The following is a 57,671-nucleotide window of genomic DNA, read 5'->3' on the forward strand; positions in this document are numbered from 1 at the left end:
TGTTGATTTAAAAATGAGAACTTCTTTACCTGGTCTTTATGCTGCTGGTGATGTTAGAATTGATGCTGCTAAACAGGTGGTTTGTGCTGCTGGTGATGGTGCTACTGCTGCTGTTGATATTATTGAGTTTTTAGGATAAGAGGGGAAAAATGTTAAAAGTAGGTATTGTTGGAAGTACGGGAAGAGTTGGAACACTATTAATTGATGATTTGAAAAATGATAGTGAAGCAAAACTTGCAGGTGTTCATGTATTTGATAAATTAGAAAAAGATGTTCCAAGTGATGTAGTTGTAACAAATGATATGAAAACTTTAATGGAAAGTGTTGATGTAATAATTGATTTTTCTGCACCAGTGGCAACTGAAGAGTTATTAACTCAAGTAGTAGAAAATGGTGTTAGAAAACCTTTAGTTATTGCAACAACAGGTTTTTCTAAACATCAACAAAACCTATTGGTTGAAGCTAGTAAATTAGTTCCAATTTTATACTCTACAAATATGAGTTTAGGTGTTGCTGTTTTAAATAAATTGGTTTCTTTAGCTTCAAAAACATTAAGTGATTTTGATATAGAGATTGTTGAACAACACCATAGGTATAAAGTGGATTCTCCATCTGGGACAGCATTAACTTTAGCAGAGCATGCTGCACGTGCAAGAGATTTAGATTTAGATAGTGTTAGAGTTTCAGGAAGAGATGGAGATATTGGAGCTAGAACAAAAGATGAAATTGGAGTTATGAGTTTAAGAGGTGGAGATATAGTTGGACGACATACTGTAGGACTTTATAATGATGGTGAATTTATCGAATTACATCATACTGCAACTGCAAGAAATACTTTTTCAAAAGGGGCAATAAAAGTTGCAAAATGGCTTGTAAATAAAGAGCCAAGTTTATACTCAATCAATGACGCTTTAGGTCTATAAAATCAAAAAATTAAAATTCAAAACAAGAAGAGAAAAGAAATTTTATAGCGCATCAAGTTCACTTTTCTCTTCTATATAAGGTTAAATAAATGTGTGCAATAGTTGGAATTTACGGTAATGATAATGCTGCAAGACTTGCTTCAATAGCTCTTTTTGCAATGCAACATAGAGGTCAAGAAGCAACAGGAATATCTTCTTCAAATAATGGAAAAATTCATACAATTAAAAATAGAGGTTTAGTATCTGAAGTATTTGATGATGATGCTTTAAGAGTATTAAAAGGGAATATGGCAATAGGACACAACAGGTACTCAACTGCTGGAGGTGATTCTATTTTAGATGCTCAACCTGTATTTGCAAAATACAAATTAGGTGAGATGTCAATTGTTCATAATGGTAACTTAATCAATAAAGATGAAGTAAGAGAAGAGTTGACAAATAATGGTGCAATTTTTCAAACTGGAATGGATACAGAGAATTTAATTCACTTAATTGCAAAAAGTAGTAAAGACAGATTAAGAGATAGAATAAAAGAGGCATTAAATAAAACTATTGGTGCATACTGTTTTATTGTTCAATCAAGGTCAAAACAGTTTGTAATTAGAGATAGATATGGAATTAGACCTTTATCTTTAGGTAAGATAAAATCTGGTGGATATATTATTGCAAGTGAAACTTGTGCTTTTGATTTAGTAGATGCTGAATTTATTAGGGATGTTAGACCAGGAGAGATGTTAGTTTTTGCAGAAGGTCATGATGAACCAGAATCAATTCAACTTTTTGAACCTGAGTTTAGACCTTGTGCTTTTGAGTATGTTTATTTTGCAAGGCCAGATTCAGAAATAGATGGTAAAAATGTGTATAAAACTAGAGAAAATATGGGAAGAACACTTGCTAAAAATGATTTAAATAGAGATTTTAAAGTTGATATGGTTGTTCCTGTACCAGACTCTGGTGTTCCAGCTGCATTAGGTTATGCAGAAGAGAGCAAAATTCCATTTAAATATGGAATTATTAGAAATCATTATGTTGGTAGAACATTTATTGAACCAACTCAAGAGATGAGAAATTTAAAGGTTAGAATGAAGCTTTCTCCTATGAATTCATTAATTAAAGGTAAATCACTATTAGTAATTGATGATTCAATAGTAAGAGGAACTACATCTAAAAGAATTGTAAAAATGCTAAAAGATGCAGGAGCAAAAGAGGTTCACTTTAGAGTTGCAAGTCCAGAGATTAAATTTCCTTGTTATTATGGAATTGATACACCAAACCAAGAAGAGTTAATCTCTCATAAGATGACAAAAGATGAAATTTGTGAATATATTCAAGCAGATTCATTAGAATATCTTTCAATTGAGGACTTAAAAAACTCTATAGGAGCTGATAGAAACTATGCACTTGAAAGTTTTGATGGAGACTATTTCGTAACAAAATAATGAGTAATTTAAAAGAAGTATTAACAATAGGAAGATATTTTAGACAAAAGTTTGGAGAAACAATTTATAAAGTGCCAATTTCAATATCTGGATTTACATGTCCAAATATTGATGGAACAGTAGCAAGAGGGGGTTGTTCTTTTTGTGAGAATGACTCTTTTTCTCCAAATTTACAAGAGAATAAACCAAAGTTCAAATTAAATCCAAAAGTTGAAAAAAACCCATATTTAAATAATCAATTAAAACAACTTGATATGCAGTTTAATGCTACAAAGCAAAGATTGGAAAATAAGTTTAATGCCAAGAAATTTATTGTTTATTTCCAATCTTTTACAAATACTTATGCACCATTAGATACTTTAAAAGCTTTATACTCTAAAGCTTTAAGTTATGAGAATGTTGTTGGGCTTTCAATAGGTACTAGAACAGATTGTATGACCGATGAGATTTTAGACTATTTAGTAGAGTTATCAAAGAAAAAAGAGATTTGGATTGAGTATGGAATTCAATCTTTTTATGATGAAACTTTAGAAGAGATAAATAGAGGTGACTCAAGTGAAAATATGAGATATTGGATAAAAAAAACAAAATCAAGAGGTTTAAATGTTTGTGGTCATCTAATCTATGGCCTTCCTGGAGAAACACAAGAGATGATGCTTGATACTTTAGAGCAAACTGTTAAATTAGATGTTGATTCTATTAAATTCCATCCTCTTTATGTAGTTAAAAATACTTTATTAACTGCAAAGTTTAGAAATGGAAAATTTACGCCAATAAGTGAAGATTTGTATATTGATACTGTTGTAAAATCAATAAAAAAATTACCAGAAAATATCTCAATTCAAAGAGTAACTGCAGGAATTGATGATAATACACTATTATCTCCTTCATGGTGTAAAAACAAACATCAACAAATGTTTAAAATAAGAGAAGCTTTGTTAAAAGAAGGTTTTGTATATTAAGCTAGGAAAAGTTTCCTAAGCTTATTTTATCTTAAGTAGATAGTCAACTACATTTTCAATAAAAGCATCATGTTTTCTATCTTTTCTATGGGCAATATATAGTTTTCTAACCATTTTTTGATTACCAATTCTTGATTCATATAAAGCACCTGCTTTAAGAAGTGATTCAATAGCATTTCTTGACACAACTGAAACTGTTGGTACATCATCTTTATTTGAGTGTAAAACTGTTTGTACAATAGTTGTTGCACTTGTTACTTCACTTGTTACATTAAATGTATCACAATCTGGATAATTTGCTTTATCTAAAGACTCTTTAAAAATTAATCTTGTATGAGAGTCTGGATTTCTACATACCCATCTATACGATAACAAATCTTTTGCTTTTGCTTTTGCAGGTAATGGTTGATTTGAGAATATTACTATCTCATCTTCCATCCACTCTCTATAAATTATATTGTCATCTGGAATATAGTTTTCAACTAAAGCCATATCAATCTTTTTATCAAGTAAATCTTCAATTGCTTTATGAGATACAGAAACATTGATTGAAACATCATTATTGATATTCTCTTTTAGATTATTTAAAAATCTTGGTAATATATAGTTTCCAATTATAAATGAAGCACCAAATACAAAAGTTACATCTTTATTCATAATCTTTAGTAACTCTTTTTCTGCATTGTTTACACACCTTTCTATTTTTTGACCAATTGAGTAAAGCATTTGACCCTCTTTTGTAAGTCTAATACCATTTTTCTTTCTATCTACGATTTGTACATCAAGATAGTCTTCAATATACTTCATTTGCTGTGTAACTGCAGGTTGAGAAATACCAAGTTTTGCTGAAGCTTTTGAGAAAGATTTTTCCCTTACAACAGTTAAAAATGTTTCTATTTTTGCAAAATCTGTTAGCATTATTTTCTACCTTTATTATTCTTTATGATAATAATAACATTTGTTTATAAATAAATAAATTAAGTAAAAAGTTAATTTAAATAATTTATGGTATAATCTTTGATTATTGGAGAAGAAATGTCGGACAACTTTTTATTATCATTAAATGATTCACAAAAAAATGCAGCCCAGCATATAGATGGTGCATTACTTATTTTAGCAGGTGCTGGTTCTGGTAAAACAAAAACTATTACCACAAGATTAGCATATCTTATTTCAATAGGAATAGACCCAGCTTCAATATTAACACTGACTTTTACAAATAAAGCAGCAACAGAGATGAGAGAAAGGGCTTATTCGCTTATTGATCCATCAATGGTACAAACACCACCTTTGCTTTGTACTTTTCATAAATTTGGATTGCTTTTATTAAAGTTTTATATGAATGAGTTAGGCAGGAAAAACAACTTTATAATTATTGATACTGATGACAAAAAAAGAATATTAAAATCAATTGATAAAGAGTTGCCTCTTCCACTAGTTACAAGTGAGATTTCAAAATATAAAAACTCAATTTTAACTCCTAGTGAAGCAAAAGCAGCTGCGCAATTAAAACTCTATCAAGAAGTAGCAGATGTATATGAAAAGTATGAGAACTATTTAGAAAAAAATAATCTTGTTGATTTTGACGATTTACTTTTATTACCTTATAAAATTTTATGTAATAATGAAAAACTTGCAAAAGAGCTGAGTCAAAAATATAATTATATTATGGTAGATGAGTACCAAGATACAAATGAGTTGCAATATAAACTATTAAGAAAACTTTGTTGTACACACAACAATCTTTGTGTAGTTGGTGATGATGACCAGTCTATTTATGGTTGGCGTGGTGCAACAATAAAAAATATATTAAATTTTACAGAACATTTTGAAAATACAACAGTAGTAAAGCTAGAAGAAAATTATAGGTCAACAAACACAATATTAGACCATGCAAACCAATTAATTGAGCATAATCGTGATAGGCTTGGTAAAAAATTAGTAGGAACAAGAGCAAAGGGAAATAGTGTAAAAGTTTATGAATCACACGATGAAAATGAAGAGACTAGAAAATTAGTTGATGACATTAAAAAACTTGTTTTAAGCGGTGAAAAAGCAAGTGATATTGCAATACTATTTAGAGTTAATGCTTTATCAAGGTCATTGGAAGAAGGTTTTAATAAAGCTGGAATTGCATATAAATTAGTTGGTGGAATGAAGTTCTATGAAAGAGCAGAAATTAAAGACTTAATTGCTTATTTTAGAATACTTACAAACAACAATGATAACTTCTCTTTAAAAAGAATTATAAATAAACCTAAAAGAGGAATTGGAAAGACAACAATTGAAAAACTTGATGCAAAATCAGCTCAGAGTAAAAAGCCAATTTTTCAACTTTTAGAGGAGCTAGAACCAGAAGAGTTAGCAAAAGTAGTAGGAAAAAAGAACTCAAGAACACTAAAAGTGTTTATGGCCTCAGTTATGGATTTGAAAGATACATTAGAAGAGTCAAAGATGAGATTTTTAGACTCATTTGAAGATACTTTTGATTATAGAAGCTCTTATGATAATGCTCCTGATGGTTTTGATAGACAAGCAAATATTGATGAATTTTATGGATATATTAGGGACTATTTTATTCAAAATCCACATTTAGGATTAGAAGATTTTTTAAATGAGATTGCTTTAGAGTCTGAAAATAGTGAGTTTAGTGAAGAGATGGTTTCTATGATGAGTATTCATGCTTCAAAAGGTTTGGAGTATAAACATCTGTTTATTATTGGGCTTGAAGAAGGATTTTTCCCTATTACAGGAGATGGAAGTGATATAGAAGAAGAGAGAAGACTTGGTTATGTAGCTATTACAAGAGCTATGGATAACTTGACTTTATCTTTTGTTCATTCAAGGTTTTATAAAGGGAAAAGAACAAGTCTTACAAAAAGTAGATTTTTAAGTGAAAGTGGACTAATAAAAGGGTGTTTAACTATTGAGAAAAACTCTGCGTATAAAAAAGGAGATTTAGTAAAACATAAAATCTTTGGCATGGGAAGAGTTCAAAAAGCTGTAAAAGCTGGAAAAGATTATAAACTAACTATTAATTTTAGTGGACAAAGACGAGATATATTATCCTCTTTTGTAGAAAAAATTTAGACTATTAATTAGTTTAAATAAAATGAAAAATTAATAAGTGGAAAATAAATGCAGAAAAGATTTTATGAAAAAGAACCATTAAATAAATTATTGGTTGTAAATAAACCTATGTATGTTAGCTCAAATTCATACTTAAATAGAATCAAAAGAGCATATAGAAATAAAAAAGCAGGTTTTAGTGGTACACTTGACCCTTTTGCTTGTGGATGTTTGATTGTTGCTTTTGGTCAATATACAAAACTTTTTAAGTACTTTAAAAAAACACCTAAAACTTATAAAGCTGTATTATGGCTTGGTGCTACTTCTTATTCTGAAGATATAGAAAATATTATTGATATTAAAGATGAAAAAGTTTTGAAGTATGAGCAAATAGAAAAAGTAATACAAAGTTTAAAAAAAGAAATAGAGTATCTTCCTCCTAAATATTGTGCAAAAAAGATAAATGGTAAAAGAGCTTATGAACTTGCAAGAGCAGGTGAAGAAGTAAGTTTAAAAAAACAAACAATGAAAATAAGTAATATTAAACTTATCTCTTATATGCATCCTTTTATTACATTTGAAGCAAGTGTTAGTGAAGGTTCATATATTAGAAGTTTAGGACAAATAATTGCTAAAGAACTTGGTGTTAAAGGCACTTTATCTTATCTTCAAAGATTAAATGAAGGAAAATTCTTTTTTGATAATCAAAAAGAGTTAGACCCAATTGAATATTTGGATTTGGAAGTTAATACATACACTGGAACAAAAAAGTGTTTAGATGATGGTAAAAAAATATCAATAGAGTATTTAGAAAAAAAAGATGATGGGAAATATCTCATTTTATTTGAAGAGTTTTTTAGTATAATCGAAATTTCAAATATGGAAGTATCATATATATTAAATAAGGTAAGAAGATAAATGCAAGTAAGTATTAAATCTTATGCAAAGGTAAATATTTTTCTAAAAATTGCAGGAAAAAGGGAAGATTATCATGAGATAGTATCACGATTCGTAAGAGTCAAATCTTTATATGATACTATTAGTTTTATTCCTAAAAATGAAACAAATGAGTTTAACCTTATAGGGGATTTTGGGTGTAAATTAGAAGATAACTCTATATATAAAGCATTTTTACAATTAAGAAAATATTGCCCAAAAATTGATGCTTTTTTTAGAGTTTATAGTATTAAAGTTGAAAAAAATATTCCAGAGTTCGCAGGACTTGGTGGAGGTAGTTCAAATGCAGCAGCTTTTCTAATTTTGGCAAATAAACATTTTAATTTATATTATAAAAAAGATAAGCTTGCAAGAATTGCAGCAAAAATTGGAGCAGACGTACCTTTTTTTGTATATGAGTATGATAGTGCAAATGTTACAGGTATTGGCGAAGTTGTTCATGAGTTTAAAGAAGAGCCTTTAGATATTGAAGTAGTTACACCAAAAGATATAAAATGTCACACAGGTAAAATTTTTACTTGTTTTAGAGATGATTTTTATAATGAAATATCAAAAGAAAAAAGTAAAGAATTATTATCTATGAGTAGCAAAGATATTCTAAATAAGCTTACAATTGAAGAAGCAAATGATTTATATCTTCCTGCAATAACACAATATCCACAACTAAAAGAGTATGCAAAAACAAATTGGTTTTTTAGTGGTAGTGGAAGTTCATTTTTTAAGGTTAAATAATGGCAAAACAGAAGAGTAAAAATCAAGAGTTTAAAAATAAAAAAGCTTTTCATGACTATTTTATTTTAGAACAGTTTGAAGCAGGAATTGTGCTTGAAGGTAGTGAAGTTAAAGCTTTAAGAGAAGGAAGAGCAAATTTAAAAGATAGCTTTGTAAGAGTAATAAAAGGCGAAGTTTTTATTTTGAATATGCATATTTCACATCTAAGTACAGCCCATAGCACATATAGACCAGATGAAAGAAGAAGCAGAAAACTTTTATTACATAAAAAAGAGATTGACAAAATGTACACAAAAGTAACAAAAGATGGTGTAACATTAGTGCCACTAAAAATGTATTTTAATTCTAAAAATATAGTAAAAGTTTTAATTGCTACAGCTAAAGGTAAGAAACTTCATGATAAAAGAGAAGATTTAAAAAGAAAAACTATGCAAAGAGAGTCTCAACAGGCTTTAAAAAACTTTAAATAGTTACAAAAATATTTCTTTTTGTATAAATTAAAGAAACCTTAAAAAAATATATCAATTATTAAGCTTAACTTTATTCAGTTTTAGCTAAGATTTTTTTTAAGTGACAAACCTGTGACTTGATATATAAAAAATTAGTAGGAGGAGATTGATGCAAAACGGTGCAAGAATTGAGTATGATTACTCAGTTGCAAAAGCCTTTACATTTGCAACAATTTTGTTTGGTATCATTGGTATGGTAATTGGTGTTGTTTTAGCATTTCAATTAGCGTTTCCTGAGTTAAATCATTTAGCTGGGGAATATGGTACATTCAGTAGATTAAGACCATTACATACTAATGGTGTTGCATTTGGTTTCACACTAAGTGGTATTTTTGCTACGTGGTACTACATAGGACAAAGAGTTCTAAAGGTATCTTTAAAAGAGTCGCCATTTTTAATGGCAATTGCAAAGCTACACTTTGTGTTATATTTCATTACTATTCTTTTAGCAGTTGTAACTTTATTTATGGGTTATACAACATCTAAAGAGTATGCTGAGTTAGAATGGCCACTTGATATTTTAGTGGTTGTTTGGTGGGTATTATGGGGAATCTCTATTTTCGGATTGATTGGAATTAGAAGAGAAAGAACATTATATATCTCAATTTGGTATTTTATTGCTTCATTTATTGCAATTGCAATGTTATACTTATTTAATAATATGGAAGTACCTACTTACTTAGCTTCTGGTGGATATGGTTCATGGTTACACTCTGTTTCTATGTATTCTGGTTCTAATGATGCTATTGTACAATGGTGGTATGGACACAACGCTGTTGCATTTGTATTTACAGTTCCTATTATTGCTATGATTTATTATTTCTTACCAAAAGAGTCTGGACAAAATGTTTACTCTTATAAGTTATCTATTTTAGCATTCTGGGGTCTATTATTTGTATACTTATGGGCTGGTGGACACCACTTGATTTATTCAACTGTTCCAGATTGGATGCAAACAATGGGTTCTATTATGTCAGTTGTATTAATTTTACCATCATGGGGTTCTGCTATTAATATGCTTTTAACTATGAAGGGACAATGGCAACAATTACAAACAAATACATTAATTAAGTTCATGATTTTAGCTTCAACATTCTATATGTTATCTACTATTGAAGGACCAATTCAGTCAATTAAATCTGTTAATGCAATTGCACACTTTACAGATTGGATTCCTGGACACGTTCATGATGGTGTATTAGGATGGGTTGTATTTATGGTAATGGCAGCATTATTTCATATGGCACCAAGAATGTATGGAAGAGAAATCTACTCTAAATCATTAATGGATACTCAATTCTGGTTACAAACTACTGGTATTGTATTATACTTTACTTCTATGTGGATTGCAGGTATTACTCAAGGTATGATGTGGAGAGCTTATGATGAGTACGGTTCATTAGTTTACTCATTTATTGATACAGTAACTGTATTACAACCATACTATACAATTAGAGCTGTTGGTGGGTTATTATACCTAATTGGTTTCTTTATGTTCTCATATAACATGTATAAAACTGCAACTGCAGGTAGAATACTTGATAAAGAACCAGTAAATGCTTCACCAGTTGCAGCTTAGGAAAAGGGGTAAATTATGTTTCATTGGTTAGAACAAAGACCGTTTTTCTTCGCGGTATTCGTATTTATTTTTGTTGCATTTGCAGGTATTGTTGAAGCGATTCCTGATTTTGCAAAACAAAGTAGACCTACTGTTGGTACAAAACCATACACAGTGTTAGAGTTAGCAGGTAGACATGTTTATATTAAAGATTCATGTAATGCTTGTCACTCACAATTAATTAGACCATTTAAATCAGAAACTGATAGATATGGTATGTATTCATTATCTGGTGAGTATGCTTATGATAGACCATTCTTATGGGGTTCAAAAAGAACTGGGCCAGACTTAATGAGAGTTGGAAACTATAGAACAACAGATTGGCATGAAAACCACATGTTAGATCCAGAATCAGTAGTTCCTGGTTCAATTATGCCAGCTTATACTCATCAATTTGAGAATATTGCTGATTTAGATACAGCTTATGCTGAAGCGTTAACTGTTAAAAATGTATTCAACACTCCATATGATCAAGATTTAGATGGTGATGGAAAAGTTGATGTTAAACTTGGTGATTATGAAAGTGCAATTGCTGCTGCTAAAGAAGAAGCAAAAGCTATTGCTGCTGATATGAAAAACCAAAAAGTAAAAGATGCCGTAGCAAACGGTCAAGTTCCTGAGATTGTTGCATTAATTGCATATTTAAATTCTTTAAAATAAGAGGGTAGTATGGATTACGAGACTTTAGTGAATCTTCAAGGTTATTTGAAGTTTTTTTTGATACTTGTTGTATTTATTATTTTTTACTCATATGCTTTTTCTTTATATAGAAGAGATAAAAAGGGTGAAAGAAATTTTGAAAAATACTCTGATCTTGTTCATGATGATTCTATAAAGTCTGATCCTCTTGAAGAAAGAAATAAAGAAAAAGAGAAAAACGAGAAGGAGAGTATCAAATGAAATCTATGGTAATAGGTGGAATTGTTCTTATCATCGCTCTAATAGCAGGGACTTACATTGTTGCGGGTGATGCTTTTAATAGTGATGATTATATCAATAGTTTAACGATGCTTGGTGCAATAGCAATTATTACAATTACTGTATTTGTTGCACTTAAGTATATTAATCAAATTAAAAATGATACTGCTAGTGGTGAATTAGCAGAAGAGAATTGGGATGGTATTGGTGAGTATAAAAACCCTATTCCTACTGGATGGGGACTTGCTTTTATAGGTACAATTGTTTGGATGTTTTGGTATTGGTCAGTTGGGTATCCTACAAATGGATTCTCTCAAATTGGGCAATGGAATGAAGAGACATTAGAGTACAATAAAAAGTTTGCTTCAAAATGGGAAAATCCAAGTGAAGAAACTTTAACAGCAATGGGTGAGTCAATATACTTAGTTCAATGTGCACCTTGTCACGGTGTAGATGCTGAGGGTATTGGTGGTAAAGCTCAAAACTTAACTCATAGAATGTCAAAAGAATCAGTTGAGTATGTAATCAAAAATGGTGCAAATAACTTAAAATCTGATTACCCAGGTGGTATGCCTCCTATGATGTTAACTGAAGAGGCTGATATACAAGCAGTAGCTTCTTATGTTGCAGGTGGATTTAAAGGTGAACAACCAGCAGCTTACGGTGTTTGTGCTGGATGTCATGGGGCTGACGGAAAAGGTATAGCTTATGTTGGTCCAAGTATTGTTGAATATACTGATGCTTTAGTTACATCAGTACTTAACAATGGTAAAAAAGGCGCTATTGGTATGATGCCAAGCTTTAAAGGTAGATTAAACCCTACTCAAGAAAAAGCATTAGCAACTTATATTAGAAGTTTAGGAGAGTAATATGGCTGGAAATTCTCAAATGAATGAAAATGAAAGAGGACTGTTTTCTCTTCTTCATGGAATTACAGGTATGTTAATTGCTACAGTGTTATTACTTACTATCTTAGGTGTATTAACGTATGGTGCAATTAAAGTACAACAAAATGAAGCAACTAACTTCTACAAGATTAATCAAGATTTAAATGCTATTAAGGCTAATAGTAAAGAGAATCACAAACAATATGAGTTAGTTGGGAAATAAGGGGACAGCAATGGACAAAATTATTGGAATTTTATTATTAGCTTCAGCATTTTACTCTGTGTATTTATCTTTCTTTGATTCTACTAGAGTGTTTGTTGGATAGATGAAAACTTTAAAACTTATGAAAATGGCAGTGCTTTTTGCACTGTCATTTCTATTATCATCAAATCTTTTCGCAAGTTCACAATTTATTCTTAGTAATGACGGATTAATTGATAGCAGAGTAATCAATAAAATCAATGAAATAGGTCAAGAGTCTAGACAAAAACTTGGTGTAAATATTTATGTATACACTAAAAAAAGTTTAGGTTTAAAAGAAGGAACATCTACAAAAGATAAAATTGAGTTTATTAAAAATCAAGAACAAGAGTTAGTAACTGCTTTAAAAAAACCATATGTCGTATTAACAATGGCAGTTGAAGATACTCATGTAAATTTAATTGTATCTTCACAATTAAAAGAAGTTGTAGATAAAAATGAGATATTAAATGAATATGTAATACCATTATTAGCTTCAAAAGATAAAAACACTCTTTTTGCAAAAGTTAGTGCAGCTGTATTAAATGGATATGCAGCTATTGCAGATACAATATCAGAAAAAAAGGGTGTAGAATTACAGTCAAGTATAGGAAATTCTGGAAAAGTTACTGGAACAATTTGGCGAGTATTTATGTACACGCTAATAGTACTTGGTTTATTAGCATATATTTATGCTGTATTAAAAAGTAGAAAATAGGAATTGTAATGAAAAGAAATTATTGGCCACTGTTTTTTGTAGGAATATTTGGCTTTACTTTATCAATGATTGTTTGGACAATATACTCAGCTGTAAAAGTTCCTGTACATGAAGATGATACTTTTTTTAAAAAGTATCAAGATGTTGATATGCACTATAATGATATTATGAGGTCAAATGATATATTTTTATCAAAATATAATTTTAAAATAAAAATCAATAATAAAGAGTTTGATTTAGAAACAAAAGATATATTTTTATCACAAAGAGTTATTGAAAAAAGTAATATTCATAAAGATATTTTAAAAAAAGGTCTTAATAATATAGAAATTAAAATTACTGATAAAAATAAAAACAGTTTAAAAGATTTTAAAATAAAACTTAGAGTAACTGAATCAACAAACAATAATACAATAATTGATTTGACAACAGACTCTTTTTCTTATGAAAATGGTACTTATACTTCAAATGTAACGGTTCCAAAAGAAGGGAAATGGAATGTTATTGGTACTTTTACAAAAGGTAATACAGAAGGTTATTTCTTTTTAAAGACAAATGCAAACTAAACAAGAACTGATTGTATTTCCTACTTCAAGGGCAATAAGAGAGTATATTTTAATCAATAAACAAAATAACTCCTTATTGCCTTTTTTTTTAACTGCAGATGAGTTTTTTAAAAAATCGTTCTATTTTGACAATAGAAAATTAATAGATGAAGAGCAAAAGTTTCTTTTTTTAAAAGAGGCAATTAAATTTGATGAATTTAAAAATCTTGGTATTTCGTCTAACTTTACACAATTTTTAAAGCAAAGTGATTATATTTTTCGATTTTTCACAGAGATTACTAGTGAAAAAGTATCTATTAATGATATTAAAAACGTAGATACTTATGAGTTTTATGAAGAGCATTTGGAAGTTTTAAAAAAGGTAAAATATAATTATGAACAAATATTAGAGAATAATGGCTATATTGATAGGGTAAATGAACATAAATATAGTAAGTTAAATAAAGAGTTTTTAGATAAATTCTCACATATACAGTTTAATTTTGAAGGTTATTTTACAAAAGTAGAGTTTGATAAAATTAGACAAATTTCTAAAAATACAAATCTTATAATAAATCTTTATACAAATGAGTATAATAAAAAATCTTATGAAATATTTGAAAATATTAATCTTAAACTAGAAGAAGATTTTTTTTACTCTTTAGATATTTCAAATAAAAAAATTCTAAAAAAACAAAAACTTGATAAAAAATTAGATAGTTTTACTATAAAAGGTTTTGCATCAAGAGTAACACAAATAGCATATATAAAAACTGCAATTGCAGAGTCAATAAAAAAAGCTATAGAACCTTCGAATATTGTACTTATACTTCCTGACGAAAATTTTGCAAATAGATTAAGACTTTTTGATGATGAAGGCTATTTTAACTATGCTATGGGATTGGATGTTAAAAATAGCTATACGTATAAAATATTGTATACAATTAGTAGTTATATTAGTGAAAAAAATCTTAAAAATAGTGATGCAATTAATTTTTTTGATATAAATAAAGAGTTTATGGAGTTTATTAATAATAACTATAATAAAAAAATTACAAAAGAAGGATTTGAGTATATATGCGAATGCCTTATTTTATGGGAAAATAATAAAGAACTAAAAGAAAAATTAAATGAACTTTTTTATAAATTAAATAATCTTTTTTTTACATATAAAAGTGAAATACTTTATAAAGAGTTAATAAGAGTTTTACTTCAAAGAGTAAGTAGCATAAGTTTAGATGATGTTAATTCAGGAAAAATTACTGTTATGGGACTACTTGAAAGTAGAGCAATAAATTTTGATACTGTGATTATTTGTGATTTTAATGAAACATATATTCCTAAAGCATCACTAAAAGATAAGTTTTTATCAACAAAAGTAAAAGAGTTTGCAAAACTTCCTACTTTAAAAGATAGAGAAAATTTACAAAAATATTACTATAAAAGATTGATACAAAACTGTAAGAATTTATATGTAAGTTATGTATCAAATGATAGTTCAACAATTAGTAGATTTGCAAGTGAGTTATTTGAGTTAAAAGCTGAACAAAGTTTACAAGATAACTCTTATAAACATATTTTATATAATAAAAATAGTTTAAAACATTTTGATAAACAGATTGTTAAACAAATAGATTTATCAAAATTAACATGGTCTGCAACTTCTTTAAAGACATATTTACAATGTAAAAGAAAATTCTATTTACAATATATTTTAAGATTAAAAGAACATGAAATAACTTTAAAACCAAAAGGGTATGAATTAGGCGATATAATCCATAAAATACTTTATGAATACTATGAATCATCTTTTGATAGTTTTGAACGATTAGAAGCACTATTTACTAAATATGCAAATAAAAATCCTTTTTTAACTTTGGAATTAGAGGTTTGGAAAAAAAGAATTAAAGATTTTTATATTAATGAGCAACAAAGGGTAAGTAAAATTCAGATTTTACACAAAGAGATGCCTTTTAATCTAACTTATCAAGATATTAAAATAAAAGGCGTAATAGATAGGGTTGATAAAGATAATGAAAACTTTTTAGTAATTGATTATAAAACCTCTTCAAGTTTAAAAGTAGATACTTTAAAAAATTATGTAAAAAGTAGTGATTTTCAGCTTGAATTTTACTATATTGCTTTACAAAATATATATAAAACCTCAGATATACAAAGTTACTATTATGATTTAAATAGTGCAAAACTTTTAAAAGAGGTAGCTTTAAATGAAAAACTTGATTTGTTAAGAGAGATTTTTCAAGATTTAAAAACTAAAAGTGTAGATTTTGAAAAATGTGAAGATAAAGCTACTTGTAATTTCTGTTTTTATAAAACTATTTGTAATAGATAAACATCACATAACACCTTACTAAGGGCATCTTTTGTAAAATATCTCCTTTATAAAAAGGATATAGTGTGAATAAGAATAAATTATTTGGGAGTATGCTAATTATTGCTGGTACTACAATAGGTGCAGGAATGTTAGCATTGCCAATTGCTAGTGCTGGTTTAGGCTTTACAGTCTCTTCAATTGTTATGATAGTTATTTGGGCATTTATGGCTTATACTGCTTTACTTATGATAGAGGTGCACCAATTTGCTTCAAAAGACGCTACTTTACATACCTTAGCATACAAATTGCTTGGACGTAAAGGACAAGTAGTTGCAAGTTTTTCTATGATGTTTCTATTTTATGCTTTGTGTGCTGCATATATTGCAGGTGGGGGAGAGCAAGTATATGAGAAATTAAAATTAATTTCAGAAGATTTTCCTATTCAAAGTGGAGCAATAATATTTACATTAATTATTTCAAGTGTAGTAACAATTAGTACAAGAAGTGTAGATTTATTAAATAGATTTTTATTTGTAGTTAAATTTGTTGTTTTAGCAGTTATGTTGGCTTTTTTATTCCCTTTTACTTCAATAGAAAAGTTAGTAAATATGCCAACAAGTAATGCTTTAGTTTTAGCTAGTTTACCAGTTGTTTTTACATCTTTTGGTTTTCATGGTTCAATTCCTTCAATTGTAAAATATGTAGGAAAAGATATAAAATCTTTAAAAATTATTATGTTGACTGGTTCAGCTTTACCTTTAATAGTATATATTTTATGGCAATTGGTATCTCATGGTAGTATCTCACAAACACAACTATTAGAAAATGAGTCTTTAAGCTCATTTATAAATGCTTTAAGTGTAGTAGTAAATAGCTCTTATATCTCTGCAATGATTTCAATATTTGCAAACTTAGCTTTAGCTACTTCATTTTTAGGGGTTAGTCTAGGACTTTTTGATTTTATTCAAGATGTATTATCAAGTAAAGAAAAAAGAGCTTCAAGAGTAATAGCTTCATTAGTTACATTTTTACCGCCATTAGGTTTTGCACTATTTTATCCTCAAGGATTTATTAAAGCTTTAGGTTTTGCTGCATTTGCTTTGGTTATTTTAGCGCTATTTTTACCAGCTGCTATGGTATATAAACAAAGACAATCTACAAATGAAGGTTATAAAGTTGCTGGAGGAAATTTTGCTTTAGTATTAGTTGCTTTATTTGGTCTATGTATTATTTTAGTTCAAGTTTTACAAATATTTAAAGTTTTATAAGCATAAAAAAAGGAAAGCTTTTAAGCTTTCCTTTTTAAGAAGTTACATTTAAACTTTCAAATTAGAAAGAGTATTGTACTTGCAATCTTCCTCTTGTAGAATCAATATCATCACCATTGTTATCATCTTTTTTCTCATATTGACCAAATCTTACATATGTTGATAAGTTTTTACTCATATTATAAGTTAATTGAGTATAAATCTCTTCTTGGTCTGTTGAGTTAGATTTAGAATCTGTATCTAAGTTAGTATATTTTAAAGCTACATTTAATTTTGGCATAACTTGTGCGTCAACTGATGCAAACACAATTGAAGCATCCGAAATCCCTGATAATGCAATATTCCAGTGCTCATCATAACCAGTAGCAGCACTATAATCTAGTGCAGTAACTCCACCTTCTTCATCAGTTTCACCATATCCTAAGTGAGCTCCAAAGATTCCCATGTTTGCTCTCATACCAAGTTTCCATAGTTTATTGTCATCTGATGAGTTATCTAAATCTAAAGAAGTATATCTAGCATACGGAGCTAATTTTACATCACCAATGTTATATTTAGCAGATAAACCTATAGTAAATGCATCAAATATATCTTGCATATCAATATACCAAGCATCTGCATTAATACCAGCAATATTTAACATTGCACCTGCAGTTATAATATTTTTATCTCCAAAATCATCATTTGAAGTTGATGGTAAATTAATTGTATCCCCATTTGAGTCAGTTAATGAAATAGTACTAGAAGAATTCTCTTTAGGTAGATAATCTCCAGAAGTACCTAAATTTGTTTGGTTAAAATATGCACCTGCTAGAGTAACAGGACCTACATTTGTAACTGCTAAGATACCAGTACCAGTTTGTTCATCACCCATTGCATCTCTATGTAAAGTAAATGGAGTTGCTAAACCTTGCTTACCAAGTGTAATTGAAGTATTTGCAATTCCAGTGTAAGTAAAGTTTACTTCAGATAGAGTCATGTCAACATTTGCATCTCCATCATCATGAGTGCTTAAAGATACAGGAGCTGTATCTGAACCAATAATAAATCTTGTATTTGCAGTGATATCTTCATTTACTTGAGATTTTACATTTACAGCAATTTTATAGTTATTAGATGTTGAACTATCATCTAATCCACCTGTATTCTCTTCATAATCATTATATCTGTATGCTACAGTTCCTGATACATCTACATTTTTAATTGCTTGCTCTAAATCTTGCGCGTTTGCACATGAAAAAGAAGCTAGTGCAATTGAAGTTGCTAAACTAAGTTTTGCGAATTTCTTCATTTTGTTTCCTTTGTGTTGTTTAAGTTGCAATTATTATATAAAAATTATATTTAAGTTTTATTAAAAAGAGTTAGGTTTTATAAGTAAATAAAAAATAATTTCAAATATTACTATTTGAAACTATTTTTTTGAAGTTGCAATTAGTACATCTTCAATGATTTTTGTAATATCTCCATCTAAGATTGCATTAACATTTGAGTATCCTATATTACTTCTTGTATCTTTTACTTGCTGATAGGGTTGAAGTACATAAGAACGTATTTGATGTCCCCATCCAATTTCACTTTTATCCGTTTCATTTGCTTGAGATTTTTGTTGTTCCAATTCTAATTCATAAAGTCTAGACTTTAGCATCTTCATAGCACTTGCTTTATTTTTGTGTTGGCTTCTATCGTTTTGACACTGAACTACAATATTTGTAGGAATATGAGTGATTCTAATAGCACTTTCTGTTTTATTTACATGCTGTCCACCAGCACCACTTGCTCTGTATGTATCAATTCTAATATCTTTATCTTCAATTTGAATGTCAATATCATCATCAATTTCTGGACTTACCATAACTGAAGCAAAAGAGGTATGCCTTTTGGCATTTGAATCAAAAGGTGAAATTCTTACAAGTCTATGAATACCATTTTCAGCCTTTAAATACCCATATGCATTTTCACCTTTTATGATAAAAGATACATCTTTAATACCAGCTTCTTCCCCATCTTGATAATCTAAAATTTCAATCTTATAATCATATCTTTCTGCCCATCTTAGATACATTCTATAAAGCATACTTGCCCAATCTTGTGACTCAGTTCCACCAGCTCCTGGATGAATTGAAACAATTGCATTTAAAGAGTCGTTTTCATCACTTAACATAACTTCAATTTCAGTTTTTCTTACAAGCTCTTCAATTTCAGAAGCTTCTTCATAAAGCATAGATAAAGTATCTTCATCTTTATCTTCAAGTGCTAGTTGATAAATATCATTAGTATCTTCAAAGGCACTATTTGCTTTATCAAACTTCGAAAGTCTGCTTAGAATTCTATTTTTTTCAATACCAACTTTTGTAGCAAGAGATACATCATTCCAAAAATCTGGATTCTCTTCTTGCTTTTGGATTTGTTCTAATCTTTGTTTTAGCTCATCTGGTTTTAAAATACTTGTAATATTTTCTAATTTTTTATTTAGTAGCTTTAAAAGCTCACTATATTCATAAGCGTCCATTATTTAGTTTTTTCTTCTTCTTTTTTTTGATTTATACTTTTTAAATAAATATATACATTTTTAACATCTTTATCGTTCATCAATAGTGCATATGGTTTCATAACGAAAGCCATTCCTCTATCATATGTACCTAAGTTATAATCTCTAATTGAGATAGCAAAATCTTGTAAATTTAAATCTTTTATAGGTCTTGATACATTTCTAGCTTTTAATTCACCTTTTTCTCCATGACATGAAACACATTTGTTTTTATATAGTTTCTCTCCTGATTTACTTTTTCTTACATAGATTTGTTGTTTTTTAAGAGCAATTTCCTCTTTTTTTCTTTGCTCTAATCTTTGAAGTATTTTTGTTTCAAGTGCAGCTTGGTCAACACTACTTAATCCTTTTTCTTCTTTTTTGAAGATATATATGTAGTTGTTCCCATTTTTTGTTGAAGTGATTTTTATATCATCTGTTTTCCAACCTTCATTGTTCATCTGTTTTGCAGATTTAAAGCCTTTACACTCTCCTCCATGTAGTGCTGTATTTTCAATAGTACTCATATCTTTATGATTTTCTTTAAAGCACATTGTTGTTTGTGCTGTTGCTATTGTAGCTGTCAATATAGAAGCAAGTGCTATACTTGGTAGAAATTTCATTTACATCCCTTTTTTTAAATTGGTATATTATATCAAAGTTAATATAAATAGTAATTTTAAGAGTGTAGATGTGAAATTATTCTTATAAAAAAAAGCTAGAGACAAAAGTCTCTAGCTTAATTTTGAGTTTAGTAGTTTAAACTTTCTTATTAGAAAGAGTATTGTACTTGTAATCTTCCGATTGTTCCATCGTTGTCGTGACCATTTGTTTGTTGGTCTTCTAAGTCTGCTTCACCAAATCTGATGTATCCACCGAAGTTTTTAGACATTTGGTAAGTAGCTTGTAAGTAGTACTCTTTATCTGTTGTGTCAGGTCTTTTTGTACTTTCATCATCTCTATCTAAAACATTGTAGTTAAGAGCTAAGTTTAATGAAGGTAAAACTTGAGCATTAACATTTAATTTTAATAATGAAGCATCATTAACACCATTTAAGTTCATAGTCCAACCTTGGAAAGCAGTTTTAGCGTCATTATCTAAACCACCAATTCCACCTTCTGAATCAGTCCAACCATATCCAACATTAGCACCAAAAATTCCCATTTTTGCACCTAATTCAACTTTTGTTAATGAATGATCTGCAGAAACATCATCTAAATCTAATTCAGTGTGTCTTGCACCAATTGATAATTTAACATCACTTATATTAAATTTTGCTAATGCACCTAAAGTATAAGTATCAAATACATCTTGCATATCTAAATACCATGCATCTAATGCAACTGGTCCAATGTTACCCATAAGACCTAAAGTAGCTATGTTTTTATCTCCAAAGTCATCATTTAAAGTTGACCCTAAATCAATTGTGTCTCCATTTGAATCAGTTAAAGTTACAGTTGTTTCAGAATTTAAACCAGGAAGAATATCACCAGAAGTTCCTAAGTTTGTTTGGTTGAAATATGCACCAGCTAAAGTAACAGGTCCTACATTTGTAAGAGCTAAGATACCAGTACCAGTTTGCTCATTTCCATCTGAATCAATAGCTACAGTCCATGGAGTTGTTAAACCTTGTTTACCAACATTTACTGTAGTATTAGCAATACCTGTATATGAGAAATAAACATTTGATAATTCTACATCAACATTTGCATCTCCACCATTTGTGTGATTTAAGCTTGCAAAACCACCATCAGCACCAGCTACTAAAAATCTAGTAACAGCAGTAACATCATCATTAACTTGTGATTTTAAAGTTAAACCAATTTTATAATTGTTTGTGTCTTTATCTTTTGTGTTTTCATCAAAGCTTCTATCATCATATCTATATACAACTGTACCAGATACGTCTACGTTTTTGATTGCTTCTTCTAATGCTTTAGCTGAAGAAGTAGTTGAAAGACCAGCAACCGCTACAGCAGCTACTAAACTCATTTTTGCGAATTTTTTCATTTGTTCTCCTAAAATTTCGAAATTTAATAATCAGTTTACCGGAGCGCGCGAACCATTCTAAAAGATTTAGAAACCTTTCCCGATACACCGTTATGCAAATTGTACATAAGTAAATTTTAAAGTTTTCTTAAAATAAGTTTTTTAGGCAGTTTTAGACATAAATTTAAGTTTATTTTTACTTTGAAACCATTACTTTACAGTTAGGCATAATATGGGGCTTACAAATTGTTAGTTTCACTTTTGTTACATTGTATTTGTCATGAATATGTCTTTTAAGGTACTTTATAGCGTCTTCTATAAGTTTAAATCTCTTTTTTTTCATAATATACTCTATATCTTGTGCCACATCAGCATAGTTTACAAAGTATTTATTTTTATATTTATATTTTATTTTGCAAGTAACAATTACAGTTTGTTTTTTTTCTCTTTCAAAAGGAAGTATTCCAATAATACACTTAAAAGTTAAATCTTCTATTTTTATTTTCATTTTATCTAAAAGAAAAGTTAATTATATAACTTTTCCTTCTTCTCCTTTGATAAGTCTAATGATATTTGGAATATGTTTATAATAGATTATAAAAGCAATTATATACATAGGTGCATTGCTTCCAACTTCTAGTTGGTTATTAAGTAAAATAGCACTTAAAACCACAGTAGTTAATCCTAAAAGTGAAGATAAAGACGAAACTTTTAAAACTTTTGCACAAAATATCCAAGCTATTGCACCAATTAGTGTAGGAATAGGAATTAAAATTAGAAAAACTCCAAGTCCAGTAGCAACTCCTTTACCACCTTCTAATCCCAAATATATAGAGTAACAGTGACCAAGAACTGATAAAACAGCTATTGCCCAAAGTGTTTCTTGAGGCATATTTAAAAGCATAGCAACTATTAAAACGGCTGTACCTTTTAAAGCATCTAATATTACTGTTGCAACTCCAAGTTTTTTTGCTAAGCTTGGATTTGTTTGTTTTACTACTCTTAGAACATTTGTTGCTCCAATAGATTTACTTCCTTCGTTTTTGATATTAACATTTGCAAAAAGTTTGGCTAAAATTAGACCAAAAGGAATAGAACCAACCAAATAAGCTGCTAAGTAAAATATCACGTTTGAATTTGTTAAAAAATCCATACAGTACCTTTATAAAAATTTTATTCTTTTTTAATTAAAAAGATTATAACAAAAATTTTGTTATATTCCCATTATCTATTTATAGTTAAAAAACTAAAATAAAAACCACAAAGGTTAAAACTTTGAACTTAAAAGAAGAGATATTAAAACTAAAAAAGAATTTAGATGTAACAGTAGTTGCACACTTTTATCAAAGAGATGAAGTTTTTGAATTAGCTGATATTGTAGGAGACTCTTTAGAATTAGCAAAAAAATCAATGGAAACAAATAGTAAGTTTGTACTTTTTTGTGGTGTTGGTTTTATGGGAGAAGGTGTAAAAATCTTAAATCCTAAAAAAAGAGTTTTAATGCCAAAAATTGCCTGTTGTGCAATGGCAAGAATGATTGATGGTGATTATTATGATGATAGTATTTTAAAACTAAATGAAGCTGGAATTAAAAGTGAAGATATTTTACCAATCACATATATAAACTCAAGTGCAGCAGTAAAAGCTAGAGTTGGAAAAATGGGTGGACTTGTTTGTACTTCATCAAATGCTTATAAAATTATACAAAAAGGTTTAGAATCTGGTAAAAAGATACTTTTTGTACCAGATAGATGTCTAGGACAAAATTTTGCAAAACAGATGAATCTAAAATCAGCTGTTATAGGAGATGGAACAGATTTAAAGAAAGCTGATATTATTTGCTATAATGGTTTTTGTTCTGTTCACCAACAGTTCACCGTAGAAGATGTGGAGTTTTATAAAGAGAAATATGATGATATTTTGATTGCTGTGCATCCTGAGTGTGACCCAAGTGTTTGTGATGCAGCAGATTTTGTAGGTTCTACTTCTCAACTTATAAAATTTATAAAAGAGTTACCAGTTGAACAAAAAGTTGCAGTTGGAACAGAGTTTAATATGGTAAATAGATTAAGAGAAAAGAATACTTTTATCTTAAGCTCAACAAAACCTGAGTGCCCAACAATGAATGAGACTACTTTAGAAGATTTATATAAAACTTTAAAACTTATGGAAAAAGAGCAAGAAGAGCCATATGAAGGTGAGATTTTAATAGATGAAGAAGAATCAAAATGGGCAAGAGTTGCACTTCAAAGGATGTTTGAAATATGATTAATATAAAAAAGTTTGTTAAAAATGCTATTATTGAAGATAATGGTAGGGGAGATTTATTTTTTGATGTAGCTCCAAAAGGAAGATTTACAGCAAGAGTTATATCTAAAGATGATGGTGTAATTGCAGGGGTAAAATATGCCAAAGTTTTAGCAAGAACTGAAAAGTTTGAATGTAAATTTTTAAAAAGAGATGGAGAGATAGTAAAAAAAGGCGATGTAATTGCAAAGCTTGAAGGAAAAGCCTCTATTTTATTATCTAGTGAAAGAACTTTTTTAAATATTTTACAACATGCAAGTGGAATAGCAACACAAGCAAGTAAATATGCAACTTTAATTGAAGGATATGATGTAGCTTTACTTGATACTAGAAAAACAAGACCTCAATTAAGAGATTTTGAAAAATATGCTAGTAGAGTAGGTGGAGCAATAAACCACAGACTTGGTCTTGATGATTGTTTAATGTTAAAAGATACACACTTAAAAACAATAGATGATTTAAGTGAATTTATAAAAAAAGCAAGAAAAAGAATCTCATGGGTTACAAAAATAGAAATAGAGTGTGAAACTTTTGAACAAGTAGAACATGCAATGAAATCAGGTGCAGATATTATTATGTGTGACAATATGCAACCAGTTCAAATTGAAGAAGTTGTAAAGTTTAGAGATGAGAATTATCCTCATATATTATTAGAAGCAAGTGGAAATATAAACCTAGATACAATTCAAAGTTATGCTAAAACTGGTGTTGATGCTGTAAGTAGTGGAAGTATTATTCATCAAGCTACTTGGCTAGATTTTTCTATGAAGTTTGATTAGTGATTAACTTTTTGTTAGTAATTGCTTGTTAAAATTGCAAAGGAGTAAGAAAGTAGATGAAAAAAGATTTTATACTGGATAATAAATTAGATTTTGCCAACTATAAGGAGGCATTGGATCTAATAGAAAAGAGTAGATATATACTTATAATAACTCATGTTAATCCAGATGCCGACTCTATCTCTTCAGCTCTTGCTCTTTCAAATCTATTTTTTGAAAATAGAATTAAGCATAAAGTTTTTAATGTAAGTAGTGATTTACCTCAAAATTTAGATTTTATTAATAGGTTTGATAAAATCACTGACCAGTTACCAAAATTTTATGATTTAGCAATTAGTGTAGATTGTGGAACAATTAAAAGATTAGGATTTGAGTTACCTAGTGATATTCCATTGATAAATATAGACCATCATAAATCAAATGATGATTTTGGAACTATAAATATTGTTGATTCAAATAGAAGTTCAACAGCTGAAATAGTCTATGATTTTTTTAAATTTAATGGTTTATATATTACAAAACACTCAGCAACAGCACTTTATACTGGAATTTATGATGATAGTCTTAGATTTAGTATTGCAAGGTGTGATGAAATGACCTTTGAAAAAGCCAATTTTTTAGTTAAATGCGGAGCAAATCCATCATTTATAGCAAATAAGCTTTTAAGAAGGGACTCTTTAGCAAAGTATAGAGTAATTCCTAAGGTTTTAAATAGTTTAGAACTATTTGATGAAGGAAAAATAGCTTTTATTAAAGCAGAGCCTTTATGGCTTAAACAAACAGGTGCACATGTAAGAGATTGTGAAGATGCACTTGATATGATAATGAGTATGGCAATAGTAAAAATTGCTGTATTTTTAAGAGTAGTAAATAATGAAATTAGAGTATCTGCTCGTTCAAAGGGTGAAATAGATGTATCAAAACCTATTTCAAAATTTGGAGGAGGCGGGCATACCAATGCCGCTGGATGTACTTTAGAAACTACTAATTTAGAAGAAGCAAAAAATATGGTTTTAAAGGAAATTCTTGAGACGAGGTAGAAGTAATTCAATAAATATTATAGTAATTGTAGTTTTATTAGTTGTTATAGGTGTTGGGGGATTTATATATTTATCACCACAGTTTGAACAAAACAAACCCCTAATCAAATTTGATGAGAAAAAAGAGTATTGGAATTTAAAAGATTCACTAAATGTAAATATAAGTGATGAGAGTGGAATTAAGTATTATAAAGTAATATATAAAGATGATAAAAACGAAACTGTATTAGAGAAAAAAGTATTAACTGAACCAAAAAATAGTATAGATGTAGAGATAAAATCTCCAAAGCTTGATATTTTCTTTAAAGGTAAAGATGTATCAATTATAGTTGAAGCAGTAGATAAAAGTAAATGGAACTTTTTTGAAGGTAACAAAATAGTAAAAGAGTTCAAAATTAAAATTGACAAAAAATCACCTGTTGCAAATGTAATCTCAAACTCTTTTGCAATTAGAAGAGGTGGGAGTGCTGTAGTAGTTGTTGAAGTAAAAGATGAAAATTTAAAAGATGCGTATATCTCTTTTAATAATGAAGAGAGATTTGAATTAATACCATTTTATAAAGATAATTTCTATATTTCACTTATAGCTTGGCCTGTAACAATAAAAGATTTTCAAAGAGTTAATTTAGTTGCTATTGATAAAGCAAACAATAAATCACTTACAAAAGTTCCTTTATATATTAGAAAATTAAGAGTTAAAAATGACAATATAAAGATTTCTGATACTTTTGTAAGAGATATTAGCTCAAATGTTTTACAAAAAAGTGGTTTAGATGTACCAAATAATACAAAAGAGATTTTTGTAAAAGAGAATAGAGTATTAAGACAAATGAATACTGATATTGTAAAAGAGATTACTAGAAAATTTATGAATAAAGATACAATTGAAGATTTTTCTATTAGACCTTTTCAAAGATTAAGTGGTTCTAAAACAGTTGCAGGCTTTGCAGATAGAAGACACTACTATTATAATAATGAAAAAATAGATGAAGCTTGGCATTTAGGAATGGATTGGGCAAGTATTAAAAATGCTACGATTAAGACAACAAATAGAGGAAAAGTTATATTTAATGACTATTTAGGAATATATGGAAATACTATAATTATTGACCATAAACTAGGTTTACAATCACTATATGCTCATACAAGTAAATCTAACGTTTCAGTTGGACAAATGGTAGAAGCAAATAGTATAATTGGAAATACAGGAAGTACAGGAGCTGTATTTGGAGATCATTTACATTTTGGTGTATTAGTTCAAGGAGTTGAAGTAAATCCTTTAGAATGGATGGATAGAAACTGGATTAGAACAAGAGTAACAAATGTAATTAAAGAAGCTAAAAAGGTAATCAATAGCAAATGAGACAAAGAACAATAGCAAAAAGTGTAGAAATAGTAGGAATAGGACTTCATAAAGGTGTTCCTGTAAAAATGAGATTAGAACCACTTGATTCTAATATGGGAATAATCTTTTATAGAAGTGATGAGGGTATTACTATTCCTTTGGCAATTGAAAATGTAGTTGATACAAAAATGGCAACTGTAATTGGTAAAGATGGTGTAGTAGTATCTACAATTGAGCATCTATTATCTGCACTTTATGCTTATGGTATTGATAATATTAGAGTAGTTTTAGATAATGATGAGGTTCCAGTTCTTGATGGAAGCTCATCAGGGTATTGTATGTTAATAGATGAAGCTGGAATAAAAGAACTAGAAGCATCAAAAAAAGCTATAAAGATAAAAAAAGAGGTTGAAGTTACTACAAGTGAAGGGAAAAGAGTTGCTTTAAAACCATCAAATCATATAATTTATGATTTCTCTATTGACTTTGACCATCCTGTAATTGGTGAACAAAAATTTCATTTTGATTATTCAATTGATGAGTATAAAGAGAGTATTAGTAAAGCTAGAACTTTTGGTTTTTTGCATGAAGTACAATATTTAAGAAGTATTGGACTAGCCTTAGGTGGAAGTATGGAAAATGCTATTGTATTAGATAATACAAAGGTTTTAAACCCAGAAGGCTTAAGATATGATGATGAGTTTGTAAGACACAAAATACTTGATGCAGTAGGTGATATGGCACTTCTTGGATATACTTTAGTAGGTGAATATGATGCACATGCTGGAAGTCATTACTTAAATCATCTTCTAACAAAAAAACTTTATGAAAATGAAGAGAATTATGAAATAATAGATTTAGAAGAGGCTGATGAAGAATCAAAAGTATTCCAAACAGCTTATGCAAGAGCTTAAGGAAAGAGTTTGATTGATATTTTTGTAATTAGTATTGCTAATCCTATATTAATTGGAATTTATGAGAATAATAGATTAGTAAAGCAAATAGAAAAAGAGGGTAAAACCTCTGATATATTACCAATTGTAATAGATGAAATATTAAAAAAATATGAAAATATATCGGGTTTATATTTTGTAAATTCCCCAGGTTCTTATATGTCTATTAAAGTAACTTATGTTTTTTTAAAAACTATAAGTATTACTAAAAATCTCCCACTTTACGCAAGTAATGGCTTTAATTTTAATAAAAACTCACCTATAAAAGCTTTGGGTAAAAAGTATTTTATTAAAAAAGATGATACTATTAAAGTAGATTTTTTAGATAATGATACTAAAATACACGACTTTAAATTGCCAAATAGTTTAGAAAAAAAACTATTTAGTGAAAATACATTACCAATATATAATTTACCAGCGGTATAACAAAGGAAAAAGATTGAGAGTAAGCGTACCAGCTACAAGTGCCAATATGGGACCAGGTTTTGATACTTTAGGGATTGCTTTAAAGATGAAAAATCAAGTGGTTATAAAACCTTCTAAGTTTCATAGTGTATCACTTAAAGGTGAGGGTTCAAATAACCCTGCATTAAAAGATAACAATATGTTTATCTCTATATTTAATGATTTTTATCATAATTTATCAACAAAAAGAAGAAACTTTAGATTTGAGTTTTTCAATGAAGTGCCCATGTCAAGAGGATTAGGTAGTTCATCTGCTGTGATTGTAAGTGCAATTGCTTCTGCTTATGCAATTGAAGGAATAGATTTACCAAAAAAGAAACTATTAAATCTTGCATTAGCTTATGAAAATCATCCTGATAATATTACTCCAGCAGTAATGGGTGGTTTTAATGTTGCTACTGTACAAGATAATGAAGTAAAGTTTATTAAAAAAGATATGCCAAAGTATTTAAAAGCTATTGTTGTTATTCCTAACAGACCAATATCAACACATATGTCAAGAAAAACTTTACCATATAAATATTCAAAAGATGATGCTGTATATAATCTTTCACATTCATCTTTATTAACAGCTGCTTTTATGACAGAAAATTGGGAGATGTTAAGAGTAGCATCTTTAGATAAATTTCATCAAAAATATAGAATGAAACAGATGCCAGAGTTATTTGAAGTTCAAAAAGCATCATTAAAAGCAGGTTCATTAATGAGTACTTTATCAGGTTCAGGTTCGACTTTCTTTTCAATTGCTCATGCTGATGATGCAAAAAGAATTGAAAAAGAGTTAAGAGTAAAATTTCCACATTTTAGAGTATTTATAACTGATTTTGATAACTACGGCGCAAGAGTTGATAAGTAAAATTTCAAAATTAAGAAAAAGTTGGATATAATAATTGGCTGATTTAAAAAGACCTTTACGAATGTGTATAATTTGTAGGGCAAGATTAGAAAAAAAAGAGCTATTAAGACTAAAGTGTGAATCTAAAAATCTTATAAAGTATAATGGTTTTGGAAGAAGTTTTTATATTTGTAACTCATGTATTGATGAGTTTTTAAACCAAGAACTTAATAGCAAAAAGAATAAAAAAATAGAAAACGCTCTAAATAGAGAGTGCAAAAATAAAGACGAGTACTTAGTACAACTTAAGGAGATATTAACAGATGTCAGATAAAGTAAGAGTATATGAGATTGCAGATGAGGCTGGAGCTAGTAGTAATGAAGTTATTAGTAAAGCAAATGACTTAGGAATAGAATTAAAATCACCTCAAAGTGCAGTATCATTAGAACAAGCAGAAGAGATTGTAAACTACATAATGACCGGAGCTAGTGCAAAAGTAAAAGCAAAAGCACCTGCAAAAGCAAAAAAGCCAGTTGCAAAAAAAGAGAAAAAAGAAGAGCCTAAAAAGCAAGATAATGAACTGAAGAAAGCTGAAACTTCAACTAGCACTAAAAAACAAAACGCTGAAATAAATAAAACAGACAAGCCAGAATCAAAAAAAGAAGAGAAAAAAGAAGAAAAAACATCTGCAGAAGAAAAAAAACAGCCTGTTAATACTCAACGTGACGAAAAAACAAATAGAATTATACCTAAAAGAAGAGGTCTAAAAATAGTTAAAAAGAAGAAGCCAGCTGCTTCAAAACCTCAAGAACAACAAACTGCTTCATTAAATGGTGAAGATACACCAAAACAAAAAATGAAATCACTTAGTGAAATTTTAGGTGGAGGAAATGAAGAAGAGAAAGTAGCTCCTAAAACAGCTACAACTGCACCAAAAACAAAAATTAAAAAAGAGAAGAAAAAAGTTCCACCAAAAGCTCATACACATGGTAAAAAATTAGAAATTGATACATCAAAAGATTTTACAAATAGTGATGATTCTTTATTAGGTGAAGAAGTAGTTTTATTAGATATGGGTATATCTGATAGTTCAAAACTATTTGAAGAACAAAAAAATAATAACAATAATAATAAAAATACAAAACAAACAAGAAGTTCTAAACCTGCTGCTTTTGGAAATAGACCTCAAGGTTTAAGAAGAAAGAAAAGAAAGAAAAGAATTAAAAGAGTTGAAGAGACAAAAGAGATAACTGAAGTTACTATACCTGAAGATATTAGAGTATATGAGTTTGCAGAAGCTTGTGGAAAATCTCCTGCTGAAGTAATTACTGTACTTTTTGGTCTTGGTATGATGGTTACTAAAAATGACTTCTTAAAACAAGATGAGTTAGAAATACTTGGTGAAGAGTTTGGAATTGAAGTTACTGTAAAAGATGCTTTAGAAGATGCAAACTATGTAGATGATTATTATGAAGAAGAAGTTGATGAGTCGAATTTTACTACAAGACCTCCTGTTGTAACAATTATGGGACATGTTGACCATGGTAAAACTTCTTTATTAGATAAGATTAGAAGTTCTAAAACAGCTTCAGCAGAAGCTGGTGGTATTACTCAACATATTGCAGCTTATACAATCAAACAGAATAATCAAAAAATTACTTTTGTAGATACTCCAGGTCACGCAGCCTTTTCATCAATGAGAGCTAGAGGTGCTAGTGTTACAGATGTAATTATTATTGTTGTTGCAGCAGATGATGGTGTAAAACAACAAACAGAAGAGGTAATTTCTCATGCTAAGGCTTCTGATTGTCCAATAATTGTTGCTGTTAATAAAATGGATAAAGAGGGTGCAAATATCGATATGGTAAAAGCACAAATGGCAGAAAGAGAGCTTACTCCTGTTGATTGGGGTGGAGAAATAGAGTTTATCCCTGTTTCAGCTAAAACTGGTGATGGAATTGATGATTTATTAGAAAATATTTTATTACAATCTGAGATTTTAGAGCTACAAGCTGACCCTGAAGCAAAAGCAAAAGCGACTGTTGTTGAATCTTCTTTAGAAAAAGGTAGAGGACCTGTTGCAACTGTTATTGTTCAAAATGGTACATTAAAAGTTGGTGATAATATTGTTTGTGATACTACATATGGTAGAGTTAAAGCTATTACTAATGATTTAGGTAAACAAGTTAAAGAGTTAGGTCTTTCTGAAACAGGAAGAGTGTTAGGTTTAAATGAAGTTCCTGAATCAGGTGCAATAATGGTAACACAAGACTCTGATAAAGAAGCAAAAGATATTGCAACAAAAAGAGCAGAGCATGCTAGAGCTAAAGAGTTGTCTAAATCAACAAAAGTTTCACTTGAAGAGATGAGTGGTCTAATCGCAGAAGGAAAAATCAAACAACTTCCAGTTATTATTAAAACTGATGTTGGTGGTTCTCTTGAGGCAATTAAAGGAAGTTTAGAACAAATTCAAAATGATGAAGTAAAAGTAAAAGTAGTTCATGCAGGTGTTGGTGGAATCACTGAATCTGACCTTATTTTAGCAAGTGCTAGTGAGGGATGTATTATTTTAGGATTTAATGTAAGACCAACAGGAAGTGTTAAAAATAAAGCAAAAGCTGATGGAATTACAATAAATACTTATTCAATCATTTATGATTTAATCGATGATGTAAAAGATACGCTTTCAGGTATGATGAGTGCTATTGTAAGAGAAGAGAATACAGGTCAAGCAGAAGTTAGAGATACTTTTGTTGTTCCAAAAGTTGGAACAGTTGCTGGATGTTTAGTAACTGATGGTAAAGTTATTAGAGGTGGTCATGCAAGAATTATTAGAGATGGAGTTGTAACTTATACTGGAAAAATCTCAAGTCTAAAAAGATTTAAAGATGATGTTAAAGAAGTTACAAACGGATATGAGTGTGGTGTAATGTTTGAAAAATTCAATGATATAAAAGTTGGAGATTTTATTGAGACATTTATCCAAATTGAAGAAAAAGTACACATAGACGATAAATAATTATGAAAAGCGTAAACTTACAAAGAACAGAGTCTTTATTAATGGAGTTAGTTCCAGAGGCTCTGTCAACTTTAAAAGATAGCAGAATAAACTCACTTTCTATTACTGATGTGGATTGTAAAAATGGAAAGTATGATGCGACTGTTTATTATGATGGAACTGACTATACAAAAGAAGAACACAAAGTTTTAAATTCACTTTTAAATAAAGCAAATGGGCATATAAAATCTTACTGCTTAAATGCAACAGGGTGGTACAAATGTCCAAACTTCAAATTTAAAGCTGATGATACTTTAGAACATAGTATGAAAATGGAAGCTTTATTTGAACAAATTAAATCAAAAAAAGAGGATTAAACTTACATGAGTTTAGAAGAATCTATAAAGATGACAGTAGAAGGTTGTGGTGCACAACTTTATGATATTGTTACTACAAAAGAGAATGATAAAAATATATATAGAGTATATATTACAACTAAAGGTGGAGTTTCACTTGATAAGTGTGCCGAGATTTCAAGACTTATATCTCCTATTTTAGATGTTGAGGAACCAATGAGTGGAAACTATAACTTAGAAGTTAGTTCTCCAGGAATTGAAAGAAAATTAAAAAAGATAGAACACTTTAAAGCCTCTGTTGGAGAAAAAGTAAAAATTAAAGATACTACTTCTGAAGTTTATAAAGGTGAACTTTTAAAAGCAGATGATGAAAAAATTATTGTTAAGACTGAGTTTACACAAGAAGAAATTTCATATGACTCAATATTAGCAGCTTCTACATATTTTGAATGGTAATAGAGAAATCTTCTCTATTACTTTTAACTAACTCTTTACTACATTTAATATATACTTAACAAAAACTTTTCGGAAATTATAATGAAAATAGATAATAAATTTTTTATGAAACTAGCTATTGATGAAGCTTGGAAATATCAGTTTTTGACATATCCAAATCCTGCTGTTGGATGTGTAGTAGTTAAAGGTAACAGTGAGATTTTAAGTATTGAAGCACATAAAGAGGCTGGAATGCCACATGCAGAAGTTAATGCACTTAAACAGGCTTTTTTAAAGTACCATCCAAATGATGTTATTAAAACTTTAAGTGATAGTTTTGAAATTCATGACTATTTAATTAGAAATCATAATGGCTTTTTTAATGATTGTACTATATTTGTAACATTAGAGCCTTGTAATCATATAGGCAAAACTCCTTCATGTGCAAATTTAATAAAACATTTAAACCCCAAAAAAGTTGTAATTGCCCATGAAGATATAAATAAAGAAGCAAAAGGCGGCCAAAAAACATTAGAAGAAGCATCAATAGTATGTGAACTAGGGTGTATGAAAAAAGAAGCATATGAGCTATTATATCCATTTTTGAAGTGGAATAGTAGTAGCTTTGTTTTTTATAAAATGGCACAAACATTAAATGGTACAGTTGATGGAGGAAAAATCTCTTCAAATCAAACACTTGCATATGTTCATACACTAAGAGATAGAATTGATTTAATGGTAATTGGTGGAAATACTGTAAGAACTGATAGACCAACACTTGATGCAAGATATGTAGTAGGACGTGCACCCGAAGTTATGATATATTCAAAGAACAAGATTTTTGATAATCAAATACCACTTTTTAAAGTACCAAATAGAAAAGTATTTATAAGTGATGATTTATTTAAGATTTTAGATTATAAGTTTGTGATGATTGAAGGAGCATACACTCTTTTAGAAAAATTAAATGAAAAAATAGATTATTTAGTTTTATTAATAAGTCCAAAAATTAGAAATGGCTTAAATGCAATAAACCAAATTGATTTAGATTTTAAAATTGTACATGAAAATTATATTGGTAAAGAGAAGATAGTATATTTGAAAAGAAAATAAAAAAGAGTGAATATCTTCACTCTTTTTTAACGCTATTTAACTTTTTCTAAATACTCACCAGTTCTAGTATCACATTTGATAATATCATCTTCAACTAAGTGAAAAGGCACTTGTACCACAGCACCACTTTCTAAAGTAGCAGGTTTTTTACCACCTTGTGAGTCACCTTTAAAGTTTGGTGGAGTATCTACAATTTTTAGTTCAACTGTCATAGGAGGCTCAACTGTAATAGCCTTACCATTGTAGAACATCATTTCAACATTCATACCATCAATTATCCATTTTTCAGCATCTCCAACTTGGTCATAAGTTAAACCAATTTGCTCATAGCTTTCTGTATCCATAAATTGTAGCATTTCACCATCATCATATAGATATTGCATAGTTTTTTGTTGTAAATCTGGAGTTTCACATTTATCACCAGCATGGAAAGTTTTTTCAATTACTTTACCATTTAAAAATGATTTGATTTTACATCTTACAAATGCAGCGCCTTTTCCAGGTTTTACGTGTTGGTATTCAGTAATTTTATAAGGGATACCTTCCATTTCGATTTTTAATCCCTTTTTTAATTCACTCATTGAAATTGCCATAGTTCTCCTTAAATTTCAGCATAAGAAACAGAAATAGCTGCTTCTAAATTAGCAAGTTTATTTAAAATTTCATGATTAACAGTTCCATCAACTAAAATAACTGCTAATGCACAATCTTTACCTCTAGAAAGTCTAAAATCTGCAATATTAATACCTTCATTGCCTAGTACTTTTCCTACTTCTCCAATTACACCTGGTACATCAGAGTTTCTAAGAAGTATCATATTGCCTTTTGGCTCAATATCAAATGCAAAGTTATTAATACCTATGATTCTTTGCATATTTTCATTAAATACAGTTCCAGAAATAGTGCTTACACCTTTTTCAGTAGTGATTTTAACAGTAACTTTATTACTATATCCACTATTGTGAGTAAGTTGAGTAGTATCAAAAGTAATACCTTTTTCTTCTGCCCAGAATTTTGCATTAACATAATTAACTTCTTCTCCACCAGATACAGAAAGTGCACCAACTCCTGCAAATGTTGATAAAGAGTCTAAATATTCTGATATTTCCCCTTCTGCTGAAACGTTTATTGATCTAATAGCACTTTTATCACTTTGAGCTAATAAGAATGCCATTTTCTGTGTTAATTCGATATATGGTTTTACAAAAGAAGGAATTTTACTTTCATCAATTGGAAGATTTAGAGCATTTGGATATGCACTTCCTCTTGCAGATTCAATAGCATTTTGTGCAGCTTGAACAGCAATTTTCTTTTGTGATTCTCTTGTATTTGCACCTAAGTGTGCAGTTACAGTAATATTATCTAAATCTAAAAGAGGGTGGTTGTTTGCAGGTTCTTTTTTAAATACATCAATACCTGCCATTGCAATTTTTCCAGATTTTAAATTATTATATAGTGCCTCTTCATTATATAAACCACCTCTTGCGCAGTTTATAAGAATAACACCATCTTTCATTTTTGCTATCTCTTCTTCACCAATAATATCAAGTGTTTCTTGATTTTTTGGTGTATGTATAGTAATAATATCACAAGCTAAAATATCATCAAAGTTTTTAGTATATTCAACACCCAAATCAGTTGCTTTTGTTGAAGGAATATATGGGTCATAAGTTACTACGTCCATCTCAAAAGATTTAGCTCTTAACGCAACTCTATGTCCAATATTACCAAAACCAATAACACCTAATTTTTTACCAAATAACTCATTTCCATACCAATCTTCTCTTTTCCAGATTCTATCTTGTTTTAATTGATTGTGTGCATAAGGGAATTTTCTCATACAAGATAACATGTGAGCCATTGTAAGTTCAACTGCTGCTAAAGTGTTTGCTGTTGGAACATTCATAGCAATGATTCCTCTTTTGCTACAACCTTCCATATCAACATTGTCGTATCCAACACCAGCTCTAACTACAGCTTTTAAGTTTACAGCTGCATTTAAAAATTTCTCATCTACATCTGTAGAACTTCTTGTTATTGCTACATCAGCATCTTTTATTACATCTAAAAGTGCAGTTTTATCTATATCAGCGGCATAAACGTAGTTTACGTCCTCTGTATTCTTAAGGATGTTTAATCCATCCTCATGAATATGGTCACAAACTACGATAGTATGTTTACTCATTTTTAAAATCCCTCTTATTTAAAAATTATTTAATTTGATCTTTTAATAAATCACCTAAAGTCATATTTGCATCATCATTTACGGCTTTAAGAACTTCTCTTTCTTGTTGTAATTCTAATCTTTTAATAGATAATCTAACTCTATTTCTTTTTGTATCAATATTTACAACAACTGCTTCAATTTCATCACCAATTTTAATCTCATCAGCTTTTAATGGTCCAAAGTCTTCACTTCTTACTAAGCCATCTAAATTATCATCTAGTTTGATAAATAATCCAAAGTCTTTAACATCTTTAATTGGTCCTTTAACAATATCACCAACTTTATGTGCATCTTGGAATTTTTTAGCAGGAGAGTCAGTAATCTCTTTTATACTTAAAGAGATATTCTCTTTGTCTTTGTCAATTTTAATGATTTTAACTTCTAGTTCATCACCTTTTTTGAACATTGACTTACATTTTGCATTAGTTTCCCATGAAGCCTCTTCGTTATGTAATAAACCATCAATTTCACCAATAGTAACAAAAGCACCAAAGTCAGTTAAAGTAGCAACTTTACCTTTGATTACATCACCAACATTATTCTCTTTTAAGAATTTAGTAAATGGTTTTTCTTGAAGATTTTTTAAAGAAACTCTTAATCTTTTCTTATCAATATCAAGCTCAATTACTTCAACATTAATCTCTTCTCCTAAAGTTAAAATCTCTTTAGGGTTTTTAATGTTTTTATTCCAAGTAATTTCAGATATATGAAGTAATCCTTCAATATCATTTCCTAAATCAACAAATGCACCATAAGATTCAAAGTTAGAAACTGTAACTGTAATAGTATCTCCAACTTCTAATTGGTCTTTAATCTCTTCCCATGGATTTGGTAATGCAGCTTTAATTGATAAAGAAAGATGTTGTTTAGCTTTATCATAAGATAAAATTGCAACAGTAACTTCATCACCTTCTTCATAATAATTAGCTGGATTAACAGGCCCTTTATAAGAGATTTCGTTATAGTTAACTAAACCATCAATTCCACCTAAATCAACAAACATACCATATGAAGTGATTTTTTTGATTGTACCATTTACAGGTTCACCAGATTCTAAAATTTCAGCTATTTTAGTATCTTTTTGTGCTTTAGCTTCTTCAATTAATTTCTTTCTTGAAATAATAATTGAGTTTTGGTTTTCATTAACTTTTAAAACTTTTGCTTTAACTTTTTTACCAATTGCACCGTGAACTTTTAAGTAAGATTGAGCCATTGGCATGAAGTATTCACATCCATCCTCATCTTCAACTATAAAACCACCTTTATTTTTTACAGAAACAATTTTACCCTCAACTACAACATCTTCAAGGTCTTCTTTATGTTTCTCTACAAACGCATCAAATTTCTCTTTTTGTAGAACTTTTCTATATGAAATTGCAGGTCTTTCTCCTCTATTTCCCATTAACATAACAGGAATAGAATCTCCCTCTTTATAATTCATCTCACCATTTACAGTGATTTCAGAGATATTAAGTTTCCCTTCAATTTTTTGACCAACGTCAACAAGTGCGCTATCATCAGTAATTTCTACAATTACACCATTTACTACAGAGTTATTTTCAGCATTCTCAAAAGACTCATTAAGCATTTGCTCAAAATCAAAGTCTTCACCAATTTCAATATCTTCGATACCCATATTATTCCTTCGTATTAACCGTTATTTATTAAATGGGAAGATTATATCTAAAACTGGCTTAAACTAAAAATTTTAAGTTAGATTTTTTCTACTTGATTTACTACTTCTTGTATAATCCAATCCGGTGTTGAAGCACCAGCTGTTATTCCACAGATTTTTTTATTTTTAAACCAATTAGAGTTTAACTCTTTTGAGTTTTCAATTAAGTAAGAATCAGGACAGTTTTCTAGGCATATAGCTTGAAGTTGTTTTGTATTTGAAGAGTTTTTTCCTCCAATTACAATCATTACATCAACCTCCTTAGATAGGTCTCTTGCTGCATCTTGGTTCTCAAATGTAGCATCACAAATAGTATTAAATACTCTTACTTCTTTATTCTTTAAAATAAGTGCATTTACTATTTCTAAATAAACCTCTTTTTTCTTTGTAGTTTGAGCAACAGTTGCAATTTTATCATGTTTGAATTTTATATTATTTAAGTCTTTTACACTCATTACAACATGTACATCTTCTTGGTCTTCACCATAAGATTTTACTCCTTTTACTTCAGGATGAGTGCTATCTCCAAAGATTAAAATTGAGTAGTTCTCTTTTGACATTTTTTTTACAATTTGTTGGGGAGTTGTAACAAAAGGACAAGTGGCATTTATGACTTTTGCAGCTTTATTTTTCTTTAGGTTTTTTAAATCATCTTTTGGAATACCATGTGTTCTAATAATTACTGTATCATCTTTTTTTACTTCTTCAAGATTATTATATAAACCTACATTAAAGTTGTTTTTTAATCTATCAATCTCATTTTGATTATGTATTAAAGGACCCATTGTTGCAGAGTTTTCATATGACTCTGCGATTTTTATAGCTCTTTTTACTCCAAAACAAAAACCATAACTTGAAGCTAATTTAACTTGCATAATTTTCCTTAGTATAGGGTGTCAAGTATCTTTTTAAAGTTTGGAAATGATGTCTGAATACATTGAGTATCTTTTATATCCATATCACATATAGTTCCTGCAATTGCAAAACTCATTGCAATTCTATGGTCACCATAAGAATTAATTGTGGCTTTTTTGATTGTTCCACCAACTATTTCATAACCATCTTCAAACTCTGTATATTCAACACCACAAAGTTTTAAATTTTCTACTACAGAAGATATTCTATCACTCTCTTTAACTCTAAGCTCTTTTGCATTTATAACTTTAGATTTACCTTTTGCTAAACTCATTGCAATTGATAAAGCAGGCAATTCATCTATTAGCCATGAGATATTATCTTTTACTTCTACACCTTTTAGTTCTTTGTGTTTAACAATAATATCTCCAATTGGTTCATAAATATTCTCTTTTTCAATATACTCAACCTGTGCTCCCATCTTTTCAAGAATTTTATAAGCTTCAATTCTTGTAGGATTTAAAGTTACATTTTTTATTGTAACTTTTGAGTTTGGATTTATTGCTGCAGCAACTGCAAAAAAGAATGCTGATGAAGGATCCGTTGGTACGGTAATATTAAGAGGTTTTAAGTATCCATTTAATGGCTTAATATTAATATATCCTTGTTTATCTAAAGTTATATCTGCTCCCATACCTTTTAACATTCTTTCTGTATGGTCTCTTGTTAACTCTTCTTCTTTATATTTACATGTATCTTCTGCTTTTAAAGCAGCTAAAATCATAGCAGATTTTACTTGTGCAGAGTTTACGGGTGATTGGTACTTAAATGCTTTAAGTTTATCTCCTCTTATAAATAAAGGAGCTTTATTTCCATCTTCTCTACCATCAATTTTTGCTCCAATACTTCTTAAAGGTTCTGCTACTCTTTTCATAGGTCTAGCTCTTAGATATTTGTCCCCTGTTAAAGTAAAAGCTCCATCTACACTTGCTAGTAAACCACAAAAAAGTCTCATTGCAGTACCTGAGTTTCCACAATCTAATACATCACTTGGTTCTGTTAACTGTTTTGTTGGAGTAATTTGTATATTTGAACCATCTTTTATAATCTTTGCTCCAAGTTGTTCTACAATACTTAAAGTATTTAAAGTATCCTCAGCTGTAAGATAGTTTTTTATATATGATGTTTTGTCTGAAAATAGTGAAAACATTGCACATCTATGTGAGATTGATTTGTCACTACTTATTGTATCAATTGTAATATCAAAAGGTTTACCAATTCTATTTATGTTTAATGTTTCCACTTTGTTCCTTTAGTCTCTTAGTCCAATATTTAGCTCTTGATTAAGTTTTTCTAAAATAGTATTCATTGTAGAAGTTATATCATCTTCTTCTAATGTTTTTTCGTCATTTTGTAAAACAAATCTAATAGTTAAACTTTCATTGTTTTCAAGTTTTTCATCACTATAAATATCAATTAAATTAAACTGTTTTATATTTTTATCTTCTATTGAGTTTATAACTTTTTTAATTTTTGCATAAGGCATATCTTTTGGTGCAATTATACTTAAATCTTTTCTTGATACTTGAAATTTTGATGTTGCATGAACTTTTACTAATTCATCTTTGATTTTATCAAAATCAATTTCTGCAATAAAAGTATCAGGTAAATCATACTCTTGGGCAATACTTGGATGAAGTTTACAGATGAATCCTACTTCTTGACCATCAATTATTACATTTGCATTTTGGTAAGGATGAATAAAACTATTTGTAATTTTTTGCATAGGTTCTAAATCAAATTTACCAATTGAGTTTAAAACTCTTTTTGCAAACTCAAAGAAATCAATATTTTCAGGTTTTCCAGCGTTTGTAAAGCTCTCTTGCTCTTTTGCTCCACTATGTATAAAAGAGATTTTATAGCTTTCTTGCCTATTCTCATCTATAACCTTACCAATTTCATAAAATGATGCACTTTTTACATTTTGTTTAAAGTTATTTGAACAAGCTTCCACTAAATTTAATAAAATTGTTGTTCTTAAAGTATTTAACTCATTTACAATTGGATTTAAAATATCTAACTCATCTTTTACAACAGCAAAACCATATTTTTGTAGGTTCTGTTTATTTGAGAATAAATAAGTTAATGTTTCATAAAAACCATTTTCTATTGCTTTTCTTCTTATTTTGTTTCTTTTAATTAAGTTTGCTGATGTTTGATTAAATCTATTAACCTCTTCAATTGCTAAAGGTTTAGCTTGAATATTGTCAATTCCAACTATTCTTACTATTTCTTCAGTTACATCTGCAATATTTTTTATATCGTGTCTATGTAAAGGAATTTGAATTGAAAATACATTATTTAATCCTTCTTTTACTTCAAAACCTAAAGCGTTTAAAATATTCTCAATCTCTGCTTTTGGTATATCTTGACCAATAATTGAGTTTATCTTATCTATATTTATATCTAAGTATTTTCTTTCTATATCTTCAACAAAAGCTTCAGAACCATTATAAATCTTTGCTCCATGTTTTGATACAAAAGTTGTAAAACAATCAATTCCTTGTTTTATATTTGGCTCACTTCCTCTTGATGTTCTATAATAAATATCTCCAGTTTTTCTTTTAGTCTCAAATACTTTTTTAGCTAATTTTTCTGGATTAATATAAGAAGCTTCAACTATAAAAATATCATCATTTGTATCTGAATTTTTATGTTCAACACCAACTGTACTTAAAAGCTCTTTTCCAAATACATTATCAAAACCATCTTTGTCTTTTTTTACATGAAGTACTGATAAAGAATTTTGTTTATCTGTATCTTCATTTGCGTATGCATTTAAAACTACTCCATATGAGTGTGTAGAGTATGAAATCGCATCTTTTATATCATTTTCTTGATATTTTTCTATTGTTCCAACTCTTAATTTATGCAATACAGGCAGTTTAAAATCACTAAAATCAATAGCTTTAAATAGTAATGAACTGTTAACAGCACTTTCACATTCAACTTCTAAGAATTGTCCAATTCCCAAATCGTTATTGTCAATTTTTTTCTCTTTTTCAATAATATTGATATTATAATAAGCGCTTAATTCTCTTGCAACACCATTTATACTTAGACAATCACCTCTATTTGCAGTAAGCTCAATTTCAATAATATCATCATTGATTAAAGGATACTCTTTTAGTTCTTTACCAATTTGTAATTTTCCAATAGAGTTATCAAGCTCTAAAATCCCATCATTTAGTTTTGGTAAACCTAATTCAGTAGATGAACAAATCATTCCAATTGATTCTACACCTCTTAGTTTTGCTTTTTTTATTTTAAAATCATCACTTAATTTACAGCCTACTGTTGCAACTGGAACATACTGACCTTCTGCTACATTTTTTGCACCACAAACTATTTGTACAGTTTCTTCTCCAATATCAACTTGGCAAATATTCAATTTATCTGCATCTGGATGTTTCTTTTTTTCTAAAACTTTTCCTACTACAACTTTAGAAGCAATTCTTACTTTCTGTAAACTATCAACTTCAAGTCCAATTGAGTTAAGTGTTTTACAGATGTCGTCAGTAGAAATCTTTGAAATATCAATAAACTCTTCTAACCATTTTCTTGTAACTATCATTTAAACTGTCCTAATAATTTTAAATCACTTTCAAATAGAGATCTTAAATCTCCAATATTATGTATAAGCATTGCAAATCTTTCAACACCTAAACCAAAGGCATAACCAGAAACATTTTCATATCCAACTGCTTTAAATACATTAGGGTCAACTACACCACATCCAAGAACTTCAAGCCATCCTGTGTGTGAACATACTCTACATCCATCACCTTTACAAAATACACAAGATATATCAACTTCTGTACTTGGTTCTGTAAAAGGGAAGAATGATGGCCTAAATCTAACTTCTACTTCACCAAACATATGTTGTAAGAACTCAACTAACACATGCTTTAAGTTAGCAAATGAAATTTTATCTGCACTATCTACTACTAATCCTTCTACTTGGTGGAACATTGGTGTATGAGTTAAATCAAAATCTCTTCTAAATACAGTACCAGGTGCTATCATTCTAATTGGTGGCTTTTGTGATAACATTGTTCTAATTTGCACAGGAGAAGTGTGTGTTCTTAATACTGTAAAATCTTTATTGTAAAAAGTATCTTGCATATCTCTTGCAGGGTGGTATTTAGGAAGGTTTAAAGCCTCAAAATTGTGAAAATCATCTTCTACTAAAGGTCCCTCTTCAACTGCAAAGTTTAGATTTTGAAAATAAGTTATGATTCTATCCATTGTATCAATTACTGGATGAACTGAAGCACATGATAACTCATTGTTAAATCTAGTTACATCTATTATTTCGCTTTCAAGTTTTTTGTTTAAAGCCTCTTTTTCAAGTACTTCTTTTTTTGTGTCTATTGCTTCATTTAATGCAATTTTTTGCTCATTTAAGTTTTGAGCAAAAGCTTTTTTCTCTTCATTTGGTATAGTTTTTAGTTTTGCAAACTCTTTAGTTAAAACACCTTTTTTCCCTAGTGTATCAACCCTTAAAGATTCTAACTCTTCAAGTGAATTAGCATTATTAATTTTTTCAATCCATACTTTCACTTAACTTTCTCCTGTTCAATCGTTCTTTCTAAAGTGTAGGGATTATACTTAATAATTTATTAGAGTTTGGTTATAATATTTTGATAAAATAAAAAGGAAGTAATATGTGTCTATTTTGTAAAATTATAGATGGTGAAATACCAAATAATACAGTTCTTGAAAATGATGAGTTTTTATGTTTTCATGATATTAATCCAGCAGCTAAAATTCATGTGCTAATTATTCCAAAAAAACATTATGATTCATTTGATGTAATTCCTGCACAATTAATGGCAAATATGACAGAATTTATTCATAAAGTTGCTGATAAACTAGGTGTAAGAGAAGATGGATACAGATTAATTACAAATATTAAAGACCATGGTGGTCAAGAAGTTCATCATTTACATATGCATTTATTAGCAGGAGAGTATGTAGGACGACTTGTAGGAGCTAAAAAGTAGTTTTTACTACTTTTTGCTATCTTCGAATTTTCCTAAATTCATAAGTTTTTCATATCTTTTTTCAAGTCTTTGTGCAGTTGTTTGATTTTTTAACTCTTCAAGAGTATTTAAAAAATAATCACCTAAAGCTTGAATTGCTTCTTCTTTTTGTCTATGGGCACCAATTAATGGCTCATTTATTACATCATCAATTAAATCTAAATCTTTTAATGCTTCTGCTGTAATCTTAAGTGAATTTGCTGCAGTTTCTGCTTGTGCTGGGTCATTCCATAAAATAGCAGCACAACCTTCAGGAGAAATAACTGCATAAACTGAATATCTCATCATTGCAAGTTTATCGGCTACTGAAATAGCAAGGGCACCACCTGAACCACCTTCACCAATTACTACTGAAATAGTAGGTGTTTTAAGGTTTGAGAATTCATATAAGTTTTTTGCAATTGCTTCACTTTGGTTTCTCTCTTCTGCTCCAATTCCTGGATATGCACCTGGAGTGTCAACTAACATAAGAATTGGAATATTGAATTTTTCAGCCATTCTTGCACATCTTAAGGCTTTTCTATATCCTTCAGGGCTTGGCATACCAAAGTTTCTTTTTAGTTTGTTTTTAGTTCCTCTACCTTTTTGCTCACCAATAACCATTACTTTTTGCTCACCAATATATCCTAAATAACAAATAATAGCATTATCATCATTATAATGTCTATCTCCATGTAGTTCATAAGCATCAGTAAGTAAACCTCTTATATAATCAAGAGCATAAGGTCTGTCTGGATGTCTTGCAAGTTGTAGTTTTTGATAATCATTTAAATTTTTAAAAGTTTTTTCTACTTCTTTTTTTAGTTTTTTGTCTAAGATCTCAACGGCATGTTCATCTGCACGGCTTTTTGCAACTAAAATGTCTTCTTCAATCTGTTGTATTTTGTTTTCAAAATCTAGATAAGTTGCCAAATATATTCCTTTTTTTAAGAAGGAAAATCCTTCTTAAGAGTGTTTATTAGTCTATAAATTTCTTGAAAATAATAGAACCGTTTGTTCCACCAAATCCAAAGTTATTACTCATTACTGTAGTTAATTGGGCTTCTCTTGACTTATTTGGAACAAAATCAAGTTTACATTCCTCATCAGGATTTATAAGATTAATAGTTGGAGGAATAACTCCTTCTGTTAATGCTTTTAATGTAAAAATAGCTTCTATTGCACCAGCTGCACCTAAACAGTGACCAACTTGTCCTTTTGTTGACGTAACAGGAGGGCAATTTTCAATACCATCAAAAAGTTCTACAATTGCTTTAGATTCATTTGCATCTCCAACAGGAGTTGATGTACCATGAGCATTGATATAGTCAACTTTTATATCTTCACCAAGATTTGCCTTTGCCATTTCAAGAGCTGCTTTCATAGCTCTTAATGGACCATCAATTACAGGAGCAGTAATATGATTTGCATCAGCGCTTTCTCCAAAACCAATAACTTCAGCATAGATTTTTGCACCTCTTTGCTGTGCAGATTCTAATGTTTCAAGAACTAATGCACCAGCTCCTTCACCCATTACAAATCCATCTCTGTCTTTGTCAAATGGTCTTGAAGCTGTTTGTGGGTCATCATTTCTAGCACTTAATGCTTTCATTGATGCGAATCCACCAACCCCAGCACCACAAATTGCACTTTCAGCACCAACAACTAAAACTCTATCTGCACCGTTTGTTGCAATTGTTTTAACTGCATCAGATAGTGCATGTGTTGAAGCTGCACAAGCAGTAACATGTGATAAACTAGGACCTTTTAATCCATGCTCAATAGAGATAAAACCACCAAGCATATTTACTAGTGATGAAGGTATGAAAAATGGTGAAATTCTTCTAGGACCTCTTGATTGACAAACTACCGAATTTTTTTCAATAGTTCCAAGTCCACCTATACCAGATGCTGAAATAATCCCAAATCTATGAGCAATTGATTCATCTACTTTTTTATTTTCATCTGTAATGAAATTTGCATCTTTCATAGCTTCTTTAGCAGCTTTTATACCCAATTGAATAAATCTATCAGCCTTTTTAACCTCTTTTTTGTCCATTACTTCTGTTGGATCAAAATCTTTTACTTCACCAGCAATTTGTACAGGATACTCTGAAGCATCAAAAAGTGTAATTTTTTCAATACCACACTTACCTTCAACTACAGCTTTAAAAGACTCCTCAACGTTGTTTCCTACAGAATTAATAGTACCTAAACCAGTTACAACAACTCTTCTCATTAATTATGCTCCGTTTCTTGTATTTATATCTTATTTAAAATATTCAATTTTCAATAAAAACTCAAGATTTTAAATATAAAAGCAAAATAAAAAGCTAGAAAGCTAGCTTTTTATTCCAAAAGTTAAAATTACGCGTGCTCTTCGATGTATTTAATAGCATCAGCAACAGTTTGGATACCTTCTGCATCTTCATCAGGGATTTCGATATCAAACTTCTCTTCTAAAGCCATAACTAATTCAACTACGTCTAAAGAGTCTGCTCCTAAATCCTCGATAAATTTAGAATCTTCTTTGATCTCTGCAATATCACAATCAAGTTGCTCTACTACTACTTCTTTTACATCATCTAATAATGCCATATTTTTTCCTTTTATAAAATTATCATCGTATTATAGCCAAAAAGATTTTAAAAATTCTTTTAAACATTTTTTTAGCGAAAATTAAACGTATAAACCACCATTTACTTTTAGGATTTCTCCTGTGATATAGCTTGAATGGTCACTTAATAAAAATGCTACTGCATCAGCTATTTCACTTGCTTGACCAAATCTACTTAAAGGAATATTTTTTTCATATTCTGCTTTTATTTCATCTTTTAACTCATCAGTCATGTCAGTTTGAATAAATCCAGGAGTTACTGCATTATATCTTATCCCTCTTGCAGCAGCTTCTTTTGCAAAAGATTTAGTCATTGCATTTAATCCACCTTTTGAAGCAGAATAGTTTGTTTGCCCAGCATTTCCCATCTCTCCAACAATTGAAGAGATATTAACAACAGAACCAAATCTTTTTTTACCCATTGCTTTTAATGCACCTTTACAACCAATAAATGCAGAAGTTAAATTTGCATTAATAACATCATTAAAATCATCAACAGACATTCTTAATGCTAGTTTATCTTTAGTAATACCAGCATTGTTTACTAAATATGATAATTCATTATCTGCATCAATAATAGTTTTTATAGCAGCATTAAACTCATCTTCTATTGTTACATCAGCTTTGATAATAGCAGCATTCCCACCTTCTGCTTCAATCTCTTCTTTTATTTTTTCTGCAGCATCAGCTCCACTTCTATAATTAATCCACACTTTCAATCCGTGTGTTGCTAATGTTTTAGCTATTTGTGCACCAATACCTCTACTAGCACCAGTAACTAATACATTTTTACCACTAAATTTCATTTTATTCCTTTCACGTAATTAAATATATTCCAAGTAAAACTAGATGGTTTATTATCCTTTTTTACATTAAGGCGCAATTATAACACCATTTTTATAAAGAAAGAAAAAAGCAGTTAGCTATTACTTATAAAAAAATTTAATTAAAGTTTTGTTTTTCTTATTTATATAATCTTCTATTTGAATATAATCACTATTATGTAAAGCTTTCTCTTTACAAATATCATTGCATATATGGCATCCTACACAATTAAAACTATTAAAAACAATTTCATTTTTATTGCTATTTTGAAAAATAGCATTTGTAGGACATAAATTTACACAATCTAAACAGTTTGTACATCTATTTTTATCTATTGTTTTGTTAAAAAATAGTGTAGAGTTTTCAATATTTAATTTTGTTTTTTCATAACCTTTAGATACTTTTTTTAAGTTCTTTATCAATAAATCTTTTATTTGAGGTTTTATTTGATTTAAAATAAAACTCTTTTGTTTATTTTTTAAAATAGATTTAAATAGATTTTTATTTACAAAATTTTTAAAATCTTTTTTTCTATCTATTTTTTTAAATTCTATATAAAAGTTATAATTAAAATATTTTAAAATATTTTTTGTTTGTTTATATATATTTTGTAAATAGAAAAAATTATTTTTTTCTTTATCATACTCTAAAATTAGTTTAGGTTTATTTATTACTAAAATTATTAGATAAGTACAATTTAACATTCCAAAAGATGGTATATCATCTCTTTCTTTTATAATATTTTTATTTGAATTTATAAAGTTATAAATAAAATTATTTATATCAAAACTATTAATTTTTAGTGCATGTGTAGGACAAACTCCTACACAATCTGCACACTGTGTACATCTTTTATCAAAAAGTTTAATTTTTTCATTTAGTAAACCTAAAGCATCAAAATTGCACCTTGAAAAACATAAATCACACTCATTTAAAAAGTATTCAGTTCTTAAGCATTTTAAACTATCTAATTCAAAGGTTTCATTTTTTTGAATAGAGTCCAACTTTAAACACCTCTTTTATTGTCCCAAACGCGAATATGTAATCTATCACAATATTTAAACCCTTTCTCTAAAGCTAGGTTAATTACAGATTCACTATTTTCATTCATTTGTTGTGCATTATCTCCCATTGGCATAAGATAGACTTCTACTTTAGGAAGTTGTTTAAGTATCTCTTCTATTTCACTATTTGCTTGTGATAAGAAGTCTTTATTTACTACAAATTTAAGATATTTATCTTCACATTTATTTATTATGTTGCTTAAAGTTTTTATATTTACTCTCTTTTTTAAAGGCTCTAAAGAGTTACTTAGTTTTACACTCATAGAAAAAAGTATCTTTTTTTGATAATCTTTTGTTATATCTATATTTAATGATGCATTTGTTTCTATTGTTACATGATAATTATTTGAAATATAGTATTCTAAAGTTTTTTGAAACTCTTCATTTTTCCAATATAAAAGAGGTTCACCTCCTGTGATAACAATATCACATTTATAAGAAGGAAGAAAATTATTCACTTCTTCTATTAGCTCTTTAGAAGTAGAAAAAGTATGCCATTGGTCTTTAAATGCTAAATCAACTGCATAATAAGAATCACATGCACACTTTTTTATACCACTTGGAGTCTCATATTCAACGGCAAAGCCTTCACATCTAAAATTGCATTTACCAAAACGTATAAATACAGATGAAGTTCCTACTCTTTTACCTTCTCCTTGAATTGTAGGTCCAAAAATTTCATTTACTTCAAGCATAAAAAGTACTTTTGCTTTTTGGTGTTTCCAAAAACTCTATATGGGATACTTTTATTCCTAAATTATGCATCTTATTTTGAACAATTTGTAAAAACCATGCTGAAAGATTTTCACTAGTTGGAACAAAATCAACCAACACATAACCTTCATAAAGCTCTTTAATATAGTGTTCGTCATTTGAGAATTTTGTTAAATCAACTAAGTAATAACCTTGTTCAAACTTTATTAATTCACTCTTTTTTACTTTTGGCAATAAAGTATCAAATAGTGGGTCATTTATATCTAAAATAAATTTATGGTCAAGTACATTATCAATAAAAGATTTAAACCAATTAAGATGCTTAAAATCAGTTACCATACCATCTTTTAGCTCTTTAGATTCTAAATATACTAAGATTTTTCCTTGATGTCCATGTAAATGTCTACATTTTAAGCACCCATCCAATGAAAAATCAGTATTTAATGTTTGAGACCAAACCCTATGACCATAACAAAAATCAAACTCTTTTGATATTTTCCAGTGCATTATTTTACCTTATAAGGAATTTTATCTTCACTATTTGCTTTTTTAAATCCATTAAGTCTTAATCTACAACTATCACAAACTCCACATGCCTCTTCTTCTTCTTTATAACAAGACCAAGTAAGGTTTAATGGAACATTTAATTCAAGTGCTTTTAAAACAATTTCATCTTTCATTAGATGAACTAAAGGTGTTTTAATTTCAAGTACAGTACTTTCTTTTGTACCTACATTAATTGTATTTGTAATTGATTTTATAAAATCATCTGTACAGTCTGGATAACCTGAACTATCTTCTTCAACCACTCCAATAAAAAGTGCATTAGCACTCTCTTTTTCAGCAATTGCAGTTGCAATTGATAAAAAAATACCATTTCTAAAAGGTACATATGTAATTGGTACACCAGATTCAAGTCCATCTACTGGAACATCAATAGATTTATCTGTTAATGCACTTGCTCCAATTTGAGTAAAAAATGGAATATCAATTTCATATTTTTCTTTAATTTGCAAATCTTCACAAATATCTCTAAATGCTTTAAGCTCTCTTTTCTCTGTTCTTTGTCCATAATTAAAGTGAACGGCAATAATATCATAACCTTCATCTTTTGCCATGTATGATGCCAATGTAGAGTCCATTCCTCCACTTAATATACAAACTGCTCTTTTTTTCATTTTGTTAAAAAATCCTTTTTTACATCTGTAAAAAATTTCCAATTTATTGGTAAGATTTTAATTTGTTCATCTTTTAATAGTTCATCTTTTTTTTCATCTACTACAATCATACTATTTGCATTTGAAAGGACATTTACCATACCTGGTGCTCTTTTTTGTGAAGGAGTAAAATATTCTCCATCAAAATCACCTGGAATAATTGTTGTTCTTTTTTTATTTTTTAACTCTTCTGATATTTTTCCTAATATAAAATTATGAAAAATATTTCTTGAACCTCTTAATTTTTGTAAAATAACTTTTCCAAAAAGTTCAAAAATAAGTGCTGAAGCTAATGGATTACCTGGTAAGTTTAAGATATAAGTATCTTTAATTTTTCCAAAAACTGTTGGTTTACCTGGTTTTACATAGATTCCATCAATAATTGTTTTAAAGTCTAAAGTATTAAATGCCTCTTTTGTAAAATCAGCATCTCCTACACTTACACCACCTGATGTAACAATTAAATCAGCATCTAAAGAGTTTTCAATTAGCTCTTTAATAGAATCAACACTATCTTTTGCTTGTCCCATAAAAGTAACTTCACAGCCAAGTTCAATTGCTCTTGCTAAAAATGTAGGAGTATTTGAATTATAAATTTGATAATCCTCAATTTTTTCATAATGAAGCTTTAACTCTTCTCCTGATGCAAAAATAGCAATTTTTGGTTTTTTATATACTTTTATATGTGAAAAACCTTGAGATGAAAGTAGGGTGATTTTTGCGAAATTGATTCTATCACCTTTTTTTAGTAAAAGTTCATTTAAACTAATATCTTCACCAATATATCTAATATGTTGAAACTCTTTTACATCTTTTGTTATTGATATTTTATTATTATGTTTTTTTGTCTCTTCTTTAGGTATTATAGCTGTTGTATTTTTAGGAACTCTAGCTCCAGTCATTATTTTAACGCAACAATTTTCTTTAAGTTCAATAGTATTATTATCTCCTGCAAAAATTGTATCTATAACTTCTAATGGATTATTTCTATCTTCAAATCTAATAGCATAACCATCCATTGCTGAGTTATCAAATTTTGGTAGAGCAGAAGTTGCATAAATATCTTTTGCACAAACTCTATTAATACTCTCTTCAATTGGTATGATTTCAAATTTTAAATCAACCTTCAAATTCTCAATAATATTTAATGTTTCATTAACGCTAAAAGCCATTTAATTCCTTTACTAATACCTTATGACAAGTTTGCTATAATACCAAAATTTTTTAAAAGAGAGATAAACAATGGAAATTATGCAAGAAGCAGTTACAACTCACGTTTATGCGATATATTTTTTCTTAATAATTATACTTTTTAATTTTTACAGTTTAGTAACAGTTAAAAATTTTGTAAAATTAGGGAAAAGATTAAAGATTATGACTCCTTTATATCACTTGTCAAATGCAGTGATAATGTACACAGGAGCAATTGTTTCTGCTTATGCTCATCATTTTAGCTTTACCGTAATTCTTATGATTGCAGCATCAATCTTTTTATTAGTAATTGAAATAAAAAGATATAAAAAAATGAGAGTAATAAAATCAACAGACACTAAACTACAAGAAGAGTTTATACCTTATGCTAAAAAAATATACACAATAGAACTAAGTGTATTAGTAGCTGTTTATATTATTTCAAAGGTATTTTAAATGCAATTTACTTATCATGCAGAAGCAAAAAATGAGATAATTAAATTGGAAAATGATAGTTTTAAACACTTAATTAAAGCAAGAAGACATAAGGTAGGACAAGAGATTGCTTTTAGGAACTTAGAAGATGAGTTTTTATACTTTTATGAAATAGAAACAATTGATAGAAGAAGCGCCTTGTTAAAGCTTAAATCTTCAAAACACAATATAGTAAGAGCTAATAAGATTTTACATATTGCTTGGTGTATTGTTGACCCTAAAACTGTGGAAAAAGAGCTTTCATATTTAAATGAATTAGGAGTTGCAAAAATAACTTTTATACCTTGTGAATATTCACAAAACAACTTTAAATTAAATTTTGAGAAGATGAACAAAATACTTTTAAACTCTTCTCAACAGTGTGGAAGAAGTGATATTATTAGATTAGATACAGCATTAAGTTTAGAAGAGTTTATAAAAGACAACCCTGATGCTTATATGCTTAATTTTTCTCAAAACTTGGTGGAGGATAATAAAAATAGTATTAAAACGATTATAATAGGATGTGAAGGTGGATTTTCAAGTAAAGAGGTTGAAAGTTTTAATAAGAATAAAATTGTAGGATTTAATACAAATTTAATTTTAAAGTCTCAAACAGCTATTACAGCTGTTGCTGCAAAAATATTAATTTAATAAAAAGATAAACTTAAGATAGTTTATCTTTTTACCCTTACCAACTTCTAACTATAGAGTGACATCTTGAACATGCATTTAAGATATCTGAGTATGCATTTGCAGCATTTAAATATGCTTTATCATCTAAATTTAGCTCTAAAATATTAATATCTAAAGTAATTCTTTTAGAAGCATTAGATGCAACATTTACCATATGTTTTTTATCTTTTGGTAAATATTTAGCAATGATTTTTTCATCAGAAAATAATTTATTTCCATCTTGAACAAGTTTAGCACCACTTCTAATTAATTCAATATTGTTATTTAAAAAACCTTGTTGAATTTGAGTCATTCCTTGTTCCATAATAGACATAGATTTCTGCATAACATCTTGTGCACTAGCCACACCAAATGCTAATGTACATGCTAATACGATTTTTCCTAACTTCATTTTTGTCCCTTTAATTTTTGTTACAATTATGTTACTATTTAATCTGTTAAACAGTACTTAAGTTTTATAAAAAAATTTAATAATTGAAAAAAATAAAAAAGTTATTTGTAGAATTGTAGCAGGCATAAAAAAAGGCCTAGATATGTATCTAGACCTTTTGTTTATATAAAAACTATTAGTGTAGTTCTCTCCAAATTTTTGCTTTCCATAACCAAGCAAAAATTGCAAGAATAACTAAATAAATTAAGAATTTAGGCCCTAAAGCCTCTCTTTCTGCTTTTTTAGAATCACCAACTTGTTCCATATAATCTATAACTTGTTGCTCTGCATCTTGAGTTAAACCAACTCTAGGCATAGCAGTTCCCTCTAAATGTTTTTGAGGGTCATTAACAAATGTATGTAAGTATGACTCACCTCTACTTCTGATATATTGAGATAAATCAGGAGGTAGTTTACCCATATATGCTTTGATATTTTCATTAGGAGTTTTAGCAGCCATTGTACCACCTTTCATATCTCCATATTTAATACCATGACATCTTTGACAAGCATCAACAAACACTTCTTTGTTTGACATCTTTTCAGGTGCAATTGATTGTAAATAAGCAACCATATCTGCAATCTCTTGTGGTTTCATCCAAGAGTAACCTGGCATTGGATGAATTCTTCCATCTTTAAATTTATGCTCAACTTTTGAAGCTTTTGCAGGGTCTTTAATAAATGCAGCTAAATAATCTGCATTATAAATTTTCCCAGCAGTACTTAAATCTGGTGGAACAACTCCATAGCTTGCAGCAGAAGTTGCATCATCCATTACAGGAGGGAATCCCTCTTTTTCAATAGAGTGACAAGCAGTACAGTTAGCTTGAACTAATGCTGCACCATTTGTAGCATTACCTTGTAATCCATTTAATCCATCAACATCTTTGAACTCATAATCAGCTGGCTCAACATGAGGGTGCATTTGTGAGTGAGCAAATGGCTCAACTCCCCAATAAGTAATAAGAGTAAATACTACTACTACTGCTAATATTTTTAATTCTCTCATTATGCACCTCTCTTTTTAGCATCAGCTTTTGTAATAATTGGTAAAAGAATAAATAGAATTATAAATACCATAGCAGATACAAATCCTACCCATGCGTTAATACCTGTTGGAGGTAGTTTACCATATACAGTTAATACAATTAAGTCAACCATTAAAATCCAGAACCAAATATTAAATCCAGGTCTTTTATGAGCTGGTAATACTTCAGGATCTCTATCTAAGAATGGTAAGATAAAGAAGATAACGTTTGCAAATCCAAATGCAGCAAGACCAATATCAAATGCTTTAATAGGTCCAACATCAAAGAAGAAACCTCTTAATACTTCATATGACCATAAGAAATACCACTCAGGATAAATATGCGCTGGAGTAACCATGTTATCAGCAGGGTCGAAGTTTACTGGGTCCATTGCAAAATTGTAATGGAAGAATACTAAATAAAAATAGAATATCAAGAAAATTCCAAGTACAGCTAAATCTTTAGAGATAAATACTGGCCAAAATGGAATAACTTTAGACTCTTTTTTATTTCCACTTAAATACTTTTCAGCCTCAGCATCATAATCAATATCTTCAGACTCTTGATTATTAACGTGAGGAATTCTTAATGTATAGAAGTGAAGTACAATAATACCCATAATAACAATTGGTAATAAAAATACGTGTAACATAAAGAATCTTGTTAATGTAGCATCAGCAACATTAAAGTCACCTCTAATCCATACAACTAATGCATCACCGATAAATGGTACACCACCAAAAAGGTTAGTAATAACCATTGCCGCCCAGTAAGACATTTGTCCCCATGGTAACATATATCCAGAGAATCCAGCAGCAGAGAATGTAACAAATAATAACATACCTGAAATCCAAATCATCTCTCTACCTTGTTTATAAGAACCATAGTAGATACCTGTTAACATGTGAATATAGATGATTAAAAATACAACAGAAGCAGCAACACCGTGCATATGTCTAAATAACCAACCATATGCAACTTCTTGCATAATTGTATAGTTTACAGAGTCAAATGCTAAATTCACATCTGGCTTGTAGTACATCATTAAGAAAATTCCAGAAATTACTAAAATACCAAAAGTAGTAGCTAGTAATACACCCATTGCCCATAAGAAGTTAATATCTTTTGGAATCCAATACTCAGTCATTAAAACTTTGTTAAGTGTAGTAGTATTTAATCTTTGATCTAACCACTCACCAACAGAGTTTGCTTTCGTAAATTTTGCCATAAATTAACTCCTTACGCCTTCATCGCTGCAGCGATTTTTTTGTATTCTGGTCCCTCTTCACCTAAAACAAGAGTAGTTCCAGAAACACTAAATGGAGGTAAATCAAGAGGTCTTGGAGGAGGTCCAAATGTTTGTTTACCACTAGCATTAAACTCCCCACCATGACATGCACATTTCCACATGTTCTTTTTCCATGCAGGAATACATCCTAAGTGAGTACATAATCCAATAGCAATTGTAAATCTATCTTCACCAACTACTAAGTCTCTACTTGAACTTTCCATTTCAGCTGTTTTTTTAAGAACAAAAATCGGCTTACCTCTCCACATGATTGTACTTGGTTCACCAGCTTTGATTCCACTAAGGTCAACCTCAGTAAATCCACTAGCTAAAACACTTGGAAGTGGGTCCCATGCTTTCTTCATCCCAACTAAAGAAGCGGCACCTCCAACTGCAGCAACTGCAGCAAAAGTGTATCCAAGAAAATCCCGTCTATTTGTTTCGTTAGACATTTATCTTCCTTATTTTAAAATAAAATTCATTTATTATATTGTTAATTTTCTTAAAGTGTTATGACACAAGTCAAATTGAGAAAGGTATTGTAAGTTTTGTGATAAAAATACACATAAAAATTATAAGATTTTGTTATTAGAGAGTAGCTTACTCTCTAATAAATTTTACGATTTCTTTTTCAATATTCTGTTTATCTATTACAGAATCATGAATTATTTTAGAAGAAAATAATTTTTTTATGCTTTGAGGTAAACTAGCATTATATTTAGTAGAAATCTCTTCTAATGCCTCTTTATCTGCATAAGTTTTATTATCTTGTTTTAGAGCATTTAATACTGTTGGAGAGAATTTTGTCCACTCTGCTGTTGAGTAAATAACAGTTTTTAAATCTTTTTCTCTTAGGTTCTCATACGCTTTTAAACAAGTAGCTGTATGAGGGTCCATTAAGTACCCTTGGTCTAAAAATTGTTTTATTATTTTAGCTCCATATTTATCATCTGAGTTTATAGCTAAAAACTCATCTTGAAGCATTTTAGTCTCTTCTTTAGTTAGCTCAAATTTACTATTTTCATTTAGGTTATCAAATAGTTCTTTTGTTCTTTTTGCTCCATATAAATCATACATAACTCTTTCAATATTTGAAGATTTTAATATATCCATTGCTGGAGATTTTGTAAGAATTAACTCTTTATTAGAAATATCATAAACACCAGTATTAATCCATTCTGTTAAAATATTATTCTCATTTGATGCAACCAATAGTTTTTCAATTGGAAGTCCCATTTTTTTTGCATAATATCCTCCAAGAACATTACCAAAATTTCCACTTGGAACTACTAAATATATCTTCTGTTTATATTCAATCTCTTCTTGTCTTAGTAGCTCTAAATATGAATGAAAATGGTATATGATTTGAAATATGATTCTTCCAAAATTTACAGAGTTTGCAGCACTTAGTTTAATACCATCATTTTCTAACTCTTGTTTAAAAGATTCAGAAGATAATAGATTTTTTAAAGCTGTTTGTGCATCATCAAAGTTACCTTTTATTCCAATAACTTTTTGATTTTGTCCATCTTCACAAACCATTTGTAGTCTTTGAACATCAGATGTTCCTCCATCTGGATACATACAAGCAATTTTTATATTTTGTTTATTTTTAAAAGTATTAAGAGCAGCTGGCCCTGTATCTCCGCTTGTTGCAGCTAAAATTAGATATTTTTCATCTTTGTTTTTTGCAATTGAAGAAAGAATAGAACCAAAAGGCTGTAAAGCCATATCTTTAAAAGCTCTTGTTGGACCATGGTATTGTTCATGTACAAATAAATCATCTTTTACTTTTACAACAGGACAAGGATTTGAAGGATTATCAAACTTATCATATAAAGCTAAGGCTTCATTTATTTGTTCATCACTAATATCAATTTCAAAAGCTTTTAATATATCAAAAGCAAGCTCTTTATAATTACTTTTTAAATGCTTTTTCAAAAAATCTTCTTCAAGTTTTGGAAGTTCTTTTGGTACATAAAGCCCTCCAAAAGAAGCACTTGGATTTAAAATTGCTTCAC

General features: G+C 29.1%; 60 protein-coding genes and 1 pseudogene (1 of these 61 running past the window's edge). 33 read left to right on the forward strand and 28 right to left on the reverse strand.

Annotated features, from left to right (window positions below; genetic code table 11):
• The 4 genes and pseudogenes from CP960_RS04965 to CP960_RS04980 form a co-directional block, all read left to right on the forward strand.
• A pseudogene (locus CP960_RS04965) lies at positions 1-139 on the forward strand (thioredoxin-disulfide reductase); the annotation flags it as partial.
• Positions 140-149: 10 nt separating this feature from the next.
• Entirely contained in the window at positions 150-923 is a 774-nt protein-coding gene (dapB, locus tag CP960_RS04970) for a 4-hydroxy-tetrahydrodipicolinate reductase (protein ID WP_101184311.1), read from the forward strand.
• Between the two features lie 89 nt (positions 924-1,012).
• Positions 1,013-2,362: an amidophosphoribosyltransferase gene (gene purF / locus CP960_RS04975; RefSeq protein ID WP_101184312.1), complete on the forward strand. Its 1,350-nt coding sequence runs from the start codon at positions 1,013-1,015 to the stop codon at positions 2,360-2,362.
• Complete coding sequence (locus tag CP960_RS04980; protein WP_101184313.1) at positions 2,362-3,324, forward strand: TIGR01212 family radical SAM protein; 963 nt, start codon at positions 2,362-2,364, stop codon at positions 3,322-3,324. Before purF ends, CP960_RS04980 begins: the two co-directional genes overlap by 1 nt.
• A 21-nt stretch (positions 3,325-3,345) precedes the next feature.
• On the opposite strand, the gene CP960_RS04985 is transcribed toward CP960_RS04980, so the two are convergent.
• Positions 3,346-4,242 carry a LysR family transcriptional regulator gene (locus tag CP960_RS04985; RefSeq protein ID WP_101184314.1) on the reverse strand — a complete coding sequence of 299 codons (897 nt, stop codon included), beginning with the start codon at positions 4,240-4,242 and terminating at the stop codon, positions 3,346-3,348.
• 117 nt (positions 4,243-4,359) lie between these two features.
• On the opposite strand from CP960_RS04985, the gene CP960_RS04990 reads away from it, so the two are divergent.
• The 13 genes from CP960_RS04990 (at position 4,360) to CP960_RS05050 (ending at position 17,121) form a co-directional block, all read left to right on the forward strand.
• The gene (locus CP960_RS04990) at positions 4,360-6,414 is read left to right on the forward strand and encodes an ATP-dependent helicase (protein ID WP_101184388.1); all 2,055 of its coding nucleotides are present in this window, start codon (positions 4,360-4,362) and stop codon (positions 6,412-6,414) included.
• 48 nt (positions 6,415-6,462) lie between these two features.
• Complete coding sequence (gene truB, locus CP960_RS04995) at positions 6,463-7,311, forward strand: tRNA pseudouridine(55) synthase TruB (RefSeq protein ID WP_101184315.1); 849 nt, start codon at positions 6,463-6,465, stop codon at positions 7,309-7,311.
• Positions 7,312-8,082, forward strand: a complete 771-nt coding sequence (locus tag CP960_RS05000; RefSeq protein WP_101184316.1) for a 4-(cytidine 5'-diphospho)-2-C-methyl-D-erythritol kinase — start codon at positions 7,312-7,314, stop codon at positions 8,080-8,082.
• Positions 8,082-8,552: an SsrA-binding protein SmpB gene (smpB, locus tag CP960_RS05005; RefSeq protein WP_101184317.1), complete on the forward strand. Its 471-nt coding sequence runs from the start codon at positions 8,082-8,084 to the stop codon at positions 8,550-8,552. The genes CP960_RS05000 and smpB overlap by 1 nt, the downstream gene beginning before the upstream one ends.
• A 148-nt stretch (positions 8,553-8,700) precedes the next feature.
• Positions 8,701-10,170 carry a cytochrome-c oxidase, cbb3-type subunit I gene (ccoN, locus tag CP960_RS05010; RefSeq protein WP_101184318.1) on the forward strand — a complete coding sequence of 490 codons (1,470 nt, stop codon included), beginning with the start codon at positions 8,701-8,703 and terminating at the stop codon, positions 10,168-10,170.
• A 15-nt stretch (positions 10,171-10,185) separates the two neighbouring features.
• Positions 10,186-10,869, forward strand: coding sequence for a cytochrome-c oxidase, cbb3-type subunit II (gene ccoO / locus CP960_RS05015; RefSeq protein ID WP_101184319.1), 684 nt, complete (start codon positions 10,186-10,188; stop codon positions 10,867-10,869).
• Positions 10,870-10,878: 9 nt separating this feature from the next.
• Positions 10,879-11,109: a CcoQ/FixQ family Cbb3-type cytochrome c oxidase assembly chaperone gene (locus tag CP960_RS05020; RefSeq protein ID WP_101184320.1), complete on the forward strand. Its 231-nt coding sequence runs from the start codon at positions 10,879-10,881 to the stop codon at positions 11,107-11,109.
• A complete protein-coding gene (locus tag CP960_RS05025) occupies positions 11,106-11,996 on the forward strand; it encodes a c-type cytochrome (RefSeq protein ID WP_101184321.1) in 891 nt (296 codons plus the stop codon). The genes CP960_RS05020 and CP960_RS05025 overlap by 4 nt, the downstream gene beginning before the upstream one ends.
• Before the next feature lies 1 nt (position 11,997).
• Entirely contained in the window at positions 11,998-12,237 is a 240-nt protein-coding gene (locus CP960_RS05030; RefSeq protein WP_101184322.1) for a DUF4006 family protein, read from the forward strand.
• Between the two features lie 103 nt (positions 12,238-12,340).
• Positions 12,341-12,973: a hypothetical protein gene (locus CP960_RS05035; RefSeq protein ID WP_101184323.1), complete on the forward strand. Its 633-nt coding sequence runs from the start codon at positions 12,341-12,343 to the stop codon at positions 12,971-12,973.
• A gap of 8 nt (positions 12,974-12,981) precedes the next feature.
• Positions 12,982-13,539 (forward strand): FixH family protein, encoded by a 558-nt coding sequence (locus CP960_RS05040; protein WP_101184324.1) that lies wholly within the window; start codon positions 12,982-12,984, stop codon positions 13,537-13,539.
• The gene (locus tag CP960_RS05045) at positions 13,529-15,871 is read left to right on the forward strand and encodes a PD-(D/E)XK nuclease family protein (protein WP_101184325.1); all 2,343 of its coding nucleotides are present in this window, start codon (positions 13,529-13,531) and stop codon (positions 15,869-15,871) included. The genes CP960_RS05040 and CP960_RS05045 overlap by 11 nt, the downstream gene beginning before the upstream one ends.
• Before the next feature lie 65 nt (positions 15,872-15,936).
• A complete protein-coding gene (locus tag CP960_RS05050; RefSeq protein WP_101184326.1) occupies positions 15,937-17,121 on the forward strand; it encodes an aromatic amino acid transport family protein in 1,185 nt (394 codons plus the stop codon).
• A gap of 61 nt (positions 17,122-17,182) precedes the next feature.
• Here the strand turns inward: CP960_RS05050 and CP960_RS05055 are convergent, their stop codons facing one another.
• From CP960_RS05055 to plsY, 6 genes are all read right to left on the reverse strand, one after another.
• Positions 17,183-18,412 carry a porin gene (locus CP960_RS05055; RefSeq protein WP_101184327.1) on the reverse strand — a complete coding sequence of 410 codons (1,230 nt, stop codon included), beginning with the start codon at positions 18,410-18,412 and terminating at the stop codon, positions 17,183-17,185.
• Positions 18,413-18,532: 120 nt separating this feature from the next.
• Positions 18,533-19,630, reverse strand: a complete 1,098-nt coding sequence (prfB, locus tag CP960_RS05060; protein ID WP_101184328.1) for a peptide chain release factor 2 — start codon at positions 19,628-19,630, stop codon at positions 18,533-18,535.
• The gene (locus tag CP960_RS05065) at positions 19,630-20,271 is read right to left on the reverse strand and encodes a c-type cytochrome (RefSeq protein ID WP_101184329.1); all 642 of its coding nucleotides are present in this window, start codon (positions 20,269-20,271) and stop codon (positions 19,630-19,632) included. Before CP960_RS05065 ends, prfB begins: the two co-directional genes overlap by 1 nt.
• A gap of 149 nt (positions 20,272-20,420) precedes the next feature.
• Positions 20,421-21,659 carry a major outer membrane protein gene (locus tag CP960_RS05070; RefSeq protein WP_101184330.1) on the reverse strand — a complete coding sequence of 413 codons (1,239 nt, stop codon included), beginning with the start codon at positions 21,657-21,659 and terminating at the stop codon, positions 20,421-20,423.
• 175 nt (positions 21,660-21,834) lie between these two features.
• On the reverse strand, positions 21,835-22,146 hold the full coding sequence (locus CP960_RS05075; RefSeq protein ID WP_101184331.1) for a dihydroneopterin aldolase: 312 nt from the start codon (positions 22,144-22,146) through the stop codon (positions 21,835-21,837).
• Between the two features lie 21 nt (positions 22,147-22,167).
• Complete coding sequence (gene plsY, locus CP960_RS05080; protein ID WP_101184332.1) at positions 22,168-22,791, reverse strand: glycerol-3-phosphate 1-O-acyltransferase PlsY; 624 nt, start codon at positions 22,789-22,791, stop codon at positions 22,168-22,170.
• Positions 22,792-22,913: 122 nt separating this feature from the next.
• On the opposite strand from plsY, the gene nadA reads away from it, so the two are divergent.
• The 12 genes from nadA to ribD all read left to right on the forward strand — a co-directional run bounded on the left by nadA (position 22,914) and on the right by ribD (position 34,265).
• Positions 22,914-23,906, forward strand: a complete 993-nt coding sequence (gene nadA, locus CP960_RS05085) for a quinolinate synthase NadA (protein ID WP_101184333.1) — start codon at positions 22,914-22,916, stop codon at positions 23,904-23,906.
• Complete coding sequence (nadC, locus tag CP960_RS05090; RefSeq protein ID WP_101184334.1) at positions 23,903-24,724, forward strand: carboxylating nicotinate-nucleotide diphosphorylase; 822 nt, start codon at positions 23,903-23,905, stop codon at positions 24,722-24,724. The genes nadA and nadC overlap by 4 nt, the downstream gene beginning before the upstream one ends.
• A gap of 56 nt (positions 24,725-24,780) precedes the next feature.
• A complete protein-coding gene (locus tag CP960_RS05095; RefSeq protein ID WP_101184335.1) occupies positions 24,781-25,764 on the forward strand; it encodes a DHH family phosphoesterase in 984 nt (327 codons plus the stop codon).
• Entirely contained in the window at positions 25,751-27,127 is a 1,377-nt protein-coding gene (locus CP960_RS05100; protein WP_101184336.1) for a M23 family metallopeptidase, read from the forward strand. Before CP960_RS05095 ends, CP960_RS05100 begins: the two co-directional genes overlap by 14 nt.
• Positions 27,124-28,023 carry a UDP-3-O-acyl-N-acetylglucosamine deacetylase gene (gene lpxC, locus CP960_RS05105; RefSeq protein ID WP_101184337.1) on the forward strand — a complete coding sequence of 300 codons (900 nt, stop codon included), beginning with the start codon at positions 27,124-27,126 and terminating at the stop codon, positions 28,021-28,023. Before CP960_RS05100 ends, lpxC begins: the two co-directional genes overlap by 4 nt.
• A 9-nt stretch (positions 28,024-28,032) precedes the next feature.
• A complete protein-coding gene (locus CP960_RS05110; protein WP_101184338.1) occupies positions 28,033-28,488 on the forward strand; it encodes a hypothetical protein in 456 nt (151 codons plus the stop codon).
• 13 nt (positions 28,489-28,501) lie between these two features.
• Positions 28,502-29,383 carry a homoserine kinase gene (gene thrB / locus CP960_RS05115; RefSeq protein ID WP_101184339.1) on the forward strand — a complete coding sequence of 294 codons (882 nt, stop codon included), beginning with the start codon at positions 28,502-28,504 and terminating at the stop codon, positions 29,381-29,383.
• A 34-nt stretch (positions 29,384-29,417) separates the two neighbouring features.
• On the forward strand, positions 29,418-29,696 hold the full coding sequence (locus tag CP960_RS05120) for a DUF448 domain-containing protein (RefSeq protein ID WP_101184340.1): 279 nt from the start codon (positions 29,418-29,420) through the stop codon (positions 29,694-29,696).
• Positions 29,686-32,382 (forward strand): translation initiation factor IF-2, encoded by a 2,697-nt coding sequence (gene infB / locus CP960_RS05125; protein ID WP_101184341.1) that lies wholly within the window; start codon positions 29,686-29,688, stop codon positions 32,380-32,382. Before CP960_RS05120 ends, infB begins: the two co-directional genes overlap by 11 nt.
• A 2-nt stretch (positions 32,383-32,384) precedes the next feature.
• Entirely contained in the window at positions 32,385-32,738 is a 354-nt protein-coding gene (rbfA, locus tag CP960_RS05130) for a 30S ribosome-binding factor RbfA (protein WP_101184342.1), read from the forward strand.
• A gap of 6 nt (positions 32,739-32,744) precedes the next feature.
• Entirely contained in the window at positions 32,745-33,173 is a 429-nt protein-coding gene (rimP, locus tag CP960_RS05135) for a ribosome maturation factor RimP (protein ID WP_101184343.1), read from the forward strand.
• 81 nt (positions 33,174-33,254) lie between these two features.
• The gene (ribD, locus tag CP960_RS05140; protein WP_101184344.1) at positions 33,255-34,265 is read left to right on the forward strand and encodes a bifunctional diaminohydroxyphosphoribosylaminopyrimidine deaminase/5-amino-6-(5-phosphoribosylamino)uracil reductase RibD; all 1,011 of its coding nucleotides are present in this window, start codon (positions 33,255-33,257) and stop codon (positions 34,263-34,265) included.
• Positions 34,266-34,297: 32 nt separating this feature from the next.
• On the opposite strand, the gene efp is transcribed toward ribD, so the two are convergent.
• The 7 genes from efp to pheS all read right to left on the reverse strand — a co-directional run bounded on the left by efp (position 34,298) and on the right by pheS (position 43,645).
• Complete coding sequence (efp, locus tag CP960_RS05145; protein WP_101184345.1) at positions 34,298-34,858, reverse strand: elongation factor P; 561 nt, start codon at positions 34,856-34,858, stop codon at positions 34,298-34,300.
• A gap of 8 nt (positions 34,859-34,866) precedes the next feature.
• Positions 34,867-36,450, reverse strand: coding sequence for a phosphoglycerate dehydrogenase (gene serA, locus CP960_RS05150; protein ID WP_101184346.1), 1,584 nt, complete (start codon positions 36,448-36,450; stop codon positions 34,867-34,869).
• Between the two features lie 25 nt (positions 36,451-36,475).
• On the reverse strand, positions 36,476-38,128 hold the full coding sequence (locus tag CP960_RS05155; RefSeq protein ID WP_101184347.1) for a 30S ribosomal protein S1: 1,653 nt from the start codon (positions 38,126-38,128) through the stop codon (positions 36,476-36,478).
• Between the two features lie 77 nt (positions 38,129-38,205).
• Entirely contained in the window at positions 38,206-39,042 is an 837-nt protein-coding gene (locus CP960_RS05160) for a 4-hydroxy-3-methylbut-2-enyl diphosphate reductase (RefSeq protein WP_101184348.1), read from the reverse strand.
• 8 nt (positions 39,043-39,050) lie between these two features.
• Positions 39,051-40,325 (reverse strand): 3-phosphoshikimate 1-carboxyvinyltransferase, encoded by a 1,275-nt coding sequence (gene aroA, locus CP960_RS05165; RefSeq protein WP_101184349.1) that lies wholly within the window; start codon positions 40,323-40,325, stop codon positions 39,051-39,053.
• A gap of 9 nt (positions 40,326-40,334) precedes the next feature.
• The gene (gene pheT / locus CP960_RS05170) at positions 40,335-42,656 is read right to left on the reverse strand and encodes a phenylalanine--tRNA ligase subunit beta (RefSeq protein WP_101184350.1); all 2,322 of its coding nucleotides are present in this window, start codon (positions 42,654-42,656) and stop codon (positions 40,335-40,337) included.
• Positions 42,653-43,645: a phenylalanine--tRNA ligase subunit alpha gene (pheS, locus tag CP960_RS05175; protein WP_101184351.1), complete on the reverse strand. Its 993-nt coding sequence runs from the start codon at positions 43,643-43,645 to the stop codon at positions 42,653-42,655. Before pheS ends, pheT begins: the two co-directional genes overlap by 4 nt.
• 104 nt (positions 43,646-43,749) lie before the next feature.
• Between pheS and CP960_RS05180 the strand changes: the two genes are divergently transcribed.
• Positions 43,750-44,088, forward strand: coding sequence for a histidine triad nucleotide-binding protein (locus CP960_RS05180; RefSeq protein WP_101184352.1), 339 nt, complete (start codon positions 43,750-43,752; stop codon positions 44,086-44,088).
• A 6-nt stretch (positions 44,089-44,094) separates the two neighbouring features.
• On the opposite strand, the gene accA is transcribed toward CP960_RS05180, so the two are convergent.
• From accA to acpP, 3 genes are all read right to left on the reverse strand, one after another.
• Positions 44,095-45,039 carry an acetyl-CoA carboxylase carboxyl transferase subunit alpha gene (accA, locus tag CP960_RS05185; protein ID WP_101184353.1) on the reverse strand — a complete coding sequence of 315 codons (945 nt, stop codon included), beginning with the start codon at positions 45,037-45,039 and terminating at the stop codon, positions 44,095-44,097.
• Positions 45,040-45,085: 46 nt separating this feature from the next.
• A complete protein-coding gene (locus CP960_RS05190) occupies positions 45,086-46,345 on the reverse strand; it encodes a beta-ketoacyl-ACP synthase II (protein WP_101184354.1) in 1,260 nt (419 codons plus the stop codon).
• Positions 46,346-46,473: 128 nt separating this feature from the next.
• Positions 46,474-46,704 (reverse strand): acyl carrier protein, encoded by a 231-nt coding sequence (gene acpP / locus CP960_RS05195; protein WP_079578278.1) that lies wholly within the window; start codon positions 46,702-46,704, stop codon positions 46,474-46,476.
• Here acpP and CP960_RS14085 point away from each other — a divergent pair.
• Positions 46,637-46,789 (forward strand): hypothetical protein, encoded by a 153-nt coding sequence (locus CP960_RS14085; protein ID WP_409454880.1) that lies wholly within the window; start codon positions 46,637-46,639, stop codon positions 46,787-46,789. The genes acpP and CP960_RS14085 overlap by 68 nt on opposite strands.
• Here the strand turns inward: CP960_RS14085 and fabG are convergent.
• The 6 genes from fabG to CP960_RS05225 all read right to left on the reverse strand — a co-directional run bounded on the left by fabG (position 46,786) and on the right by CP960_RS05225 (position 51,715).
• Positions 46,786-47,529 carry a 3-oxoacyl-ACP reductase FabG gene (fabG, locus tag CP960_RS05200; protein ID WP_101184355.1) on the reverse strand — a complete coding sequence of 248 codons (744 nt, stop codon included), beginning with the start codon at positions 47,527-47,529 and terminating at the stop codon, positions 46,786-46,788. The two genes, CP960_RS14085 and fabG, sit on opposite strands and share 4 nt — an antisense overlap.
• Positions 47,530-47,649: 120 nt before the next feature.
• On the reverse strand, positions 47,650-48,552 hold the full coding sequence (locus tag CP960_RS05205; RefSeq protein WP_101184356.1) for a 4Fe-4S dicluster domain-containing protein: 903 nt from the start codon (positions 48,550-48,552) through the stop codon (positions 47,650-47,652).
• Between the two features lie 2 nt (positions 48,553-48,554).
• A complete protein-coding gene (locus tag CP960_RS05210; protein ID WP_101184357.1) occupies positions 48,555-49,307 on the reverse strand; it encodes a 7-carboxy-7-deazaguanine synthase QueE in 753 nt (250 codons plus the stop codon).
• Complete coding sequence (locus CP960_RS05215) at positions 49,300-49,833, reverse strand: 6-carboxytetrahydropterin synthase (protein ID WP_101184358.1); 534 nt, start codon at positions 49,831-49,833, stop codon at positions 49,300-49,302. Before CP960_RS05215 ends, CP960_RS05210 begins: the two co-directional genes overlap by 8 nt.
• The gene (gene queC, locus CP960_RS05220; protein ID WP_101184359.1) at positions 49,833-50,504 is read right to left on the reverse strand and encodes a 7-cyano-7-deazaguanine synthase QueC; all 672 of its coding nucleotides are present in this window, start codon (positions 50,502-50,504) and stop codon (positions 49,833-49,835) included. Before queC ends, CP960_RS05215 begins: the two co-directional genes overlap by 1 nt.
• Positions 50,501-51,715 carry a molybdopterin molybdotransferase MoeA gene (locus tag CP960_RS05225; protein WP_101184360.1) on the reverse strand — a complete coding sequence of 405 codons (1,215 nt, stop codon included), beginning with the start codon at positions 51,713-51,715 and terminating at the stop codon, positions 50,501-50,503. The genes queC and CP960_RS05225 overlap by 4 nt, the downstream gene beginning before the upstream one ends.
• 70 nt (positions 51,716-51,785) lie before the next feature.
• Between CP960_RS05225 and CP960_RS05230 the strand changes: the two genes are divergently transcribed.
• Both CP960_RS05230 and CP960_RS05235 read left to right on the forward strand, forming a co-directional pair.
• The gene (locus CP960_RS05230; RefSeq protein ID WP_101184361.1) at positions 51,786-52,190 is read left to right on the forward strand and encodes a hypothetical protein; all 405 of its coding nucleotides are present in this window, start codon (positions 51,786-51,788) and stop codon (positions 52,188-52,190) included.
• Positions 52,191-52,862, forward strand: a complete 672-nt coding sequence (locus CP960_RS05235) for a 16S rRNA (uracil(1498)-N(3))-methyltransferase (RefSeq protein ID WP_101184362.1) — start codon at positions 52,191-52,193, stop codon at positions 52,860-52,862.
• A gap of 37 nt (positions 52,863-52,899) precedes the next feature.
• Here the strand turns inward: CP960_RS05235 and CP960_RS05240 are convergent, their stop codons facing one another.
• From CP960_RS05240 to thrC, 5 genes are all read right to left on the reverse strand, one after another.
• Positions 52,900-53,295 carry a hypothetical protein gene (locus CP960_RS05240; protein WP_101184363.1) on the reverse strand — a complete coding sequence of 132 codons (396 nt, stop codon included), beginning with the start codon at positions 53,293-53,295 and terminating at the stop codon, positions 52,900-52,902.
• 175 nt (positions 53,296-53,470) lie between these two features.
• Positions 53,471-54,343, reverse strand: a complete 873-nt coding sequence (locus tag CP960_RS05245; RefSeq protein WP_101184364.1) for a c-type cytochrome — start codon at positions 54,341-54,343, stop codon at positions 53,471-53,473.
• The gene (locus tag CP960_RS05250; protein WP_101184365.1) at positions 54,343-55,590 is read right to left on the reverse strand and encodes a cytochrome b; all 1,248 of its coding nucleotides are present in this window, start codon (positions 55,588-55,590) and stop codon (positions 54,343-54,345) included. Before CP960_RS05250 ends, CP960_RS05245 begins: the two co-directional genes overlap by 1 nt.
• A gap of 11 nt (positions 55,591-55,601) precedes the next feature.
• Positions 55,602-56,102: a Rieske 2Fe-2S domain-containing protein gene (locus CP960_RS05255; protein WP_101184366.1), complete on the reverse strand. Its 501-nt coding sequence runs from the start codon at positions 56,100-56,102 to the stop codon at positions 55,602-55,604.
• Positions 56,103-56,250: 148 nt separating this feature from the next.
• Positions 56,251-57,671 carry the 3' portion of a threonine synthase gene (gene thrC, locus CP960_RS05260; protein WP_101184367.1) on the reverse strand. 58 nt of this gene lie beyond the right edge of the window, so only the last 1,421 of its 1,479 coding nucleotides appear in the window; the start codon falls outside the window, past its right edge — the gene reads right to left on this strand; it ends in the stop codon at positions 56,251-56,253.

The sequence above is a fragment of the Malaciobacter halophilus genome, assembly GCF_002837275.1.
Taxonomy (GTDB): Bacteria; Campylobacterota; Campylobacteria; order Campylobacterales; family Arcobacteraceae; genus Malaciobacter; species Malaciobacter halophilus.

What these genes read in the sequence shown, in the direction of transcription:
- ccoN (WP_101184318.1), top strand. Translation starts at nt 8,701, where the DNA reads ATGCAAAACGGTGCAAGAATTGAGTATGATTACTCAGTTGCAAAAGCC.
- dapB (WP_101184311.1), top strand. Translation starts at nt 150, where the DNA reads ATGTTAAAAGTAGGTATTGTTGGAAGTACGGGAAGAGTTGGAACACTA.
- rbfA (WP_101184342.1), top strand. Translation starts at nt 32,385, where the DNA reads ATGAAAAGCGTAAACTTACAAAGAACAGAGTCTTTATTAATGGAGTTA.
- CP960_RS05065 (WP_101184329.1), bottom strand. Translation starts at nt 20,271, where the DNA reads ATGAAATTTCTACCAAGTATAGCACTTGCTTCTATATTGACAGCTACA.
- CP960_RS05160 (WP_101184348.1), bottom strand. Translation starts at nt 39,042, where the DNA reads ATGCAAGTTAAATTAGCTTCAAGTTATGGTTTTTGTTTTGGAGTAAAA.
- fabG (WP_101184355.1), bottom strand. Translation starts at nt 47,529, where the DNA reads ATGAAATTTAGTGGTAAAAATGTATTAGTTACTGGTGCTAGTAGAGGT.
- prfB (WP_101184328.1), bottom strand. Translation starts at nt 19,630, where the DNA reads ATGGACGCTTATGAATATAGTGAGCTTTTAAAGCTACTAAATAAAAAA.
- CP960_RS05255 (WP_101184366.1), bottom strand. Translation starts at nt 56,102, where the DNA reads ATGTCTAACGAAACAAATAGACGGGATTTTCTTGGATACACTTTTGCT.
- nadC (WP_101184334.1), top strand. Translation starts at nt 23,903, where the DNA reads ATGATTAATATAAAAAAGTTTGTTAAAAATGCTATTATTGAAGATAAT.
- CP960_RS05230 (WP_101184361.1), top strand. Translation starts at nt 51,786, where the DNA reads ATGGAAATTATGCAAGAAGCAGTTACAACTCACGTTTATGCGATATAT.
- truB (WP_101184315.1), top strand. Translation starts at nt 6,463, where the DNA reads ATGCAGAAAAGATTTTATGAAAAAGAACCATTAAATAAATTATTGGTT.
- CP960_RS05070 (WP_101184330.1), bottom strand. Translation starts at nt 21,659, where the DNA reads ATGAAAAAATTCGCAAAAATGAGTTTAGTAGCTGCTGTAGCGGTTGCT.
- efp (WP_101184345.1), bottom strand. Translation starts at nt 34,858, where the DNA reads ATGGCAATTTCAATGAGTGAATTAAAAAAGGGATTAAAAATCGAAATG.
- lpxC (WP_101184337.1), top strand. Translation starts at nt 27,124, where the DNA reads ATGAGACAAAGAACAATAGCAAAAAGTGTAGAAATAGTAGGAATAGGA.
- CP960_RS05095 (WP_101184335.1), top strand. Translation starts at nt 24,781, where the DNA reads ATGAAAAAAGATTTTATACTGGATAATAAATTAGATTTTGCCAACTAT.
- pheT (WP_101184350.1), bottom strand. Translation starts at nt 42,656, where the DNA reads ATGATAGTTACAAGAAAATGGTTAGAAGAGTTTATTGATATTTCAAAG.
- ribD (WP_101184344.1), top strand. Translation starts at nt 33,255, where the DNA reads ATGAAAATAGATAATAAATTTTTTATGAAACTAGCTATTGATGAAGCT.
- acpP (WP_079578278.1), bottom strand. Translation starts at nt 46,704, where the DNA reads ATGGCATTATTAGATGATGTAAAAGAAGTAGTAGTAGAGCAACTTGAT.
- CP960_RS05225 (WP_101184360.1), bottom strand. Translation starts at nt 51,715, where the DNA reads ATGGCTTTTAGCGTTAATGAAACATTAAATATTATTGAGAATTTGAAG.
- CP960_RS05055 (WP_101184327.1), bottom strand. Translation starts at nt 18,412, where the DNA reads ATGAAGAAATTCGCAAAACTTAGTTTAGCAACTTCAATTGCACTAGCT.
- CP960_RS05235 (WP_101184362.1), top strand. Translation starts at nt 52,191, where the DNA reads ATGCAATTTACTTATCATGCAGAAGCAAAAAATGAGATAATTAAATTG.
- CP960_RS05020 (WP_101184320.1), top strand. Translation starts at nt 10,879, where the DNA reads ATGGATTACGAGACTTTAGTGAATCTTCAAGGTTATTTGAAGTTTTTT.
- CP960_RS05245 (WP_101184364.1), bottom strand. Translation starts at nt 54,343, where the DNA reads ATGAGAGAATTAAAAATATTAGCAGTAGTAGTAGTATTTACTCTTATT.
- CP960_RS05155 (WP_101184347.1), bottom strand. Translation starts at nt 38,128, where the DNA reads ATGGGTATCGAAGATATTGAAATTGGTGAAGACTTTGATTTTGAGCAA.
- smpB (WP_101184317.1), top strand. Translation starts at nt 8,082, where the DNA reads ATGGCAAAACAGAAGAGTAAAAATCAAGAGTTTAAAAATAAAAAAGCT.
- CP960_RS05075 (WP_101184331.1), bottom strand. Translation starts at nt 22,146, where the DNA reads ATGAAAATAAAAATAGAAGATTTAACTTTTAAGTGTATTATTGGAATA.
- CP960_RS05240 (WP_101184363.1), bottom strand. Translation starts at nt 53,295, where the DNA reads ATGAAGTTAGGAAAAATCGTATTAGCATGTACATTAGCATTTGGTGTG.
- CP960_RS05025 (WP_101184321.1), top strand. Translation starts at nt 11,106, where the DNA reads ATGAAATCTATGGTAATAGGTGGAATTGTTCTTATCATCGCTCTAATA.
- CP960_RS05190 (WP_101184354.1), bottom strand. Translation starts at nt 46,345, where the DNA reads ATGAGAAGAGTTGTTGTAACTGGTTTAGGTACTATTAATTCTGTAGGA.
- CP960_RS05040 (WP_101184324.1), top strand. Translation starts at nt 12,982, where the DNA reads ATGAAAAGAAATTATTGGCCACTGTTTTTTGTAGGAATATTTGGCTTT.
- CP960_RS05030 (WP_101184322.1), top strand. Translation starts at nt 11,998, where the DNA reads ATGGCTGGAAATTCTCAAATGAATGAAAATGAAAGAGGACTGTTTTCT.
- plsY (WP_101184332.1), bottom strand. Translation starts at nt 22,791, where the DNA reads ATGGATTTTTTAACAAATTCAAACGTGATATTTTACTTAGCAGCTTAT.
- ccoO (WP_101184319.1), top strand. Translation starts at nt 10,186, where the DNA reads ATGTTTCATTGGTTAGAACAAAGACCGTTTTTCTTCGCGGTATTCGTA.
- queC (WP_101184359.1), bottom strand. Translation starts at nt 50,504, where the DNA reads ATGAAAAAAAGAGCAGTTTGTATATTAAGTGGAGGAATGGACTCTACA.
- CP960_RS04990 (WP_101184388.1), top strand. Translation starts at nt 4,360, where the DNA reads ATGTCGGACAACTTTTTATTATCATTAAATGATTCACAAAAAAATGCA.
- infB (WP_101184341.1), top strand. Translation starts at nt 29,686, where the DNA reads ATGTCAGATAAAGTAAGAGTATATGAGATTGCAGATGAGGCTGGAGCT.
- CP960_RS05000 (WP_101184316.1), top strand. Translation starts at nt 7,312, where the DNA reads ATGCAAGTAAGTATTAAATCTTATGCAAAGGTAAATATTTTTCTAAAA.
- CP960_RS04980 (WP_101184313.1), top strand. Translation starts at nt 2,362, where the DNA reads ATGAGTAATTTAAAAGAAGTATTAACAATAGGAAGATATTTTAGACAA.
- purF (WP_101184312.1), top strand. Translation starts at nt 1,013, where the DNA reads ATGTGTGCAATAGTTGGAATTTACGGTAATGATAATGCTGCAAGACTT.
- CP960_RS04985 (WP_101184314.1), bottom strand. Translation starts at nt 4,242, where the DNA reads ATGCTAACAGATTTTGCAAAAATAGAAACATTTTTAACTGTTGTAAGG.
- CP960_RS05210 (WP_101184357.1), bottom strand. Translation starts at nt 49,307, where the DNA reads ATGCTTGAAGTAAATGAAATTTTTGGACCTACAATTCAAGGAGAAGGT.
- CP960_RS05035 (WP_101184323.1), top strand. Translation starts at nt 12,341, where the DNA reads ATGAAAACTTTAAAACTTATGAAAATGGCAGTGCTTTTTGCACTGTCA.
- CP960_RS05180 (WP_101184352.1), top strand. Translation starts at nt 43,750, where the DNA reads ATGTGTCTATTTTGTAAAATTATAGATGGTGAAATACCAAATAATACA.
- rimP (WP_101184343.1), top strand. Translation starts at nt 32,745, where the DNA reads ATGAGTTTAGAAGAATCTATAAAGATGACAGTAGAAGGTTGTGGTGCA.
- CP960_RS05250 (WP_101184365.1), bottom strand. Translation starts at nt 55,590, where the DNA reads ATGGCAAAATTTACGAAAGCAAACTCTGTTGGTGAGTGGTTAGATCAA.
- CP960_RS05045 (WP_101184325.1), top strand. Translation starts at nt 13,529, where the DNA reads ATGCAAACTAAACAAGAACTGATTGTATTTCCTACTTCAAGGGCAATA.
- CP960_RS05215 (WP_101184358.1), bottom strand. Translation starts at nt 49,833, where the DNA reads ATGCACTGGAAAATATCAAAAGAGTTTGATTTTTGTTATGGTCATAGG.
- serA (WP_101184346.1), bottom strand. Translation starts at nt 36,450, where the DNA reads ATGAGTAAACATACTATCGTAGTTTGTGACCATATTCATGAGGATGGA.